Origin of the sequence: Salinibacter altiplanensis (assembly GCF_002894645.1) — a bacterium.
Classification (GTDB): domain Bacteria; phylum Bacteroidota; class Rhodothermia; order Rhodothermales; family Salinibacteraceae; genus Salinibacter; species Salinibacter altiplanensis.
Genome location: NZ_NCQY01000023.1, coordinates 58,841 through 116,511 on the forward strand (window position 1 = coordinate 58,841; position 57,671 = coordinate 116,511).

At 66.1% G+C, this 57,671-nt stretch carries 45 protein-coding genes and 1 pseudogene; 28 read left to right on the forward strand and 18 right to left on the reverse strand.

Features of this window, described 5'->3' with window-relative positions; all coding sequences use genetic code 11:
* Positions 1-900 (reverse strand): protein-disulfide reductase DsbD domain-containing protein (locus tag B7R93_RS15905; protein WP_262507560.1); only part of this gene is annotated, 900 nt, incomplete at its 3' end.
* A gap of 1,051 nt (positions 901-1,951) precedes the next feature.
* On the opposite strand from B7R93_RS15905, the gene B7R93_RS10480 reads away from it, so the two are divergent.
* Both B7R93_RS10480 and B7R93_RS10485 read left to right on the forward strand, forming a co-directional pair.
* Complete coding sequence (locus tag B7R93_RS10480; RefSeq protein ID WP_103020728.1) at positions 1,952-2,263, forward strand: hypothetical protein; 312 nt, start codon at positions 1,952-1,954, stop codon at positions 2,261-2,263.
* A gap of 670 nt (positions 2,264-2,933) precedes the next feature.
* Positions 2,934-6,191, forward strand: coding sequence for a cadherin-like domain-containing protein (locus B7R93_RS10485; RefSeq protein WP_232798324.1), 3,258 nt, complete (start codon positions 2,934-2,936; stop codon positions 6,189-6,191).
* A 375-nt stretch (positions 6,192-6,566) separates the two neighbouring features.
* Here B7R93_RS10485 and B7R93_RS10490 read toward each other — a convergent pair whose 3' ends face one another.
* From B7R93_RS10490 to B7R93_RS10500, 3 genes are all read right to left on the reverse strand, one after another.
* The gene (locus B7R93_RS10490; protein WP_103020729.1) at positions 6,567-7,337 is read right to left on the reverse strand and encodes a M14 family metallopeptidase; all 771 of its coding nucleotides are present in this window, start codon (positions 7,335-7,337) and stop codon (positions 6,567-6,569) included.
* Positions 7,338-7,490: 153 nt separating this feature from the next.
* Complete coding sequence (locus B7R93_RS10495; RefSeq protein ID WP_103020730.1) at positions 7,491-7,808, reverse strand: antibiotic biosynthesis monooxygenase; 318 nt, start codon at positions 7,806-7,808, stop codon at positions 7,491-7,493.
* 109 nt (positions 7,809-7,917) lie between these two features.
* Complete coding sequence (locus B7R93_RS10500) at positions 7,918-9,360, reverse strand: MATE family efflux transporter (RefSeq protein ID WP_232798325.1); 1,443 nt, start codon at positions 9,358-9,360, stop codon at positions 7,918-7,920.
* A 470-nt stretch (positions 9,361-9,830) separates the two neighbouring features.
* Here B7R93_RS10500 and B7R93_RS10505 point away from each other — a divergent pair, with 470 nt between their 5' ends.
* Positions 9,831-10,667: a hypothetical protein gene (locus B7R93_RS10505; RefSeq protein WP_103020731.1), complete on the forward strand. Its 837-nt coding sequence runs from the start codon at positions 9,831-9,833 to the stop codon at positions 10,665-10,667.
* Positions 10,668-10,708: 41 nt separating this feature from the next.
* Here B7R93_RS10505 and B7R93_RS10510 read toward each other — a convergent pair whose 3' ends face one another.
* Together B7R93_RS10510 and B7R93_RS10515 are read right to left on the reverse strand one after the other, a co-directional pair.
* On the reverse strand, positions 10,709-11,182 hold the full coding sequence (locus B7R93_RS10510) for a hypothetical protein (RefSeq protein WP_103020732.1): 474 nt from the start codon (positions 11,180-11,182) through the stop codon (positions 10,709-10,711).
* A gap of 55 nt (positions 11,183-11,237) precedes the next feature.
* Positions 11,238-11,693 carry a DUF4019 domain-containing protein gene (locus tag B7R93_RS10515; protein ID WP_103020733.1) on the reverse strand — a complete coding sequence of 152 codons (456 nt, stop codon included), beginning with the start codon at positions 11,691-11,693 and terminating at the stop codon, positions 11,238-11,240.
* Positions 11,694-11,882: 189 nt separating this feature from the next.
* Here B7R93_RS10515 and B7R93_RS10520 point away from each other — a divergent pair, with 189 nt between their 5' ends.
* Positions 11,883-12,989 carry a sensor histidine kinase gene (locus B7R93_RS10520; protein WP_103020734.1) on the forward strand — a complete coding sequence of 369 codons (1,107 nt, stop codon included), beginning with the start codon at positions 11,883-11,885 and terminating at the stop codon, positions 12,987-12,989.
* The gene (locus B7R93_RS10525; RefSeq protein WP_103020735.1) at positions 12,982-13,722 is read left to right on the forward strand and encodes a LytR/AlgR family response regulator transcription factor; all 741 of its coding nucleotides are present in this window, start codon (positions 12,982-12,984) and stop codon (positions 13,720-13,722) included. The genes B7R93_RS10520 and B7R93_RS10525 overlap by 8 nt, the downstream gene beginning before the upstream one ends.
* A 198-nt stretch (positions 13,723-13,920) precedes the next feature.
* Here the strand turns inward: B7R93_RS10525 and B7R93_RS10530 are convergent, their stop codons facing one another.
* Positions 13,921-14,805: an SCO family protein gene (locus B7R93_RS10530; protein WP_103020736.1), complete on the reverse strand. Its 885-nt coding sequence runs from the start codon at positions 14,803-14,805 to the stop codon at positions 13,921-13,923.
* 637 nt (positions 14,806-15,442) lie between these two features.
* On the opposite strand from B7R93_RS10530, the gene B7R93_RS10535 reads away from it, so the two are divergent.
* Together B7R93_RS10535 and B7R93_RS16345 are read left to right on the forward strand one after the other, a co-directional pair.
* On the forward strand, positions 15,443-15,892 hold the full coding sequence (locus B7R93_RS10535) for a DUF2911 domain-containing protein (protein WP_157942269.1): 450 nt from the start codon (positions 15,443-15,445) through the stop codon (positions 15,890-15,892).
* Positions 15,893-15,968: 76 nt separating this feature from the next.
* Positions 15,969-16,064 (forward strand): annotated as a pseudogene (locus B7R93_RS16345) (GTP-binding protein); the annotation flags it as partial.
* A 144-nt stretch (positions 16,065-16,208) separates the two neighbouring features.
* Here the strand turns inward: B7R93_RS16345 and B7R93_RS10545 are convergent.
* The 3 genes from B7R93_RS10545 to B7R93_RS10555 all read right to left on the reverse strand — a co-directional run bounded on the left by B7R93_RS10545 (position 16,209) and on the right by B7R93_RS10555 (position 17,724).
* Positions 16,209-16,691: a DUF4920 domain-containing protein gene (locus B7R93_RS10545; RefSeq protein ID WP_103020898.1), complete on the reverse strand. Its 483-nt coding sequence runs from the start codon at positions 16,689-16,691 to the stop codon at positions 16,209-16,211.
* Between the two features lie 272 nt (positions 16,692-16,963).
* The gene (locus B7R93_RS10550) at positions 16,964-17,170 is read right to left on the reverse strand and encodes a hypothetical protein (RefSeq protein ID WP_103020738.1); all 207 of its coding nucleotides are present in this window, start codon (positions 17,168-17,170) and stop codon (positions 16,964-16,966) included.
* Positions 17,171-17,373: 203 nt separating this feature from the next.
* Positions 17,374-17,724, reverse strand: a complete 351-nt coding sequence (locus B7R93_RS10555; protein ID WP_103020739.1) for a hypothetical protein — start codon at positions 17,722-17,724, stop codon at positions 17,374-17,376.
* Positions 17,725-17,858: 134 nt separating this feature from the next.
* Between B7R93_RS10555 and B7R93_RS10560 the strand changes: the two genes are divergently transcribed.
* The 14 genes from B7R93_RS10560 (at position 17,859) to B7R93_RS10625 (ending at position 36,930) form a co-directional block, all read left to right on the forward strand.
* Positions 17,859-20,213, forward strand: a complete 2,355-nt coding sequence (locus B7R93_RS10560) for a TonB-dependent siderophore receptor (RefSeq protein WP_198598653.1) — start codon at positions 17,859-17,861, stop codon at positions 20,211-20,213.
* Between the two features lie 222 nt (positions 20,214-20,435).
* A complete protein-coding gene (locus B7R93_RS10565; RefSeq protein ID WP_103020741.1) occupies positions 20,436-20,717 on the forward strand; it encodes a hypothetical protein in 282 nt (93 codons plus the stop codon).
* Positions 20,718-20,726: 9 nt separating this feature from the next.
* Entirely contained in the window at positions 20,727-22,349 is a 1,623-nt protein-coding gene (locus B7R93_RS10570; RefSeq protein WP_103020742.1) for a PepSY-associated TM helix domain-containing protein, read from the forward strand.
* Positions 22,350-22,794: 445 nt separating this feature from the next.
* Positions 22,795-24,969, forward strand: coding sequence for a TonB-dependent receptor plug domain-containing protein (locus B7R93_RS15910; RefSeq protein WP_232798326.1), 2,175 nt, complete (start codon positions 22,795-22,797; stop codon positions 24,967-24,969).
* 79 nt (positions 24,970-25,048) lie between these two features.
* Positions 25,049-25,930 (forward strand): heme/hemin ABC transporter substrate-binding protein, encoded by an 882-nt coding sequence (locus B7R93_RS10580; protein WP_232798327.1) that lies wholly within the window; start codon positions 25,049-25,051, stop codon positions 25,928-25,930.
* Positions 25,931-26,030: 100 nt separating this feature from the next.
* Entirely contained in the window at positions 26,031-27,104 is a 1,074-nt protein-coding gene (locus tag B7R93_RS10585) for a FecCD family ABC transporter permease (protein WP_423815922.1), read from the forward strand.
* A 64-nt stretch (positions 27,105-27,168) separates the two neighbouring features.
* Positions 27,169-28,422, forward strand: a complete 1,254-nt coding sequence (locus B7R93_RS10590) for a M20/M25/M40 family metallo-hydrolase (protein ID WP_103020745.1) — start codon at positions 27,169-27,171, stop codon at positions 28,420-28,422.
* Between the two features lie 92 nt (positions 28,423-28,514).
* Positions 28,515-29,333 carry a heme ABC transporter ATP-binding protein gene (locus B7R93_RS10595; protein WP_103020746.1) on the forward strand — a complete coding sequence of 273 codons (819 nt, stop codon included), beginning with the start codon at positions 28,515-28,517 and terminating at the stop codon, positions 29,331-29,333.
* Between the two features lie 39 nt (positions 29,334-29,372).
* Positions 29,373-30,440 carry a hemin-degrading factor gene (locus B7R93_RS10600; protein WP_103020747.1) on the forward strand — a complete coding sequence of 356 codons (1,068 nt, stop codon included), beginning with the start codon at positions 29,373-29,375 and terminating at the stop codon, positions 30,438-30,440.
* Between the two features lie 286 nt (positions 30,441-30,726).
* Complete coding sequence (locus B7R93_RS10605) at positions 30,727-32,397, forward strand: sirohydrochlorin chelatase (RefSeq protein ID WP_103020748.1); 1,671 nt, start codon at positions 30,727-30,729, stop codon at positions 32,395-32,397.
* A gap of 69 nt (positions 32,398-32,466) precedes the next feature.
* Entirely contained in the window at positions 32,467-32,889 is a 423-nt protein-coding gene (locus tag B7R93_RS10610; protein WP_103020749.1) for a hypothetical protein, read from the forward strand.
* Between the two features lie 17 nt (positions 32,890-32,906).
* Positions 32,907-33,605: a class I SAM-dependent methyltransferase gene (locus tag B7R93_RS10615; protein ID WP_103020750.1), complete on the forward strand. Its 699-nt coding sequence runs from the start codon at positions 32,907-32,909 to the stop codon at positions 33,603-33,605.
* A 135-nt stretch (positions 33,606-33,740) separates the two neighbouring features.
* Positions 33,741-36,299, forward strand: coding sequence for a S8 family serine peptidase (locus tag B7R93_RS10620; protein ID WP_103020751.1), 2,559 nt, complete (start codon positions 33,741-33,743; stop codon positions 36,297-36,299).
* A gap of 22 nt (positions 36,300-36,321) precedes the next feature.
* Positions 36,322-36,930, forward strand: coding sequence for a hypothetical protein (locus tag B7R93_RS10625; RefSeq protein WP_103020752.1), 609 nt, complete (start codon positions 36,322-36,324; stop codon positions 36,928-36,930).
* Between the two features lie 40 nt (positions 36,931-36,970).
* Here B7R93_RS10625 and B7R93_RS10630 read toward each other — a convergent pair whose 3' ends face one another.
* Positions 36,971-38,887 carry a TonB-dependent receptor plug domain-containing protein gene (locus B7R93_RS10630; RefSeq protein ID WP_103020753.1) on the reverse strand — a complete coding sequence of 639 codons (1,917 nt, stop codon included), beginning with the start codon at positions 38,885-38,887 and terminating at the stop codon, positions 36,971-36,973.
* Between the two features lie 207 nt (positions 38,888-39,094).
* On the opposite strand from B7R93_RS10630, the gene B7R93_RS10635 reads away from it, so the two are divergent.
* From B7R93_RS10635 to B7R93_RS10645, 3 genes are all read left to right on the forward strand, one after another.
* Positions 39,095-39,436 (forward strand): rhodanese-like domain-containing protein, encoded by a 342-nt coding sequence (locus B7R93_RS10635; protein WP_103020754.1) that lies wholly within the window; start codon positions 39,095-39,097, stop codon positions 39,434-39,436.
* A 450-nt stretch (positions 39,437-39,886) separates the two neighbouring features.
* Positions 39,887-42,193, forward strand: coding sequence for a TonB-dependent receptor (locus B7R93_RS10640; RefSeq protein ID WP_232798328.1), 2,307 nt, complete (start codon positions 39,887-39,889; stop codon positions 42,191-42,193).
* Between the two features lie 55 nt (positions 42,194-42,248).
* Positions 42,249-43,214, forward strand: a complete 966-nt coding sequence (locus B7R93_RS10645) for a DUF4249 family protein (protein WP_103020755.1) — start codon at positions 42,249-42,251, stop codon at positions 43,212-43,214.
* A gap of 137 nt (positions 43,215-43,351) precedes the next feature.
* On the opposite strand, the gene B7R93_RS10650 is transcribed toward B7R93_RS10645, so the two are convergent.
* Positions 43,352-44,173 (reverse strand): hypothetical protein, encoded by an 822-nt coding sequence (locus tag B7R93_RS10650; RefSeq protein WP_103020756.1) that lies wholly within the window; start codon positions 44,171-44,173, stop codon positions 43,352-43,354.
* A 461-nt stretch (positions 44,174-44,634) separates the two neighbouring features.
* On the opposite strand from B7R93_RS10650, the gene fabF reads away from it, so the two are divergent.
* The 4 genes from fabF (at position 44,635) to B7R93_RS10670 (ending at position 48,070) form a co-directional block, all read left to right on the forward strand.
* Positions 44,635-45,900, forward strand: coding sequence for a beta-ketoacyl-ACP synthase II (fabF, locus tag B7R93_RS10655; protein WP_103020757.1), 1,266 nt, complete (start codon positions 44,635-44,637; stop codon positions 45,898-45,900).
* 77 nt (positions 45,901-45,977) lie between these two features.
* Positions 45,978-46,388, forward strand: coding sequence for a hotdog fold thioesterase (locus tag B7R93_RS10660; protein WP_103020758.1), 411 nt, complete (start codon positions 45,978-45,980; stop codon positions 46,386-46,388).
* Positions 46,389-46,424: 36 nt separating this feature from the next.
* Positions 46,425-47,375 carry a ring-cleaving dioxygenase gene (locus B7R93_RS10665; RefSeq protein WP_103020759.1) on the forward strand — a complete coding sequence of 317 codons (951 nt, stop codon included), beginning with the start codon at positions 46,425-46,427 and terminating at the stop codon, positions 47,373-47,375.
* 38 nt (positions 47,376-47,413) lie between these two features.
* Positions 47,414-48,070 (forward strand): alpha/beta hydrolase, encoded by a 657-nt coding sequence (locus tag B7R93_RS10670; RefSeq protein ID WP_103020760.1) that lies wholly within the window; start codon positions 47,414-47,416, stop codon positions 48,068-48,070.
* A gap of 127 nt (positions 48,071-48,197) precedes the next feature.
* Here B7R93_RS10670 and B7R93_RS10675 read toward each other — a convergent pair whose 3' ends face one another.
* The 6 genes from B7R93_RS10675 to B7R93_RS10700 all read right to left on the reverse strand — a co-directional run bounded on the left by B7R93_RS10675 (position 48,198) and on the right by B7R93_RS10700 (position 57,358).
* Complete coding sequence (locus B7R93_RS10675) at positions 48,198-49,811, reverse strand: cadherin-like domain-containing protein (RefSeq protein ID WP_157942271.1); 1,614 nt, start codon at positions 49,809-49,811, stop codon at positions 48,198-48,200.
* 296 nt (positions 49,812-50,107) lie between these two features.
* Positions 50,108-50,371 (reverse strand): Uma2 family endonuclease, encoded by a 264-nt coding sequence (locus tag B7R93_RS10680; RefSeq protein ID WP_103020762.1) that lies wholly within the window; start codon positions 50,369-50,371, stop codon positions 50,108-50,110.
* 223 nt (positions 50,372-50,594) lie between these two features.
* Positions 50,595-53,072 (reverse strand): replication restart helicase PriA, encoded by a 2,478-nt coding sequence (gene priA, locus B7R93_RS10685; protein ID WP_103020763.1) that lies wholly within the window; start codon positions 53,070-53,072, stop codon positions 50,595-50,597.
* 95 nt (positions 53,073-53,167) lie between these two features.
* Positions 53,168-53,701: a UpxY family transcription antiterminator gene (locus B7R93_RS10690; protein WP_103020764.1), complete on the reverse strand. Its 534-nt coding sequence runs from the start codon at positions 53,699-53,701 to the stop codon at positions 53,168-53,170.
* 287 nt (positions 53,702-53,988) lie between these two features.
* The gene (hrpB, locus tag B7R93_RS10695) at positions 53,989-56,526 is read right to left on the reverse strand and encodes an ATP-dependent helicase HrpB (RefSeq protein WP_103020765.1); all 2,538 of its coding nucleotides are present in this window, start codon (positions 56,524-56,526) and stop codon (positions 53,989-53,991) included.
* Positions 56,527-56,683: 157 nt separating this feature from the next.
* Positions 56,684-57,358, reverse strand: coding sequence for an HAD family hydrolase (locus B7R93_RS10700; protein ID WP_103020766.1), 675 nt, complete (start codon positions 57,356-57,358; stop codon positions 56,684-56,686).
* Positions 57,359-57,671: the final 313 nt, after the last annotated feature.

The window sequence follows — 57,671 nt, forward strand, 5'->3', positions numbered from 1 at the left end:
CGTTGTGTCCACCGGCACGTCCACCTGCATGGCACGCACGCGTCCGTCCGGCGTCCAGCTTTCGCCCTCAGGCGCCACCAGCACGCCCCGCAGCCGCTCGGCCGGAGCCTCCGCGTACTCCGACTGCCGCAGTGCAATCGTGTAGGTGTCCCCGTTCTGCGTCACCGGCTGGGGGGCACCGGGATCGACCACCGATGTCTCCGCGGCGTAGAAGTACACCCCCTCAAGGTCTGGACGGGGGGCGTCCGGCGCCCCCAAGATCAGGGTGTACCGGTCGCCGCTGCGCCCCGCCCCCACCGACCAGTTGCTCACGCGCTTCGGATGCTCTGCCCGGGCCGCCTCGAAGGCCGGGGCCCGTTCGGTGTCCGAGGGCGCCTCGTCGGTGACGGGGAGCGTCACTTCCACGTCCGCATGGGCGGGCAGACAGATTTCCTCACAAATGAGCCACTCGGCGCGGCCGCCGAGGGAGACCATCGTGCCGGGGGCAAGGGTGTCGGGCGGCGTAATCGTAGTAAGGAGAAAGACCTCGTCGGAATACCCGTAACTGGTGAGCGACCCAAACTCGATTTGGTGAGGATAAGGCCACTGAAACCCGCTGGTCTCGTAGCCCGCCGGGAGCGCCCAGTCGAGGGACGTCGGCTCGCCGGACGCCCCCGGGTTCTTCCAGTAGCTGTGCCATCCCGCCTCCATCTCTAGCCGCAGGGCCACCGTCAGTGGCTCCCCCGGCACGATCGCGTCCTGCTCGCTGAGGAGGGTCGCCTCGCTGTGCGGACTCGGGTCGTCAGAAGCCTGTGGCTGAGCCTGAGGGGACGCGGTGCCCATCATTCCCCACAGAACCACGAGGGGCCACGCGGCAATGACCAAGCGCCGACGTCTGAGGAACCGCCAAAAGAGCGTCATAAAAGGCCAAGGGCGTCGTGCAGACAGTCGCCGAGTCGGAGTGAATGTACCCAAGCTTCCCCAAATGGTTCATCCCTCTGCGCCCGTCCGTTGGGCGGACGTGCCCCCCGAAGATCAGTCCTCATTGCTCACCAGGACGGTCTCCCTGGAGAAATGCCGTTGCCGAAAGACGCAACGGCCTCTTTTTATCATACAGTTTCTCATCATACAGTGTCCCCACTTGGGCTTCGATTCGGAAACGAGCAGCAGTCTCCACACATCGCCCCTCAAGCAGCCTCGGCGGAGAAATACCTCCTCCGACGTGCAGTTTGCCGCATCCGCGTGTTAAGGACGCACACCCCCCTGAAGCCGTTACAGTGCTTTTCTAGCGATCCAATCAGCATGAGTGGCCTCGTTTTCGGGACCACAGGGTTCCCTTCGGGACACCGAGGGGCCTCAAGACACAGATTGCCCCGGCGTATTGGAGACGGAACCGGGGACCGTCGCCGCACCTGGCTGCCGCGGGGCCGGAAGCGAGGCCCAGGACTGCAGTCCTCCGTTCGTTTAAGGTCTTCTCCTGTCCGCCGATACCTACGAACGGAGGAACATCCGACAGATGCATTCCGGACCGCTCGCTCCACCAGCGGGCGTTCCGCCCCCCTCGATACTCCCCCTTTCCCAGTGGACCGACCAGAATGTTTCTCAACAACTCTTTTCTTCCGTTCGGGTCCGTCTCAGACTCTGACCCCGAAGAGTCGTTGACCGAGGGTCTCTCCCCCAATCTACGCCGCGCCGGACAATACGCGTACCGCCGTGGATGGGACGAATACCGCGAGGCCGATTGTCCGTTCGGCCCGACGGACCAGGCAATGCTGGTCTGGTTCTCATTCAGCAACGAAACAGAAACGCCCCCCACCGTGGGCCGAAACTAAAGTTCCCCCTCCAGACGCCGGTCCCAAGGCCCGGCAGATTCACCGTTCGCGAGGGCTGTCCGCACGAGAAGGACGTGAGGCGCCTTTCGTTCGTGCCACAGCCCGTAGGTTCTGCTTTGCAAATCCCCCCTGGATGCACCATGAACGAACCGGCCTCCACCGTAAACATCACGTTTCAAAGTCCGACCCGGACTTCGCGCCCGAGTGCCCCTTCGTTCCACCACCGCAATCTCGAAGGCGTACCGGAGTCCACGGCCCGACAGATGTCCCGGGACTTTACGACCTACCAGCACGAGCCGTCCAGGATTAGCGAGAAGAAGCTGTACAAGTACCAGTCGGCGGACAACAGCGGGGCGCTCGACGACGAATGTCTCGTCGCGCTCGACTTCGGGGAAATTGTTACCCTTGAGGTCACGTCGTCCTCAAACGTGGCTGTTCACGGACGCCCCTAAATCTGGGCACGCGCCTTGTCTGGACGTCCGTTTTGATTTTGGACCGGATCGCGAGAGTGAGAATTGGCGAGGTGAAACGCCGTTCGAGAGATTGATACTCAGCCGAGACGCGGTGGGGGACGCCCCTGTAGTGGAGCCACCGGGCGAACGCAGAAGCCATTTTGCGAGAGACCCCGAAGTCCCACCACTGAGAGCAGAGCGACCGAGTGCTTTTAGAGTGCGATCGAGCACCCGCCAGGGGAACCCCAGAACGTTCGCCAAGCAGCTTCTGAAAATCACTTTCTGAACGGGACTTGCTAGGGGAGCACCCTGAGCACCAGCGAAGGAGCTCCAGTGTGCACAGTGTAGTTCACACCCTGCTCCGAGGATGCCTGCGACCGACCCGTCACGAGATTTTTGTGGATGGACACTGAGGACTGCGCCTGCATGACAGGGAGTGCCCGTAGCCACCCGCCTTTAACGACGAGACCGGTGGGCGTCGAGGCAGGGCTTTCCACCGCGGACGGGGCTACGTCCGGTGTGCCCCCGGCACGGCCCCCGTCCCTGGCAGGGTTCTTGTCCCTCTGTTGAGACAGGCCGGCCGGATTTTGTTGGGGCCTCCTAACCGGCCCCTCCCTTCCAACCAGCCGGGCGTGCCGTGTTCAGCGCCTCTACGAAGCGGTGGGCGTTGATGACTTGGAAGAATGCCTCCCTCTTCCCTCAGTTGGGCTCTCGCCTCCCCCTCATGATGGACGCTCATCTTTTCATCTCCGACCGACGAGCGATCCGTGCAGTCCTCCTCGTCGTGCTAATGGGGGGACTTGGCGTGCCCCTGCACACCTCCCACGCGCAGGAGGCACACACCGAAATTCCCCTTACCGTCCGCAACGCGGAGGGCAATGCCTTCACCCTCACTCTCGGCCTCGACTCGGAGGCCACCAGTGGCCTCGACCCGAAACTCGGGGAACGAGAGCAGCCCCCGGTCCCTCCCTCCGAGGTCTTTGACGTCCGGCTCGTCGACGACAATGTGCCCGCGTCTGGCTTTGGGGAGGGGCTTTTGAAAGACATTCGACCGGGCGCCCCGCAGTTTGAGGGGACCCGGCAGCACGAGATTCGCTTCCAGGCAGAAAGCGGCGAAGAACTGACCATCGTATGGGACCTGCCCGCGGGGGTCACCGGCACGATCCAGGACGTCTCCGAGGAAGGCGCGTACGGGCCCAAGGGCATGCGAGGCAACGAGTCCCTCACGGTAGAGGCGGGCGCCCCCAACGCGATCGTCACCCTGGAGTACACCTCGAATCAGGCCCCAACCCTCGACACAAACACAGGAATAACTCTTCTTGAGGGCGGATTGACGACAGTCACGACCAGTGCACTCAGTGCCTCCGACCCGGACGATGCTCCCTCGTCGCTCACGTACACGGTCACCGCAGCCCCGACCCGAGGCAATCTCCTCGTCGACGGGCGCCCGGCCTCGACCTTCACCCAGGCGGACCTGAGCGAGGGATCCGTTCAGTACGACCACACGGCCGCCGACGCCGAGAATGATAACGTTTCACTCTTCGTTGAGGACGCAAGTGGGAAACGCACCCCGGAGACAACGGTGTCGATTACAGTGGATGCCGAGAACAATGCCCCGGCCGTTTCGCTCACTCCCCCCGCCGCCTCGATCGCAGAAAACAACAGCCCCCCCACCACGGTCTCCGCCGTCTCGGTTACCGACGACAACCTCGGTGCGAATGAATTGTCCCTCGGCGGCCCCGATGCGGGCTCGTTTGCCCTAACCGATGCCGACACCCTTGTGCTCACCGAATCGGCCGACGCCGAGACCAGGAGCAGCTACGCCGTCACCGTGACGGTGAACGATCCGGACGTTCCCCCCAGCCCCAACGACAGCGAAGAGTTTTCTCTGCGGGTCGAAGACGTAAACGAGCCCCCGATCCTCAAGCGGAACGCCGGTCTCGCCCTGTCGCCCGGCAGCTCTACGACGCTCACGACCGGGGAGCTCAGTGCCTCGGACCCGGACGATGCCCCCTCGTCGTTCACGTACACGGTCACCAAAGCTCCGACCCGAGGCGATCTCCTCGTCGACGGGCGTCCCGCCTCGGCCTTCACCCAGGCGGACCTAAGCGAGGGAGCCGTCCAGTACCGCCACACGGCCACCAACGGTAAAAATGACCGCTTCACCTTCGTCCTAGAGGATGAAGCCGGAGCACAGGGGACGGAGGCAACGACCCGCATCGCCGTCAATCCGTCCACGCACCGGACCACAATCACGGGCACGGACGGAACGAGGAACGACACGGGCTGGCGCCTGCTTGCTCCGCCCTCAAACGTGACCCGCCGCGCCCTCGAGGACGACCTCGCGTTTGGCATCAACGCGGGGGCTCTGCTGTACACTTGGGACGACACACGGTGGACACCGGCCACGGACTCCTCGGCGTCCCTGCCACGCGGCAAGGGCTTTATCCTGTACTTCTTCGACGACGAGGTCGACCCGGTCACCGCCGACGGACTGACGCTCGACATTCCCGACCTGAAGGAAGACCAGACCGCGGACGTGACGGTTGACGGGCTCGACGCACGTACGTCCCTGCACCTGCTCGGCAACCCGTACGACACCGCCTTTCACCTCGGCGACTTGGCCGGGGGCGACCTCTCCAAGCACGGCTTCCAGAATACGGTGCAGGTGTGGGATCCTTCGGGAGGAGGCCAGTGGACGCTGATCACACAGGGCGGTCCCGACGACATTATTCCGGCGTGGCAGGGATTTTTTGTTGAGCGTGCCCGGACCGGCCGCGGCAAGACGCGCCTCACCTTCGGGGCGGACGGACGCCAGTCCGACTCGGGCGACCTCATCGGAAGCCAGTCCGCACTGCTCTCGGCTGCGCAGGACGAACAGGTCCGACTGGATCTCTCCCTCACCGTGGAAGGCACGTCCGACACGCTCGCCCGAAGCGGTGCCACCGTTCTTTTTCGCGACGGTGCCGATGCGGGCTGGGACGCGTACGAGGCCACCCAACTTCCCCCACCGACCGCGAACACCTACGCCACGCTGAGCAGCCCCCTCCAACGAGACGGCACCCTGATCCGACGCACCCTCGCCAGCGAGCCCCCGCCGGCACGGAACGAGACGCTCTCCTACCCGCTCTCAGTGCGCTCGGTCGGCACGGCAGGGACCGCCACCGTGCGATGGCCCGAGTCGACACGTTCTCTCGTTCCTCGTACGTGGACCGTGGAGCTGCTCGACCGCAGCACCGGGGCCGTCGTGGACCTGCGCGAGGCCCCCTACACCTTCAACCTCGCCAAGGGAGCCGGAGTCCTCAGTGCCCCCGATGAGGCCCGGTTTGCACTCCGCCTTACCCCCAAAGCGGGGGTCGCGAGGGTGGCCAACTTCTCGGCCAATCCCATCGAATCGGGCGTCCGCCTGACGTGGGAAACAACCACCGAGATCAACAACACAGGCTTTCACGTCCAGCGCAGAAACAAAGGGGGAGAATGGAAACAGATCACGTTCGTCGAAAGCAGCACCGCGAAGAGTCCCACGACCGGCCCTCAATCTTACCGGTTTACGGACCGGGACCCTCCCTACGCAATCGATTCGCTGAGCTACCGCCTCCAGCACGTGGACACCACTGGCACCGCCCACACCGCCAACGAAACGGGCCTCCAGTTCAGCGCCCCTGAGCGGATCGTCCTTCGCCCCCCCTTCCCAAACCCGGCGCGGCAGCACGCCACGCTTCACTTCGGCCTCTCCAGCACCACAGAAGTGCAGATTACGATCTACGACCTTCTAGGACGGTCGGTCAGGACGCCTGTCCGGGGCCGCTTCGAGGCGGGACGCCACCAAAAACGGCTGACGACATCGGGCCTCGCCCCGGGCATGTACTTCGTGCGGATGCGGGCGGGCAACACCACTCGCACCCGAAAACTCACGGTCCTCCGGTAGTCTACGCGCTGCATCCGGACAACAGGGGCAGACAGGGAAACAGCCCTCCTACTCCGTGGGATGAGACCACAAGATGAAGTTGATCCATATATTTATACTTGTCACTCCGAACCTGGGACGGAATCGCCGGCGAGCGTGTCCACATTGGTCCTTGCGCGCTTGAAGCGTACAATCGGCCTTGACCACCGGGCCCTACGCCGCAATGGGACTGATCAGCACGCTCTTTTTGGCTGCTTCACTGGCAACCTTCTCAGTCTACCTCCGGCGCCTCTCGGGCGGGGCCCCGGCGAAGGCCTCCTGAAGGGCCCCGGCAGCATCCCGAAGGGAGCATATAGGACGCGAGGGAAATGCAGGCAGTCCGGACGCGGCGGTGCATCATTCCGTCACGGTGTCGACCCGCCGGGCCATAAAGCCGATGCGGTCTTCGTACCCGTAGGTCGACATGAGCACCGGGTAAAAGGGCTCTTCGGCCCGCCGCACAGTTCCATTTCTTTGCGCAAATACCTCTCCCGCCTCCACCCGCCGAAAATTCTCAGCGACGAACTCGAAGCCCCGTCCCGAGGCGTCCCCAAATACCTCGTACACCTGCGGGGTAGAGCGAACATAGGGACGATCGATGAGGCCCTCCGCGGCCAGGAAGTGGAGCAGGATGCGGTGTGCACTGGACGCTGCGCCCTCGTCGTCGTGGTATCCACACTCGATGGCCACGCCCGTGACGTGCGCCGTCACCCCTCCCCCGACGTGGCTCATCTCGACGAGGCGATCCAGCCCCGTCGATCGGGCAAGCCGCCGGGAGGCCGTATCCCCGCCCGTCGCAATCACGTACGGGCAGCCCCGCGACTCGGTGGAGTGAAAATCGATCACGGTGGTGCCGTCCAGCTCGCGTCGGAGGCGCGCCCCGAGGCGCACCTCGTGCTGTTCGCTCGACGCGTCGCCGGGCATCGACCGGTTCAGGTCTGCATCGCAGAACCGGTAGCCGAGCTTAAACGCTCGTTCGTTGGCGAGCACAAACTTGACCGGGGCCTGCAGCGTCACATCGCTCGCCTTGAGGCGGTTGAATGCGTGCCAGCCGCAGGTCTCGTCGCCGTGCACACAGGCCAGGATGGTGTATTCGGGGCGGCCGTCGCCGAGGGTTTCGACGTGCATCGTTAAAGTAGTGAGTGGGTGTACTGCGGATTGTGGAGTGACCAAGTGCAGCTGTACGGCACTCAAGAGAGCCTGTTACGGGCCGGGCCTCGCGACGACGCCTTCTCGGCGAGGACAACGACCAAGGGCACAGCGATCTGTGAGGACGGCCGACTACTCACGGGTGTCGACGATCACCTCGTAGTGGACCACCTCGTCCTCAAACCGACGGAGCAGCGAGCGGGCAGTGGGCGGCACGTGCGCGTCCTCGGGCGTTTCTCCGACAAACTCTCGAACGGCATCCATCGAGACAAAGCGGAGGAGCGTCATGAACGCCACCTCCTTTCCGACCGGCCGCCGATGCACCTCCGCCCCACGAAACCCTTCGCCACTCTGGGCAGCGATGTCGGGCAGGATCTCGGTTCGAAGCAGCCGCTCGTACCGGTCCGCATCGTCCAGGGCCGTCCAGCCCCGCCATACGCGAGCAATCATCGGAGCGTAACGTCGTGTGGAAGGCAAAAAGAACAAAGAGCTCCTGTACGCTGCCCGTCGCAAACGAGGAGGCGCCCCGCCGAGTCGCAGTCGCCCGTGTCGTCGATCCTCATCCCGAGGACTTCTCTTCCGCCACCGGCACCTCCATAGACGCCGCCGCGGGCGCTGAGCCGTTCGACGCGGTCGGCACAGCCTCTTCTTCGACGGCCCGCTCCACCTGGTGGTGGAAGCGCGCGAGCAGAAGGACAGACGCCGCGGCGAGCCCCGTCACCAATCCCCACCAGAGCGCCTCCGGCCCACCGCCCCCGCGCACGCCCCACAGGTACCCCGTCACGAGGCCAATGCCCCAGTACGTTCCCACCGCGATGCCCATGGGCACTCGGGTATCTTTGAGGCCCTGCAGCGCGCCGTGGGCCGCCACCTGCAGGCCGTCGAACAACTGAAAGACCGCCGCCACCCCCAGCAGCTGAACGGCCAGCGCAACGACCTCGGTGTTGCCGGGATTCGCGAGGTCCAGGTAGAGCCCCACGATGGGCCGCGGCAATGTCCAGAAGAGGATGGCCGTCCCTGCCATGAAGAGGGTGGCAAGCCCCATGGCCACCCCACCGGCCCGGCGCGCCCCCGCCTCGTCCTGCGCCCCAGCCGCCTGCCCCACCCGCACCGTCCCAGCCATTCCAATGCCGAGCGGCACCATGAAGGCAAACGCCGCGCACTGCAGGGCCACCTGGTGGGCCGCGAGCGCCGTCGTCCCCAGCGTGCCCATCATCACCGTCGTTACCATGAACAGGCTTGACTCCACGCCTCGCGACGCGCCCATGGGCGCCCCCACCCGCACCAGTTCCTGCAGGGTGGGGAGGTCCGGCTCACGGAGCCGGGCAAATACCCCATGGGTCGAGAACGGCTCTGTGTGGTAGACAAACAGGGCCAACAGGCCGAAGAGAGCCGAGAAGACGATCGTGCTCGCCCAGCCGGTGCCGGCCAGCCCGAGCGCCGGCACTCCCCAGTAGCCAAACATCAGCAGCTCGTTGGCCCCAATGTTCACCCCCACGCCAATGAACGCGATGATGGTCACCGGGAGCGGGCGCGAGAGCCCCTCCACGAAGCTGCGGAGGGCGGCGAACCCCAAAAACGGCAGGATGCCCCACCGGATGGCGTCGAGATACGTCGTCGCATCCTCGATGGCCGCCGGCCCCTGCCCCGTCCACCGCAGGACCGGCTCAACGTTGCTCAGAATCAGGAGGATGACCACGCCCAGTCCGCCCGCCAGCCACAGGCCCTGCCGCGCGCTGCGTCCCACCGCCGCCGGGGCCTCCGCCCCCACGGCCTGCGACACTAGGGGCCCCACGGCCCGGACCATGCCCATCCCCATGATCGCGAAGAAGAAAAAGACCGTGTGCCCGAGGGCCACCCCCGCCAACGCCTCCGGCCCCAGACGCCCCACCATCACCGTGTCCACAAAGCTCATGGAGATGTGCGCCAGCTGGGCCGCCACAACGGGCCCCGCCAGGCGGAGCGTGGCGCGAAGCTCATGGTACAGAGCGGAGGAGAACACAGGAGTAATGGAGCGAAGGAGTGTTTGAACAGATGCTTTTGAACGTGGCATGGGAACTGCCGTTCGTCGCGATGACGGGGAGGCGTGCCCGTTTTGGGAGAACTTCCCGTTCGGGCCCGGCCCTTTTTGACGTCTCGAACTGGCCGCCTCGCTGACGACGAGGTGTTTCAACGAGGCGTACCGCGACACACCCATGAGACGAACGCGATACAGCCACCCAGGATTTCGGTCGTCGTCTTCTCTGCCCCCGTTCTCCTACCCCCTCCTTCGTGGCCGACAGACCCGGAAAGCGTATCCATCCTGTGAATCGATGCGGATCGCGACGCTTCGGAACGCGCCTTGTCTTCTGTAGAGGGTGGACGCGTTTGATTGGGTTGGCGCCCGCGGGGGCCTCCAGGCCACGGAATGCGTCTTCGCAGAGCGATTTCGATCGCGCATTGCAGTTTTCTCACCAGTCAGCACCACAGACCATGATACGATCTACACTCCTACGGTCCCGCCTTGCCCCCCTGGCCCTCGTCGCTGCGATGGCCCTCGCCTTCGCCGGCTGTGATTCCACCGGTCCCTCCTCCAATGGGAACGGCGAGGTACAGGTGGGCTTTTCGACGTCCTCTTCCGGGGCCACACAATCGACGAACGCGCTCGTCAAGGTCAACTCCGACACCTTGACGCTCTCGGGCTCGAACGGCACCCTCGAATTTTACGACCTTCGCCTGATCGTCGACAAGGTGAAGCTGGAGCAGGACTCGGAGGATCAAGGCTCCGACAATGAAGGCGACGACAGTACGGAGGTGGAAATCGAACGCGAAGTTGAGGTGGAGCGGCCCCGCTTCCTGGACCTTCCGCTGCAAGGATCTGAGGTCTCGCCCGTGGCCGCCGGAGACGTGCCGGAAGGCACCTACAACGAGTTTGAGTTCGAGGTCGACGACCTCGACGACGACAATGGAAATGCTCGCGAACTGCTGTCGGACATCCAAAACGAGGAAGGATTCCCGAACTGGCCCGAAGACGCCAGTATGGTGGTCGTCGGCACCTTCACCCCCACCGACGGCGCGCCGACCTCCTTCACCACGTACTTCGAGGCCGAAATTGAAGTTGAGCGGGCATTGCAACCGCCCCTCGAGGTCACCGGCGAGGGCTTCTCGCGCGATCTCATCGTGCGGCTCGACCCGGCGCAGTGGTTTGAGCGCCCGAACGGCACCCTCGTGGATCTCTCCCAATCCGACTACAACACCGGTGAGGAGCCGGTGGAGTTCGAGGCCGAATACGAGTTCGAAGACGGCGTCTCGGAGATCGAGTTTGAGTAGGGGTCCCGGCCAAAAGCAGCCTGACCGGTGGTGCCAACCGGTCAGGCTTTGCTTTTGCCGTCCCGTGTATCTTCAGATGCCATCCCCCGGGATTGTTCTATTGCCTGCTTCAGGGCCTCCGGCTCGTCGGTACCAATGCGAATCTGCCCCTCTCCGCGAATTGTGAGCTCCACGGCCCGCAGCCCGGATACGTTGTAGAGCCAGCCGTGGGGCGTGTAGCGGATGCCCCAGCCATAGAGCGCCAAATTCCGGACGATCTCCGTGCTGATAATGTCGTCGAGGACGAAGCGCCGCGTCCAGAAGCCCGGTCCGAAGTAGAACGCCAGCTCCTCGTCGCTCACCTGAACCGTTAGGCTGGAAAAGAGAACCGCAAGAATGCTGAAGGCCCCAAACATCGTGTAGCCGAGCATTCCCAATTCCCCGTCTTCGGCCATGTGGGCGTAGTAGATGAGGGGCAGGAGGGCGAGCGAAAGACCTCCCGTCACGTACCCGACTTGCGTGTGCTCGTATCGCATCGTTCGAAGCACTTCGTCTAGAAGAGCGAACCCGTCGCCGGCCCATCCGCACTCCCTACTGCTGTTTGGCCGGTTTGATGAAGTACCCCGCCACGCGCCATTCCTCTCCGTCCTTTTTCAGGGACACGGTCTCGACCGTCTTCTGCTCGCCGTACGTCGCGCGGTACTGAGCGATCACGTACTCGCCTTCGGGAGCATTCGGGACCGAGTTTGTGTACCGCGCCGCCACCAGAGAGCGCGACTGAAGGGAGTCTAGAGAACTGTGCGCCTGCCGGACCTGGGCAGTCCACTGCTCGGCAGACACCTCCGACTTGAAAAAGGTCGCGGCCTCGTCCCACGTCGCCTCATGCGCGTCAGCGTCGAGCAGCGTGAGCCATTCCTGCGCCGCGGCCTTGGCGGCCGTCACGGCCTGCTCGTTCGACTGGGCCGACGCGGTCATCGGGGTCCCCACAACGAGGACACCTGCGGCGAGAAGAAAGAGGACGGGCCCTGTAGGAAAAGATCGAACCATGAAGCTGTGACTCTGTGATGAGGAAGGCATAGCGGAAGGCATAATGGGAAGCACTCGTACGTGCCCATCGCCTCGTCGGTGTCCCCGTTCACCAGCGGCTCGGCCCGTTCGTCAACCGAACCGTTTCATTCGGGCGTGTGAGGCGGCATCCTGTCCCTTCCGGCCTCACAGCATTGGTTCTTCTGCGCCATGACACGCGTTTTTCGTTCCGGTCCCCCCGTTTCCCTGGAGGCCCTCTCCCTGACGGGCCTGCAGCTGCTTGGGTGGGGACTCTACGGCGTCGTGTACTACCTGACGCTCCGTCCGTACCAGCCGTTCGGCGACATCCTGTGGAAGCAGACGCTCATTGCCACCAGTACAGGGCTGCTCGTGAGCACGTTGCTTGGAGCCCTCTACTGGGGCCTCACCCTGCGCCGACGCCCCCCCGTGGTGCAGGCACTGCTCGTGCTCGGGGCCAGCCTTGCGGCCGGGCTGGTCTGGTTTCAGGTCAAAGCATGGGGGGCCGACTGGGTGAATCCGTTTATCGCTCCCGTGACGGGCCTCGGGGCTTTTCGGCCCGGCGAGGGCTCGATCCTGTCCGGCGCCGCGGCCTTTCCCATCGTCCTGTTTGCCTGGAGCGGGCTCTACCTCGGCCTCGCGCAGTGGTACACGCGACAGGAGCAGGAGCGGCGCGTGCTCCGGGCCGATGCCGAGGCGCAGCGCGCCCGCCTCCGCATGCTGCGCTACCAGCTCAATCCGCACTTCTTCTTCAACGCCCTCACCACCATCGGCGCGCTGGCCGACGAGAGCCCACGGCGCGTGAAAGAGGCCGTGCGCGAGCTGTCCGGCTTCCTCCGCTACACGCTGCTCGACGACGAGGCACTGGAGGCCCCCCTCCACGACGAGATCCAGGCCGCCGAGCACTACCTCACCGTCGAGAAAATCCGGTTCGAGGAGGACCTACAGGTGGACATCGACGTGAGCGACAGAGTGGGCCGACAACTCGTGCCCTCGTTTCTGGTGCTCCCCTTCGTGGAGAACGCCGTCACCCACGGACAGCACACGAGCTCGTCCCCGCTCCACGTACGCATCACGGGCGAATGGACAGCCGAGGCCTTTACTGTTGAGGTCGCCAACACCGGCCACTGGCGCGACGACGCCTCCGACGTGGACGGCACCGGCACCGGGCTCGCCAACGTCCGCCGCCGCCTGGAGGCCCACTACCCGAGCCAGCATCAGCTCTCGGTCGGCATAGACGACGGGTGGGTACGCGTCCGCATCGAGATTGCTACCGACGCCCTCGATTCCCATGCGTGAGTCCCTCCGGGTCCTCATCATCGACGACGAACGGCTGGCGCGCCGGTCCGTCCGCAGTGCCCTGGATGACGTGACGGACGCCACGGTGGTCGGCGAGGCCGGAAGCGCGGACGCGGCCGCCGAGCAGATTCACACGAGCGAGCTCGACGTGGTGCTGCTCGACGTGCAGATGCGGGGGGAGACGGGCTTCGACCTGCTCGACCGCCTCGACACACCCGTGCAGGTGATCTTCGTGACCGCCTACGACGAGTACGCGGTCCGGGCCTTCGAGGTCAACGCCCTCGATTACCTCTTGAAGCCGGTCGACCCGGACCGTCTCGCCGAGGCCCTCCACCGTGCCCGCCGCACGGACACGGCCCTGCCGGAGGCCGAGGACGCCTCTGACTCGGACGCCTTCCGGTACGACGACCTCTTCTTTTACGAGGAGGGACGGCGGCCTCGCTTCCTCCACATCCGCGACATTGTTTTCATCGCGGCGGCGGGCAACTACACCGAGCTGCACCTCATAGGCGGCGACACGGCCCTCACCTCTACGACGCTGTCCGACTGGGCCAACCGGCTGCCCGACGCCCACTTTGCCCGCATCCACCGCTCCACGATCGTCAACGTAGAGCACGTGACCGACATAGCCCAGACAGAGGGACGGTCCTACGACGTGCACGTGCCGAACCGCGAGGCCCCGCTGGTGATGAGCCGGCGGCGGGCACGGGCCCTCCAAGATCTATTCACATAACGTTGGCCGAACGGCTCGTCAGTCGGACGTCTCCGCCTGCGCAGGAGCGAGAAGGGAAAAGCAGGACTCGGCCGGCGGTGAGAAGGCCACACATTCCCACGCAGCACACGCTCCCAAACGCGAGACCGCCCCCCATTTAGTCATAAAATATCGTCCTCCATCCCGTGGAAAATAAGGGACATTCGTCCCCACCGTCGGTCAGAGCGTCGTCTCCACTGTCTTCACCACGTCCTCCGGCGTCCAGTCATTCCCCCGAAAGATCCGTCGCACCGTTCCGTCCGGCGCCACGACCGCCGTTACCAGGTTGTGTGTAATCTCGCCCACTTCCGGCTTGGTGTACACCTGGAAGAGGCTCGTAGCCCGGTTGACCTGGCTCCGGTCCCCGGTGGCGAACGTCCATGTGTCTAGACGGCCGGTGTACCGCTCAGCATAGTCACGGAGCACCGATGGGGTGTCTGTGGCCGGGTCAAAGCTGATGGAGAGCAGGTGCGCCTGGTCCCCAAACTTTTCGCGGAGCGTCGGCTGGAGGGTGGCAAAATGCTTCGACATGAGCGGGCAATAGTCCGGGAGCGGGCAGCTCGTGTAGATGAACGTCAGGACCAGCGCTCGGCCCCGGAAGTCCTCCATCTGAATGGGGATGCCGGTCTGGTCCACGAGCGTGAGGTCTGCGGGCACCGGGTCGCCTTCCCGCAGGGGCTGGGGCCCGTCGCTCGTAGACGTGGAAGCCGGCACCGGCTGGGTGGCCCGGGCGGGATGACGGGCCACGGCCGTATCCGGAAGAGACTCGACGGAGCCAATCCACGTACTATCGCTGGACACGACGAGCTCAAACTCAATGGCGTCGCCTGACTGCAGGGATGAGGTCGTGCTTGGGTCGGCTGGAAGTGGCATCGTCATCGCGGTCATGTATCCAGGGATTTCTTCGTGCTCTACGATGAGCGTACGTCCCCCGTCGTCGATGCCGGCGACCCGTCCTTTCGCGTCGTAGGTGCTGGGGATAAGCAGAACATAGGTGGCGAAGAGGAAGCCAATTCCGGAGAGGATCAGGCCTCCAAGGAGCACACGCTGCAGGGTATTTTTCATGACACAGCAAAGAATCGTCACAAGGAGTCTGCGGGATCCCACACGCAGCTGCGGGGGGCTTCTTGTGGATGAGCCGGCCTCGGCGGCTGGAAGGCGTTTTCTCAGGACCCATTCTCAGGACCCCTTTGCGTGTATTTGTCGTTGGTCAATACCTACTTATACGCACTCCATCGTAGAACCAACACGGAACCGACGCAATCGTCACAGGGAGCGGGTCTGATGAGCTTATGGCTTCCAGTGGGGGCGCCCCACCGGCTGCACCGTGCGAACTAAATGCCTGGCACCGCACGCATTGCTTATCAACTCACGACTCGGTACGGCGTGCCTGTGGCTCACGATCCAGCGTCATCCATCTCTCAAGATAATCCATCTCTCAAGATAATCCATCTCTCAAGATAATCAGCCCTAGAGGTACGCAGGCATGCACACGCACCGCGCGGATCCCCGGCACCGTCTTCTCGGACTCGTTGCCCTGGCCATGTTCTGGGTCCTCCTCAGCCCTGTGGCGACGGGTCAGCATACTCATTCACACCGTGCAACCAGTAGCGCAGACACGACCACGTCTGATCGCGGCGGGGAAACCGCGCTGGTTGAAGGGTTCCGGTTAGACCTTGACGATCCGCCGCCGGGAAGCGGCGTGGCTCGCGCGATGGCCTTTATCGGCGATGCCTATATCCACATCACGTACGGCCGCCCACTGAAGCGGGGCCGTACCATTTTTGGCGGGCTGGTCGGTTTTGACCAACTATGGGCCGTGGGGGCGCACTACGCCTCTGAGCTCTTCCTGACCTCTCCCCTCAACATGGGCGGCACCGATGTGCCGTCCGGGGCGTACTCCGTCTTTGCCACTCCCGGTGCATCCTCGTGGACCCTCCACCTCAATAGCGTGCTTGGCATGCACCAAACAGATTTGTACGATCCCGCACGCGATGTGCTGGTGGTTGAAGTGCCCGTCGAGACGCTCGACGAGGTAACAGAGGCACTCACGATCGACTTTGAGCATGTGGACGATGGGGGTGACCTGCGCATCACGTGGGACCAAACCCGTGTGCGCCTCCCCGTTCGGGCTCCACAACGCAGCCGCTAGCCATCCTCCGCTCGGAGAAGATCCAGGACGGGGGCAGGCAGGCCGCCACGCACCCACGCGGCCTTTCCTTGCGTTCCCCGTCCCCGTCACGGTGCTCGCCGGATTTTTGGGAAGCGGCAAGACGACCCTGCTCAACCACCTGCTACGCGGGCTACGACCACGCGGGCCACGACCATGAACACAGTGACCACGAGCACAGCAACCGTGAGCACAGCGACCATGAGCACCCAGGGCCCTGTTCTCGTATCGAACGTGAAAAGCGGGTCGACCAGCGAGCAACGGTCGCCCCCCCGGCCCTCCCAAGCCTGACAGACTCCTAGGCGTCGGGCGCCACGCGGATGCCCGTCGCGACGATCTGCACCTCTTGGGCCTCGGCCGGCGCGTCCCCGTCCTCAGCAAGGTGCTCTTGCGTGGCCGCGTCGAGCGTGACAGTCTGCAACGTGCCCATGGCCGTAGCCTGTCCGGTCAGCGTCGTCGGCACGGTGAACTCATATCCCTCGTCGGTGCGCGGCACGAGTACGCGAATCGGCGTTGCCGTGCCCGTATCCAGCGCGAGCCAGCAGCCCTTCTTCTGGCACACCGTCGAGATGCGTCCGGTGACCGTCACGGTTTCTCCGTCAAGCGCCGACGCCGACGCCGCTACCTCCGAAGCCGCACGGGCCGACGCCTTCTCGACAGACGCCCCGTATGTCCGAACGGTCGCGTCCGGGTCCGACGACGGCTCTGGCTGACAGGCACCGGCAATTATGATGACGCAGAAGAGCGCAGGAAGGCCGCGAAGGCGGGCCAATGTGGACATGGTGTGTGCAAACATGGCGTGCAAAAGACGGTGTTGAGGAAAGGGGACAGAATGAAACCTCCGCTCGCTCGCCGGCTTTCGGATGCGTCTCGAACCTCTCCCGGCCTGCCACATCGTCAGACTCAGTGACCGTCCCGTCCGAGCCCCAGATCTGGTGGTAGTCGAGCGCCTTGTCGAATGCCTGCCTCGAAATCGATGCGCGGATCAGAAGCGCACTGATCAGACTGCTCGCGTCGAATACACAGGACGGCCTGTTCTTCATTCAGCAGGAATTATGGGAGTTCGGGCGTGAAGGTTCGCTTTTCGGCCCGTCTGCTGATCTCGTCCGTGTACGTCTTGATCGACACCTGCGAGCGGGTGGCACTCCGGAGCTTTAAATTCAGCAGCGAATCGTTTTCCCGTCGCTCTTCTTTGGACGCGGCACGATGCGCCTTCGCAGCTTCCTTGTCGACCCGAGTTGTACCCTGATCGGTCTTCATGTCGATGCATCTCGTTTTGACCAAGACGCCGTGCCAACGAACGGCTCCGAGGGGAGTTCTTTTCAAGCGCTATGACGGGTCCAGCTCCGCCGCGACGGGCTTCAGGGCTTATGAAGAGGGCATTTGAGATGCCACCTTCCACAAGCGGCACCAGCCCGTCGTCGTCTGCAATGAGGAGTTATGCACATCATTCGTCTTCAACATCATTCGACCGATGTAGCTTGCTTCCAGCTTTCCTCGATTTGCTCGATCAGTGCCTGCCTGTTTTCACTATCCTCCACCTCACTGATCATAAATACTTTACCACCTGCGCCTTTAATCGAATCACCAATATGGTGGCATGTCGACTCATTCGTAATTATACACCGACCATTGAATTTCGTCGTCTTTCGTACATGGAGTGACAAGTCTGAGTACTGATCTCTGAACTTACGCGCCTCCAGCTTGAGATCTCCCTTTGGATTACTCGAAAGGAATTGCACCGAGGAAATAGACTCGGCAACACCTGAAATCACTTCGAGAAGCGATTCGTCAACGTAGGGGGCTACGATCATTAATGAACCGGAGGCCCTCCCCCCTGCGTGAACTCGACGCGAAAGACGGAGAAGCCTGCTTGACTTTTTCTGGCCGGCCCTTGCTAATTGTATCGAGTCTAAATAAAGAACCCGCATCAAAGAGTTTAGCAGTTATGTCGCGTCGCACCTGGTTCGCTGGATTGTGCATCGCCCTCCTCCTGGGCCTCGCGGGGCCACCGGATGCACGTGCCCAGACGGGACGTGTGGAGGGGAGGGTCGTCGAAGCAGAAACCGGGAATCCCCTCCGGAGCGTGAACGTGGGCCTGCGAGGCACCTCCATCGGAACGGCGGTACAAGCGGACGGGTCGTTCGTCTTCGACGACGTGCCGGTGGGCACGTACACGGTCGAAGCCAGCCTGGTAGGATATGAAACGGCCGAGCGAGAAATCGAGGTACGGACCAGCGAGACGACCACTCTCACCATCCGGCTTTCTCAGAAATCCGTAGAGCTTAGCGGCATTACAGTGACGGACCGCCGCGGCGGATACGTGGCCGAGGAAGTCGCAAGCGGAAACAAAATTGGTGCTCCCTTGGCGGAGACGCCCCAGTCTGTCTCGGTGATAACCCGCGACCAACTGGCCGCGAAAGGCGTTGATCGGCTGTCTGAAGCGCTTCGCTACACGCCCGGGGTTCAAGGTGAGACGTTTGGCTTCGAGCCCCGCACGACGTTTCTGCGGTTCCGGGGCTTCGACGCAACCACCGGTGGGCTCTATCGAAACGGGGTTCAGCTCCGGAATCCATCCTTCAACGAAGGGTACAACCCCGAACCCTACGGTGCCGAGCGGATCGAGGTACCCCGTGGGCCCTCCTCCGTGCTGTACGGGGCGGGCAGTCCAGGCGGGCTGGTCAACGTCGTCTCCAAGCGGCCGACCCAGGAACCGTTCAACGAGGTGGTGTTCGAGCCCGGATCGAACAACCGCCTACAGGGCAAGGTCGACCTGAGCGGCCCCATCGACGACGACGGCACCTTCTCGTATCGACTCACCGGCCTCGTTCGGGAAGCCGACACGCAGGTCGATCGCGTTCCTAACGACCGCTACTTCGTGGCCCCAGCCTTTAGCTGGCGGCCCTCCGACGCTACGACCCTCACGCTACTGGGCCGCTACCAGGAAGACGACACTCGGGCTTCCCAGCGGCTGCCCGTCTCTGGTACACTGGAGTCAAATCCAAACGGGGAGCTTCCCGTCGACCGGTTCCTGGGAGAGCCGGAAGCCGACCGGTTTGATCGTGAACAGTGGTCAATCGGCTACCTGTTTACACAGAAGGTCGGGAACGCGTGGACCATCGAGCAAAAGCTACGCTACTACTCGATCGATGTCGACGACGTGAGCGTCTTCGGAACCGGCCTCCAGGACGACATGCGAACCTTAGGCCGGTCCCTCTTTGAGAGCTTCGCAGAGCTTGATGGCATCGCCCTCGACAACCAGGCACAGGTCAACTTTGCGACCGGTCAGGCGCGCCACACGTTCTTGCTCGGGGTCGGTGTTCAGAGCATCGACGTCGGATCAGAGCAGAACTTTGGCAGCGCCCCGCCCATCGACGTCTTCGCCCCCACCTTCGACAAGGAGATTCCGGCCCCGCCTCCCTTCCAGGACACCGACATCGATCAGCGGCAGATCGGGGTGTATGCCCAAGACCACGTGGATCTGTACGACAAGTGGACCCTATCGCTGAACGGTCGAGTGGACTGGGCCCGGACCGAGACGGACAGGGCCCTTGCCGAGACCCAGACCGAGCAAAACGACACAGAGTTTAGCGGGCGCGTCGGTCTCGTGTACGAGTCCGACATCGGCCTGGCTCCGTACGCCAGCTACTCGGAGTCGTTCTTGCCGTCTCTGGGGACGGATCCGGACGGGGAGGCCTTTGAGCCGGAGCGCGGCGAGCAGTGGGAGGTGGGCGCCCGGTACCAGCCGCCGGGAAGCAACAGCTACCTGACGGTGGCCCTCTTCGATCTAACCCGCGAGAATTTTCTGCAGACCGATCCGGAGACGTTCCAGCAGATACAAACCGGGGAAGCCAACTCGCAGGGCATCGAGGTTGAAGGAGTGGCGAGCTTCGACTTCGGACTGGACGTAACAGCCAGCTACACGCGCCAGGACGTGGAGATCACCGAGAGCGTCAACGAAGCGGTGGAAGGAGACCGCCCCATACAGGTCCGTGAACAGATGGGGACCGGCTGGGCCGACTACACGCTTCAAGACAGTCCCCTCGCGGGACTGGGCCTTGGGGGTGGCGTGCGGTACCTCGGACCGAGCTTCGGGGACACGCCGAACACCCTGAAGGCCCCCGGCGTCACGCTCTTCGACGCCGCCGTTCACTACGACTGGGAGGGAATCCGTATTCAAATGAACGTTGACAATGTGTTTGACAACGAGCACGTCGCATCCACCTTCGTGAGCGGTCCCCAGGACTTTGCGACGTTCGGGGCCGAACGCACGGTCACGGCCAGCATCCGATACCGGTGGTGATCGGGAGCCCCACCTAATCGCCTCCGAGTTTCATTTTTGTGCCGTTTTCGATGCTCACAGCTACGCTCAGTCTCACGTACGCAGGAGCGGCTCTCTGCTACGCCGCTTCGTCCCGGTGAGTGGGGCACTGGCCTTCGAGATTGCCGTTCTTTCGATCGCTGTGTAGCTCCGCTCCCTTCATTCACGTCTGTACGGTTCTGCCCGACGGTGCCTCCGTGTCCCATGAAGTACAGCTGGACTCCCATTGAGGTGTGGAGCAGGACGGGAGCTGTCCTGCTTGCCAGTACAGCGCTGTATCTTGCCTTCTGCGTCTTTTGCGTGACGGGGATGCCGGTTGGACAAGACGTAGCCGTCGCCACGGGGGTCCTGATCGGATTTCCCGTGTGGGTCGGGGCGATGTGCTACGCAGTACTGGCTCGCACCGCGCTGCGGGCGTGGGGGATTCTGCTCGGGATTGCTTTCGTTCTCGGCGGCTGTGCCGCTCTCGCTCACGCCTTCTTGTAAATCACGCCGATGCCGACGTTTTCCTCTCGCACGTACAAGTTGATGTGGGATGCACATTCGATGACGGGCATCGTCATCGGATTGGCGCTCTTTGTGCTCTTCGTGACGGGGGCACTGCTGCTCTTTTGCGGAGAAATTCGGCAGTGGGAAGAGCCCTCTCTGCGAGCTTCGCCGGGCGAGCAGGCCTCCCTGAAGGCCATGACGGGACCCGTTCTCGACTCGCTTGGGCGAGGAGACACGCCGCCCTCCTACGTGTACTTGGGGCTTCCGGACGCCGGGCACGACAACCTGTACGTGTACGCAACCGGCGGGACCGTGGGCGCGTCGCACGACGCGTGGGTGAATCCAAAGAGCGGGGCGTGGGTCGCCAATCCCAATGAGGGCGCGATCACGCAGACGTTGTACTACCTCCACTTCTTTTATCAGTTTGGACTCTGGGGCCTCTACCTGTCGGGTGTCATTGGCCTGTTTGCCCTGTTGGCCGTCGTGACCGGGACCACCGTTCATTTCGACCGCCTTGTCAAGGATTTCTTCCAGTTTCGCCCCAGTGAGAAACTGCGCGTCGCGTGGGCCGATGCCCACAAGGTCCTCGGCACCATCGGCCTGCCGTTCCAGACGATGTATGCCTTCACCGGGGCGTACCTCGGCCTGGTGGGCTTGATTGCTCTTCCGTACGCGTCGCTCCTTTTCGACGGAAGCATGGCCGACTTTTACCGAGAGGCCGGGTACTACGCCCCTACCGTTCAGGTCGACTCGGTGGAGACGGCGTCGCCGACGGGAACGAGCCTGGACCAGTTGGCCGCCCGGGCCCGGAACGCCTGGCCGAACTTCGATCCGAAGACGATGATCGTCTCTAACATGGGAGAGCCCGACAGCCGTGTGGAAGTGATCGGGCGGACGCGGGGCTCGGCCTTCGGGGGCACCGGCTCCCTCGTCTTTCATGGCGCAACGGGAGAAGAGCTGCTACGCGATCCTCCCAGCGAGGCGGGGGCGCTGAACCAGGCCGTCCAAAGCATGGAGGTGCTCCACTTTGCAGAGTTTGGCGGCCTGGCGCTCAAAATCCTGTTCTTCCTCCTGGCGCTGGCGTCGAGCGCCGTTATTCTGACGGGCAACTTTACCTGGCTCGAAGTGCGCCGGACGCAAGACCGCACGATCAACACGATCCTGGCTCGTCTCACGGCGGGGGCGGCCACGGGAATGGCACCGGCCACGGCGCTCCTGTTCTTATCTGCCCACTGGAGACCTAGCGGAGCGATCTCCCCCGACGGCTGGACCGATCTCGTCTTCTTCGGAAGCTGGGGGCTCTGCGTGCTCTACGCACTGGTTCGACCGAACATTGCCTGCGTGCACCGCGCCCTGCTCGCCACCGGCGGCGTGCTCGCCCTGCTGATTCCGCTCGCCAACGGGCTCGCCACGGGGGACTGGCCGTGGGTCGCGTGGGCAGCCGGGCGCGGAGCCGTGGTGGGTGTGGATGTGGGGGCCGTTCTGTGTGGACTTGCGCTGCTGGGCCTTGCGGCGGGCCTGGACGTGGAAGCCGCCCCGCCGCCGCCCACCGATCAGGACCGACGTGAGGAAGAGCGTACGTCCGCTTCGGGGAGAACACCGGAGGAGGTCTTGCTGGATACGGCGTGACGCCGGACGGTAAGGGGGAAAGGAGAGCTCAGACAGGATGGGGACGCTGAACAAGTTGCGAGGGCGGGCTCGTTGGCCGGTGTAATGCTCGTCATCGTCGCTGCGGGACCGGTCCTGCCCCACCGGGCGGTCCGGCGGTGACCTCGGGCGCCCGGTGGAGAGCAGCACCAACGCGCCCCGCACAGTGCACGGACGCGTCGAAACGCCCCGTCCCGGTACACCGACGGACCTGAAGGTTTGCGGGCAGTCCCCCCAGGCCCGACTGTTCATTTTGTTTTCACCGCAACGGGCCGGGGATAGCCTTGCAAGTATCGGGACTACCCGGTAGGGTTTGACTGGCTACGTTGTTTATAACTAGTCTAAATAGTAAAGAAAGCCCTCCGCTTCCTCTCTGACGTTCTCTTTCCTCACTTTTATGATTCGACGAGATCCCCGTCTTGCCTGCGTGACCACTGCCCTGGCGGTTCTTCTGAGTCTGGGGCTCCCCGCACTTGCGTGGGGCCAGGCGCCGGCCGTTGCCCCCAGTGACTCCGCGGCACAGGCCGACTCCCTCTGGTCGATCGACATGAATCCCGTCGTCGTGACGGCCACCAAGACCCGGACATCGCTGAACGACGTGACGGTCCCGGCCTCGGTCATCACGAATGAGGACATTGAGGCGCGCGGGTCGCTGCGCCTGTCCGAGCTACTGCGCGAGGAGACGACCTTCCAGTTCGATTACTCGCACGGCACGGGCGTCCAGGTTCAGGGGCTTGACCCCGAGTACACGCTGCTCCTCGTGGATGGCGAGCCGATGGTTGGCCGCACGGCGGGCACGCTCGACCTCGATCGCATAAGTGTCAGCAACGTTGAGCGCGTGGAGGTTGTCCGCGGGCCTTCGTCGTCGCTCTATGGGAGCGAGGCGCTGGCCGGCGTCATCAACGTCATCACCGGAGAGCCCCAGCAGTCGCGGTCGCTCTCGGTGAGCGGGCGCCTTGGGCGCTACACGACGGCGGACCTCAACGCAACGGGCGAGTTCGTGGAAGGGCCGCTGTCCGGGTCCGTCTCGGCGAATTTCTACCGGACGGACGGCTACGACTTGAGCGAGGACGCCATCGGCCAGACAACCCCGGAGCAGGACGACTACACCGTGACGTCCGACCTGGCGTACGACCTGGGCGCGGCCACGACCCTGGACGTGAACGGCCGCCTCAACGTGAAACAGACGGACTACCGGACCGCCAATCGCCAGCAGCAGACCCTGAACGGCGAACGTGACCAGACGGACTGGAACGTAGAGACGACGCTCCGCCACGAGTTTCGGCCCGGCCTTCGCGGACAGACCACCCTCTACGGCTCGTGGTTCAACTTCGACCGCACGGAAACCCTCCAGCAGAGCGGGGAGGTGGACGATGAGCTAAGCACCGATCAGTTCTACGGCAAGGCGGAGACAGAGTGGAACGTGACACTGCCCCACGACAACCTCGTGACGGCCGGCGGCGGCCTTATCACCGAGTCGATCTCGGGGGTCAACCTGCTCCGGAACGGCACTGAGCGGCGCAAGAGCGGATTCGTGTTCGTCCAGGACGAGTTCTCGCCGACGGACTGGCTACAGCTGACCGCCAGCGCCCGCTTCGACGCCAACGAGGACTACGAGTCGGAGCTGAGCCCGAAGGGCGGCGTTCTCGTTGAGCCCGTCGATGGGCTGCGGCTGCGGGCGTCGGTCGGCACTGGCTTCAAGGCGCCTACCTTTCGGGAGCTCTACTACGACTTTACGAACAACTCGGCGGGCTACACGGTGATCGGGGCGGACCAACTGAACAGCGGCGTCGACCGCCTCCGCGAGAACGGACGCATCGCCCGGGAGCTCGATCGCTTTGCGGACATCGAGGATCTGGAGCCGGAGAATTCGCTGTCGTTCAACGGCGGGGTCGAAACGGACCTCCTCCCGCAACTCAGCACGTCGGTCAACCTCTTCCACAACGACGTGGAGAACCTGATCGACTCGCAGCTCATCCTGCAGAAGACCGGCGGCGGGCCCTTCCCCTTCGTGTTCACCTACTTCAACGTGGGAGAGGCCTTCACCCAGGGGCTGGAGTCGGAGGTGACGCTGCGCCCGCTCCGCGGCACGGACCTGGAGACGTCGCTGGGGCGTGTGGAATTGACGGCCGGCTATCAGTACCTGGAGGCCAAGAGCCGGGATGACATCGACGACATCGAGGCGGGCGAGCTCTTCCGCGTGCCGAACGACCCGCAGAGCCCGAACTTCGACCCCAACGCGCCCACGCTACAAGAGGGCGACTACATCGGGCTCTTCAATCGCTCGAAGCACTCCGGCTCCCTGAAGCTCCGCTACCAGCACGATCCGCTGGGCCTTACCGTCACGCTGCGCGGCACGTACCGGGGCGACTACGGCTTTGCCGACACGAACCAAAACGGCGTCTTCGACGAATTCGACGACGAGGCAGACGGCTACACGTTCTGGAACACGACGGTCCGCAAGACCCTGCTCGACCGCGCGACGCTCACGCTCGGCGTGGAAAATCTGACGGACGCATCGCCGGAGTACACGCCCGGGTCGCCGGTTCCCGTCTTTGGCGGACGCGAGTTCTACGCCGGCCTCTCGATGCAGCTCTATTAGATCCCCCTCCACCGCTGTTCAGATTCCTGATTCGATCTCACTCGGTTCTTTGGCCCGCCTGCTATTTAGACCGCCTACTATGATGCGATCCGCTGCGCTGCTTCTTGCTAGCTGCCTCCTTGCGTTCGCCGCGCACGCGCAGCCCACCGCCGACACGAGCCGCATCGTCACGCTCGGCGGCTCGGTGACGGAGATCGTGTACGCACTCGGCGCGGGGAGCCACGTGGTGGGCGTGGACGCGTCGAGCCTCTACCCGGAAGCGGCGACGGAGAAGCCGAGCGTGGGCTACTTCCGACGGCTGCCCGCCGAAGGGGTGCTGTCGCTCGACCCGTCGCTGGTCCTAGCGCTGGAGGGCACCGGCCCGCCGACCGTGCTCGATCAGTTGCGGAGCGCGGGGGTCCGCACTGAACTGATCGAGAATGAGCCGACCGTGGAGGGCACGACCCGGAAGATTCGCCGGATCGCCGGGCTGCTCGGGCGCGAGGCGCAGGCCGATTCGCTGATCCAGGAGATGGAAGCGGCCCTTGCGGAGGCGCGGTCGCTGCGCCAGAGGGCCACATCCTCCCCACGCGTGCTCTTCATCTACGCCCGCGGCAGTGGCACGATGAACGTGGCGGGCACCGGCACGTCGGCCGAGGCGATGATCGAGCTCGCCGGCGCGAAGAATGCCGTCTCTGGATTTGAGGGCTTCAAGCCGATGTCCGCCGAGGCCGTTGCTAGTGCGGAGCCGGAGGTCATCCTCATGCTCACGCGGGGGTTGGAAAGCATCGGCGGCGTCGACGGACTGCTCGAACAGCCGGGCATTACACTCACACCCGCCGGGGAGAACCAGCGCATCGTGGCGATGGACGACCTGCTCCTGCTCGGCTTCGGCCCGCGCCTGGGCACGGCGGTGAAGCAGCTCACTGAGAAGCTGCACCCGGAGCTGGACCCCGCGTCCTCATCGGCCAGCCGGCAGTAACTGACAGCGTCTGGGCATGGAATCGTCAATAGATACGCATCCCGGTGAGGACGCAGAACGTGCTGCGCCCGCGTCCCGCAACGGGGTCGGTTCTCCGGCCATGTCGATGCGGGTGCAGCACCAGCGGCGGGCCCGGCTCGTCCTGGGCGGGCTCGTCGCGCTCCTGCTCGGGGCGGTGGGGGCGAGCCTGGCGCTGGGGGCGGTGACGATCACGCCGGGGCAGGTGCTCGCGATCTTGGGCGAGCAGGTCGGGCTCGCGCTCCCGTGGGCCTACGAGACGCGCCAAGAACTCGTGCTAACGGTCATCCGCCTGCCGCGCGTGCTCTTGGCGATCAGCGTGGGCGGTGGACTCGCGGTGAGCGGCGCGGTGATGCAGGGCCTCTTCCGCAACCCGCTGGCCGACCCCGGCCTCATCGGCGTGTCGAGCGGGGCGTCGCTGGCGGCGGTCGTAACGATCGTGCTGGGGTCGACGGTGCTCGGCGCGTGGAGTGACACGCTCGGCGCCTTCCTGCTGCCGGCCGCAGCGTTCGCCGGTGGCGTGGTCGCGACGCTCGTTGTCTACCGCCTCGCGACACGCAATGGGCAGACGTCCGTCACGACGATGCTGCTGGCGGGCATTGCCATCAACGCGCTGGCGGGCGCCGGCACCGGACTCATGATCTTCATTGCCGACGACGACCAGCTGCGCGACCTCACGTTCTGGACCCTCGGCAGCCTCGGCGGAGCGACGTGGACGCAGCTCGCCGTCGTGGGGCCGTGCCTGCTGGGCGGGATGCTCGCGGCCCCGCTCCTGGCGCGCCCACTCAACGCGCTGCTGCTGGGCGAAAGCGAAGCGCGGCATCTGGGCATCCGCACCGAGCGGGTGAAGAGGCTCGTCGTCCTGCTGGCGGCGGGCGTGGTGGGCGCGGCAGTGGCGGTGAGCGGCATCATCGGCTTCGTGGGCCTCGTCGTGCCGCACCTGCTGCGCCTAGCCGTGGGGCCGGATCACCGCGTACTCATCCCCGGCTCGGCAATCTTGGGCAGCACGCTCCTCCTGGGGGCCGACCTTCTGGCGCGCACGATCGTCGCCCCCGCCGAGCTCCCCATCGGCATCGTGACGGCGCTGGTGGGCGCGCCCTTTTTCTTATGGCTCCTGCTGCGCGACCGCCAGCGCGGCGTCGGCTACTCGTTCTGACGCACAGGTGCTGCCTCGATCGTGCCTCGCCTCTCGCAATCCCCCTTCGCACTCTACTTCGGCTATGATTCGTCCTGCCCGTATCGTCATCTGGTGCACGGTCGCGCTGCTGACACCCCTTATCCAGGCCCCCACGCACGCTCAACCCGCACGGGTTGCGGACGAGACAACGCTGCATGACCTGCGCGTGGACGTCGGGTACCTCTCGTCCGACCTGCTGAAAGGCCGCGAGACGGGGACCGACGGGGAGCGCCTCGCCGCGCAGTACATCGCCGAGCGCTTCCGGGAGCTCCGCCTCGACAGTACATGGACGCAGCCGTTTGACTTTACGTACAGCCCGAACCCACACGCGTCGCCCGAGGAAGGTGAGCCGCGCACCGGGCGAAACGTCGTCGGGCACCTCGACCGCGGGGCGGCCCACACCGTCGTCATCGGCGCGCACTACGACCACCTCGGCTACGGCGGCGTCGGGTCGCGCGCACCGGGCGACTCGCTCATCCACAACGGCGCCGACGACAACGCAAGCGGCGTCGCGGCGCTCCTGGAGATCGCCCACCAGCTTCAGTCCGCCGATGCGGAGGGCAGCAATGTTCTCTTCGTGGGCTTCTCCGGGGAAGAACTGGGGCTTTACGGCTCGAAGCACTTCGTCGACGCGCTTTCTGTGCTCGCCGACCGGGTGAGCTACATGATCAACCTTGACATGGTGGGCCGCCTCGGCGACGAGCGCAGACTGGCCGTAAACGGCACCGGCACTTCGCCCGCCTGGGACGCCGCCCTCGACGCGGCGGCCGGCGCCACGGACATCACGCTTGCCGAAGACCCGTCCGGCCTCGGTGCGTCCGATCACACGTCGTTTTATCTCGACGACATCCCGGCGGTGCACCTCTTCACCGGTGCGCACGATGACTACCACACCCCCGCCGACGACAGCCACCGCATCGACTACGACGGGCTGCACGACGTGGCCACGTTCGCCGTCCGCCTCGTCGAAGCCCTGGACGATGATGGCGCGCTCGCGTTTACTGAGACCGACGATGAGCAACAGGGCCGCCGGATGTCGTTCGACGTCACCTTCGGCATTATGCCCGACTACGTCTTTGAAGGTGAGGGCATGCGCATCGACGCAGTGACGGAGGAGGACGGCCCGGCGGCGCGCGCAGGGCTGCAGGAAGACGACGTCATCGTGCGCGTCGGAAGCGTGGCGGTGGACGACATCTACGCCTACATGGACGCGCTGGGCCAGTTGGAGACCGGGGACACGGTCCCCGTCGTCGTGGAGCGCGACGAGCAGACATTGGAAAAGACGGTCCAGTTCTGACCGCGCCTACAGATTGTACGCGCCCGGTTTCACTTGCTGCCGGAGAGCACCCCGGAACGATGCCTCTTCGTGATTGCACGCCGCCACGTCCCATGCTTGCGCTCCGCGACATCACAGTACAGATTGGGGACGCGACGCTCATCGAGAGCGTGACCGCCAAGGTGCACTCCGGGCAGCTGACGGCGGTGGTGGGGCCGAACGGAGCGGGCAAGACGACGCTCCTGCGCGTCGCCACGGGCGAGCTGGCGCCGTCGGCCGGAACGGTGGAGATGGGCGACCGGCCGCTCGAGGCACTCCCCGAGCGCGAACAGGCGCGGCGCCGGGCCGTGCTGCCGCAGCAGTCGCAGCTCCACTTTGCGTTCTCCGTGCTGCAGGTCGTGCTGATGGGACGGACGCCGCACCTTCGGGGGGCGGAGTCGGCCCGGGACTGGGAGGTTGCACACGCCGCGCTCCAGGCCGTGGCGATGGACGACTTCGCCGAGCGCGACTTCCCGACACTCTCGGGCGGAGAGCAACAGCGCGTTCACCTGGCCCGCGCGCTGGCGCAAATCTGGACGCCGCCGGACGCCGGGCACCGCTACCTGCTCCTGGACGAGCCGACCGCCAGCCTCGACCTCGCGCACCAGCACCAGGTGCTGCAGACCGCCGCTGGCCTGGCCGCCGACGGCGTGGGCGTGCTGGCCATCCTCCACGACCTGAACCTCGCCGCGCAGTACGCCGACCACGTCGTGATGCTGCGGCGCGGCATGGCCCACGCGAAAGGGCCGCCGCGCGACGTGTTCACACCGGCGGGGGTCGAGGACGTGTTCGGCTGTCCCGTCCGCGTCATCGCCCACCCCACACAGCCATGCCCACTTATCGTGCCGGACGCGACGGCCCCTGCGTCCCCCCCCGCTGTTCCTACAGCATAAGCGCCCCCACTCGCTTGATCATCCACTCCTCTTGATCCGATGCCCACACAACCTCTCGACGCCCCCGACCTGAAAGCGCACTGGGAGACGTTCCAGGACGAGCACCCCGATGTCCGCATCCGTACCGCCGCCGACCGAATGGGCGTCAGCGAAGCGGAGCTCGTGGCCACCGGGTGCGGCGAGCACGTCACGCGCCTCGACGGCGACTGGAACGCGCTCCTCCGTGCGCTCGAATCGCTTGGCGAGGTGATGGCCCTCACGCGCAACGACGCCGCCGTCCACGAAAAGACGGGCGTCTATCGGAACGTCGAGTTCACCGACCCTCACAACATGGGCCTCGTGCTGGACGACGACATCGACCTGCGCCTGTTCATGAACCACTGGCACCTCGGCTTCGCCGTCGAAACGCCCTGGGACGGGGGGCGCGGCGGCGTGCGCCGGAGCCTCCAGTTCTTCGACCGCGACGGGACGGCCGTCCACAAGGTGTTTCTCACGCGCACGAGCGATCTGGGCGCCTACGACGCACTCGTCGACACGTACCGGCACGACGACCAGTCCATCGCGCAGGCCGTCACGCCGACCGAGGACGCCCCGGCAGAGACGCCCGACGAGGAGATCGATGTGGAGGGCTTTCTGCAAGAGTGGAGCGAGCTGGAGGACACGCACGACTTCTTCCCGCTCCTTCGTACGTACGAGGTCTCGCGGGCCCAGGCACTGCGGTTTGGCGAGGGACCGTTTACGCGCCGTGTGCCGGACGACAGCCTGCGCGAAATGCTCAAGACCGCTGCCGAGCGGGAGACGCCGATCATGGTGTTCGTCGGCAGTCCCGGCTGCATTCAGATCCACACCGGCCCGGTGAATGCGCTCAAATCCACACCGCCGTGGTACAACGTGCTCGACCCCGGCTTTCAGCTGCACCTGCATGAAGAAGAGATCGATCAGGCCTGGGTGGTGAAGAAGCCGACGATTGACGGAACCGTGACCTCGCTGGAGTTGATGGACGCGGAGGGCGGCATCATCGCCCGCTTCTTTGGCAAGCGCAAACCGGGCCGGCCAGAGCGAGAGGACTGGCGCTCCATTCTGGCGGCCCTGCCGTCGGAGCCGTAGTCTTTTTCCTGCACGCGGCCTCCCCCACGCGATCTTCACGAGGACGGTCCCTGCCCCCCTTGCAAGTGCACTACAGAATCGGTAGCGTTGAACTGCACCGCTTATTTATAACTAATCTAGATAACGAATGCATTCCGGTGTCCGTGGTCGGACGGCTCTCGGCCGAATGAAGACGGAAATGGGGTGCGTGAGGAGTGATGGCGCGCCCTGAGGGCAACGTTCTCACGCGTCATGCTTTCCGGTTCGCTTTCGCTCATCCGCAATACGAAATACGCAACAGTCGCTCATGTCCCGCCTCCTTCAGTTCCTCTTCGCCGCTCTTCTCGTCGCTGCGCCCCCTGCCTGGGGCCAATCGGCCGACGCCCCCGACGGCGACCCCGGTGTCCTCGTCCTGGCGCCGGACCGTGGCTTTCTCGGCAACGAGAAGACGCGCGACGCCATGGCCCATTTCCGGGAGCACACGTCGAACGTTGGGCTTGCCGTCGCCACGTACGAAGAAACCCGGTCGAACCTGAACGAGGCGCTCTCCTCAATCGACACCGAGCACGGCGTGGTGGTTCTTCCGCTCTTTCTGTCGGCCCACCACGCACTCTACCAGACGGCCCGCGACGCCCTGCCGGAGGTAGAGAACGGCGTGCGGTGGGCCGCCCCACTGGGGACGAGCTACCTGAGCGAGGAGCTTCTCTTCGACCGCGTGGACGCCCTCTCGGAGCGCCCGGACGAGGAGGCATTGGTCGTGGTCGGCTACGGGGCCACGAACGCTGAAGGAGCCGACGCCATCCGGGCCGATCTTCAGGCCTCCGCCCGGCGAGCCGCCGAGATGCACGGGCTGACCGGGGGGAGCGAGGTGGTCGTACAATACGCACGGACAGCACCGGAGAAGGCATCCCGCGCGGCCATCGGACGCGCCACCAAGACCGTGAAGGCCGCGGCCAGCAAGCATGAGCGCGTGCTGGTGGTGCCCTTCAACCTTGGGATGCAGTACACCACCATGATGTCGAGCTGGTCGTGGATGCAGCGGCCGCTCCAGTCCATCGACGGCGTGGTCGCCAGCGGCGCGGACGTACTCTCTCACCCGAACGTCGAGCGGTGGCTCCGGCGCACCACCACCGCGCACCGCCCCCTCGCTCGCGACGAGGTGGGTGTCATCGCCGTGCCCCACGGCTCGGAGTACAACTGGAACGAGACAATGCGCGAAGGCCTCGCGCCGGTTGCGGACGACTACACCATGGCCGAGGCGTTCAGCATGGTCGACCCGACGGTCGTGGAACGGGCCGTGCGCACGTTGGAAAGGGACGGCCTAAAGGCCGCCGTCATGGTCCGTATCTTTTCGATGGAGAGCAGTTTTCGGGAAAAGTCGCACTACATACTGGGCCTACAGAACACCTACAGCGGCGGGATGGGCGGGCGCTTCCCGGAACGCATCCGGACCCACCTGCAGATGACGACACTCGGCGGACTGGAGGCGAGTCCCCACTTCGCGAAGGGCCTCCTCGACCGCGCCCGGGCCATCAGTCAGGCCCCGTCGGATGAGACCGTCATCCTCCTGGCGCACGGGACGGGCTCGGACACAGAGAACGCACACTGGATGAGCAACCTTCGCACCATTGCCGACACGATGCGGGCCCACGGCGGCGATGCGTTCCGCACCATCAAGGTGCACACCTGGCGCGAAGACTGGCCCGAGAAGCGCACGGAGACAATTCCTGAGATCCAAGACATGGTCCGCGAGGCGTCCGAGGACGGCACGGCACTCGTCATTCCCGCCCGCACCACGTCCGAGGGGCGCGCCTCCGAGTACCTCGACGACCTCGACTACCGGTACGGCAAGGGGCTGGCCCCACACCCGCAGTTCGAGGCCTGGATGCGCGAGCAGATCGAGACCGGCATCGACCGCCTCCGGGCGGCGCCTCAATCCCCCGACCCGGCCACGACGACCGCCGGACCCCCGCAGTGACAAGGCAGGCAAAGGCGCCATGCACTAGGCCGCCACCACACGTTTCCCGCATTCTCCTCCCTCCGCACCATGCACAACCTCCACGGCCCCGACCGCCTCTTCGAGACCCGCTACGGCCACGTCCTGCAGTGTGCCTGCTGCAGCCGCATCCAGATCACCCTCCGCGAACACACGCTGCTGGTAGACGCAGACGAGTTGGAGGCCCTGACCGACACGATCAAGCACGCCTGGGCCAAGGTGCGCAACGAAGACGGGCAGGATCAGTGGACCCTCCAGGCAGGGACCGATGCCGGTCCCGTGTCCATCACGCTCTCCGAACCGTCGCTCTACACGCTGCACATCCTTCTCCAGGGGGCCTGGTCGATGTACACGCTCCGAGAACGGGTGTGGGCCGTGGTGGGCGGCGCGGACAACCACCGCGCCCGCGACGTGCTGCACAACCATGTGCCTCCCGCTCAGTCACGGTGGGGCCGCCTCGACCAGTCCTCATAAGTTTGCGTTTTCACCACATGGACGACACTGCCCCGGCGCAGCCGTTTGATGCTCAGCGGGCCGCCGCGTACGACGACCGCATCCGGCGCCTCTGCCCGGACTACGGTCATCTCCAGAAGACAGTTGCCTCCGTGCTGGCGGCCCAACTGCCAGACCGCGCCCACCTGCTCGTGGCGGGGGCCGGCACCGGCACTGAAATTGTACAGATGGGGCGTGCCCATCCGCAGTGGCGGTTCACCGCCGTCGACCCGTCGGCCGCGATGCTGGACCGATGTCGAGCGAAGGTCGCACACGCTGGGCTCAAGGACCGGATCGACTACATCGACGCGCCCGTCGAGGACATGCCCGCCTCGCGATTGTTCGACGCCGCCACGTCGCTTCTCGTCACGCACTTCATCGACGAAACAGCGGCCACGCGGCGCTACTTCCAAAGTCTCGTCGGGCGACTGGTCCCCGGCGCCCCACTGGTATGGGCGGACCTCTACCGTCCCGCATCCGACGGGGCGTTTCGCTGCCTCTGGGCCGCTTGGCGCAGGCACGTAGGGGCACACATGACGACGAAGGAAACGGACCGGGCGTTTGTCCGCATCGAAGAGGACATCTCGTTCGTGCGACCGGACGGGCTGGAACAGATTGTCACTGGGGCGGGCCTGGCCCCACCCACACAGTTCTACCAGCACCTTCTGTGGGGCGCGTGGACCACCACAGCGAGATGACCGCCCCGGCATAGGAGAGACGTCGCGCGGGACTCTCGTTGTCGGGAGTTCCTCTACACAGTCTCTTCTTGACGCCTTCGGAATTGGGAGCGATGTTGGAAACCCACACGTTGTTTCTCCTCGCCCTGCGTCACTGTGTACCGACGCTGGATCGCCCGTGCCAGTCTCGTCTTCACCCTCCTTGGCAGCTGGGGGATCCTGGGGGGATCTGCCTCCACGTTCGGCCAGCCGTCGAGCACAGGGTCGGCGCTGGTCACGCCTCAGGGGCAGGACGCGGCCCCTGAAGTTCAGCGGCGCGTGCAGCGATCCCTCCACGGCCCTGCGCCCCGCTCCAAGGATGGGCCTCTCTCTCCCATCGGCGCGGACCTCGCCACGCTCTATCACCAGCACGCGGCTGACGGCCCCGCGGGAGTGCGCCGCCTGTTCGGAAGCGCCACGCGCATCCGTCAGGGCCGGGACGCTCGCTACCGCCGCCCGGTCTCGCGGGACGGCCGGCACGTCACAGTCACCGCCGTCGCCACGGGCGCGGGCGGCCTCCTGTCGGACCTCCGGGCCCTTGGCCTAAAGCGGGGCGCTCGGGCGGGCCGCTCCGTCTCGGGACGCCTGCCAATCGCGGCCCTCAAGACGGCCGCTCAACTCTCGTCGCTCCGGGGCATGGTGCCCGCCTATGCCCAGACGCACGTCGGACGTGTGGACTCGGAGGCCGACACGGCCCACCGTGCCTTTGAGGGGCGGACCGCCCTCGACGTGAACGGCAGTGGCCAGAAGGTCTGCGCCTTGTCGGACAGCTACGACCGGAGCGCTACCGCCGCCACCACCGCCCAAGACGACGTCGCGTCGGGCGACCTGCCGGGGCCGGGGAACCCAGCGGGGCGAGCCGCCCCGGTGGACGTGCTCGACGACAGCGAGCCGGGCAGCGACGAGGGGCGCGCGATGCTCCAGCTCATCCACGACCTTGCCCCCGGCGCCGAACTCGGCTTCCACACGGCCGTCGGAGGACTCCCTGCCTTTGTACAGGGCATCCATGACCTCGCCGACCCCCAGAAGGGAGATTGCGACATCCTGGTCGACGACGTCCGGTACAACACCCAGCCCTTCTTCCAGGACGGCCCCGTTGCGAACGCGGTGGACCGTGTCGTTGCCGAGGGCGTCGCGTACTTCTCTTCCGCCGGGAACGACGGCCAGAACGCCTACCAGGATGGCTTTCGCGACTCCGGAAGGCAGGGTGTCCTCAGTAGCAGCGCCGTGGCCCACGACTTCGCTCCCTCCGGCGGGACAGTCGACACGCTCCAGCGCATCACCATCCGGCGGGGCGGTACCTTCCGCATCTTCACGATGCAGTGGACGGATCCCTCGTCGTTGGTCGAGGGGTCGAGGGGTGCAAACACGGACCTCGACGTGGCCCTCGTGAACGACACGCTCGGGGTCGTCGCCCAGTCCGCCCGCGACAGCGACGACACGGGCCTGCCCGTAGAAGGGGTCCTGTCACATACCAACACCGGCACCATCGACACCAACGAGGACGGCGTGGCGGACTCGACGTACCATCTCGTCATTGAAAAGGCCGCGGGTCCCAACCCCGACGGCGTGAAGTACATCCACTCCGGACTCAGCTACGCGATCGAGGAGTACGACCCGACCGGTCCCACCCTCTACGGTCACCCCATGGCCGAGGGCGCAATGGCGATCGCCGCGGCGCCGTTCTTCAACACCGGCGCGTACAACTCGAACGTCAATCCCGCCGTTCTGGAGCCCTTCTCCTCGGCAGGAGGCATCAAGGTTCGGTTCGACGAGAGCGGATTTCCGATTCTGGCCCCGGAGGCCCGCGAGAAGCCCGACCTCACCGCGACCGACGGCATCGACAATACGTTTTTCGGCGCCGATTCGGCCTACGACTCGGACACACACCCAAACTTCTTCGGCACGTCGGCGGCGGCCCCGAACGGCGCCGCCATCGCGGCCCTCGTCCGCGAGGCCACCCCCGGCCTCTCCCCCCCGGAGGTCTACGACCGGCTCGAGTCGAATGCGCAGGACGTGACGAAGCGCCAGGATCGGGGCGGAGCCTTTGTCTCCATCCCGTCGGGCGTCGACCGCTGGAGCGGGCACGGGTTCATGCAGGCGACCGCCACAGCTCTGCCCGTGGCACTGACTGACTTCGGGGCAGTCGTCGAAGAGAAGCACGCCGTGCTCACCTGGACGACGGCCCGTGAGACCAACAACGCTGGCTTCGGCGTCGAGCACAAGCGCGGCGACGGGGCCTTTGAGACGATCGGCTACGAGGCCGGGGGCGGCACGACCTCCGAATCGCGGACGTACCGGCACCGCACAGCACCGCTCGCCCCCGGCCTCCACACCTTTCGACTCCGGCAGGAGGACCTCGACGGATCGTCCTCCTACAGCCGAGAGATCCCCCTTGAGCGCTCTCTCTCCAACACGCACCGCGTATCGGACGTCGCCCCGAACCCAGTGACCGACGAGGCGTCAGTATCGGTTGCCGTGGGGGCGCCGCAGGAGGTACGGGTGGACGTGTACAACGTGCTCGGCCAGCGGGTCGCGCGTCTGCACAACGGCCGCTTACGGGCCGACGATCCGTGGACGCTGACGGTGGGACCTGGATTGCAGAGTGGTGCGTATTTCCTCCGCGTCGACGGTGCCTCTTTCACCGCGACCCGACCGTTCGTCCGTGTCCGATAGCGCCAAGGTCCCTCTCAGTACCATGTCGTGTCCGTCGTGGGTGCCCACCGGCCTGTTCGTCCTGCTCACCGCGGCACTCGTCCCGGGACCCAGCCCGGCCCAGTCCCCGCCCGACAGCCTTCGGGCCGAGGCCCGTCAGGACTTTCACGGCCCCGACCAAACGGGCAAGGACGGCCCGCTCGCCAAGGCCGGCCTGGATCTGCTGCTGCTCTACCACGAGTATCGGGCACTTCGGCGGGACGGCGAGGCCCCCTTCTCACCAAGTGTGGACGGGGCCCGAGTGGCCGATGGGCACGTGACCATCGACGCCGTCGCAAAAGAATCGGCCCAGGAGCTACGGGCGGACCTGACCGCACTCGGCCTCAAGGAGGCGGCGGTCGCCGGGCGAGTGGTGTCGGGCCGACTGCCCATCGAGCACGTGCCGGCCCTCGCCCGGGTCGAGTCGCTACGGGGCGTCGTCCTTCCGCGGGCAGAAACGCAGGACGGTGGGTCCTCTCGCCTGCGGCCGGAGGCCCGGAACGCCGCCCCAGAAGCCTCTTCCGCCCCCTCGCTGCCCTCCGACGAAACCGACCCCGGCGCCGCCCTCTTCCTCGGCGTCGCACTCGGGACGTTTCTCCTCACCGAGGCGTAGGGGCAGTTTCTCCGTCGCGTGTGACCGCCGCGGCCGTCCGCTACAACGCCACTTCCGCCCCGACCAGCAGCGTGCGGCCCGGCATTGGCGCGTCGAAGACCTCGCTGTACTGCCGGTCGAAGGCGTTGCGGAGCTCGACGGACAGCGTGGTGCGGGCGCCGGAGAGGCGCGTGTCATAGGCCAGCCGACCGTGCACCACCCCGTAGCGGTCGGTCGCTAGGGGCGCGTCGCGGAGCCGATCCTTCCACAGTCCCTGCAGGCCCAGCGTCACGGCCCCGGCCCGGAGCGACGCGCTGCTCTGTATCTGGTGGCGAGCCCCATCGAGGCCGTACTTGTAGGCGGAGGGGGCCTTCTGTCCGTCGAGGCTGGCGTCGAGGAGCGTGTAGGCCGCGTCGAGATGAATCCCCACGGCGCCGAGGGTCCGGTCGAACGACAGCTCGGTTTCGAGGCCCGTAGTGGTGGTCCGGTCCAGATTTTGGGCCTCAAACACTTGCTCCGTCTCGTTCCGGAGGTAATCGATGGCGCTGTCGGTCGTGCGGTGGAAGCCCGTCGCGGACAGCGACAGGTTTGCTGGCAGGCGCACGTCCACCCCTGCCTCTCCCGACCAGGCGGTCTCGGCAGCGAGGTCGGCATTGCCCTGGTTACTGGGGGAGTCGATAAAGCGCTCCAGGAAGTTGGGCGCCCGCACCACGCGCCCTCCCCCCGCACGGAGCGTCGCCGGCCCAAGGTTATAGGCCACGTAGAGCTGCGGGGTCGGCTCCGTCCCGTACGTCGGGTCGTAGTCGACACGCGTGCTCTGGTTGATCGTGAGGCGGGAGGTGGCACGCCAGCGCAGGCTCACGAAGGCCCCGACGGATGGGTCGCCGTGCACCCCATCCCGATTGCTGTCGACCCCGCGGAGCCCGGCGGAGGCACCGCCGGTTGCCCGAACGCGGTTCCACGTGTGGGAGCCCTGCCCCTGTACGCGGAGGCGACGACTGACGTGGGTGTTGGCCCCCACGTTGGGGTTGTACGTATACCGGTCGCGGTGCTGCTTGCCGAAGAGCTGCACCTGCCAGGGCGTCTGTGCATCGCCGGGGCTGGTCAGGCGGCTCTGCAGCCAAAACGTCGACGTCGCCTCCCGGGCCCGATCCGTAGCAAAATCCGTGTAGAAGTGGTAGGCCCCAAACTCACGGTCGTCCACCCCGGCTCGGGTGTAGAGCGTCGCGGCCCCAACGTCTCGGGAGACCGCGGCCGTAGCCGCTCGTCGCTCGAAATCGGTCTGGACAGCACTGGACAGGTCCGTTGTGCCCTCCGGATCCACCGACACATCCCGCCCATCACTGCCCTGCACCGCCGCCGCTGCACTCACGGTCGTCCGTTCGCTCACGGTCCGCACCGCCCCCCCGACATCGTAGAAATCGTTCTTTCCGTACCGGCCATCCACCTGGGCCGTGGTTCCCTCCCCCGCCCTCTCTCTTCCACGCAGGGCCGTCTTCGTGATGAGGTGGACCACCCCGCCGAGCGCGTCGGGGCCGTAGAGGGCCGTCGCCGATCCGTGAAGCACCTCGACACGCGCAATTTCCGAGAGCGGCACCGGCAGGTCCATCAGAAAGTGCCCGGTGTACGGGTCATTGATGCGGGCGCCGTCCAGCAACAGCAATACCCCGTTGAACGTGGAGCCCCGCATTGTGAGGTCGCTCTGCACGCCAAAGCCGCCTCGGCTCTTCACGTCGAGCCCCGCCGCGACGTTGAGCAGCTGGTCCACGCTGTTGACGGACAAGGCCTGGATGTCCTGCTGGGTGTACACGCTCACGCGACGGCCCGTCTCCTGCGCCGCCGAGGCCACGCGGGAGGCCGTCACCACGACACTGTCGGACACCTGCACACGAAACGCCACGTCGGACGTGTCCTGGCCCTGAACAGGCGTTGCGAGCAAAAGGAGAAGGGACGGAACAAGCAGGCGGAAACGAGACATGCAGGAGACAGGGGAGAGTGTAACGATCGACCAGCAGCGCCCAACAACTATGTCAGTAGGGGGATCCTCGTCCGCCTCCGAAATTCTTTGAAGACGTGTAACGCTTCGCATCTCTGCGGGTACGGCGGATCCTGCTTCGGAGACCGCCGATTCCGAAGTGTCCCTACGCAGACTCTCATTATTCCTGTGCATTTCTCCCCCATGGATATGCCCGACGCCCCAACAACCATTTCTGCCAACGACCTCAAAGATGCCCTCGAAGGCGAACACCCACCGGTCCTCATCAATGCCCTGCCGCGGGAGGCCCACGTGGCGAAGCACATTCCGGGCTCCGTGAACGTCCCGGTCGACGAGATCGAGCGGGTTGAAACGATCGTGCCCAACAAGGATGCCCTCGTCGTGGTCTATTGCGCCAATGCCGACTGCACCGCCTCCCTCAAGGCCGCACAGGCCCTGGAGGAGACGGGCTACACGAACGTGGTCGACTTCGAGAACGGCTACGCCGGCTGGCGGCGGGCGGGACATCCGCTGGTCGGCAAGGAGAACTGAGCAGATAGGCAAAAGAACCGGGCAGTGCCCCCTTCCGAGCACGCCGGAGGTGCGAAGCGGAGTCAGGGCACTGAACGCCCGGTGCCCCTGTACCCCCGGGGTGCGTTTCTTCAAAGGCCCCCCGTAGCGACCTTCACGGCATAGGTCCCCATCGGTGTCCTCGCTGAATCCTAGGGAGATTCTCAGGGGATGCCCCTGCGGGCTTCGCTTCGTCTCCCGTCTGGTCGTCAGCCCCTCGGGATTGACCGTCGAGTGAACGCGTTTCCGCGTGTCTACGTGGCCTGTACGTCCGGCGCCCCCCTAAAGAACTACAGAACACCGTCCCTCTTGCGGACGAGACGGCCGTCGTCCCGTCATCGCTTTACACAAGCGATTCGTCCGCCCCTCCGCACCACACGTTGGACTAATCTGTTGTGAAGACCTGCTTCCTTGTCCAGGTCCTTCTCCCGCATGTGCCACATTCGTGTTCGCGTTCTCGTCGGCCTCTGCGCCGTCGTTCTGAGCCTCGTGGGGCCGCCTGTTGTGGCCCAGGAGCGGGCCGCCCTCAACGGGTACGTACGCGACGCCGAGACGGGCGAGACCCTGCTCCAGGCCAACGTCGTGGTAAAGGGTCTCCGTCGGGGCACCGCCACCAACAACGACGGCTACTACACGCTCCGAGACCTCCCGCCCGGCGAGCAGACCGTCGTGTTCTCCTACCTCGGCTACCAATCTCACACGGAGACGGTTGCCCTGACGGCCGGAGAGACGACCCGCCTCGACGTAGAGCTCGCGCCCACTGACCTGCAGACGGAGGAGGTCGTCGTGACGGGCGAGCAGGACAACGCCAGCGAACAGCGCATGGGGGTCGACAAGCTCCCCGTCGCAACGATCACCGAACTCCCGTCCGTCCTGACGCCGGATGTCTTCCGGTCGCTCGCCCTGCTGCCGGGCGTCACGACGGCCTCGGACTACTCCAGCAACCTCTACATCCGGGGCGGCGGGCCGGCCCAGACCCTGATCCAGCTCGACCGCACGACCGTCTACAACCCAACCCACTTCTTTGGGTTTTTCTCGACGTTCAACCCCGACGCCATCAAGGACGTGCAGCTTTACAAGGGTACCTACCCGGCCGAGTATGGGGGGCGGCTGGGGAGCGTGGTCGACATCTACAACAAGGACGGCAACCAGCGTGAAACCACCGGGGGCCTCAGTCTCAGTAGCCTGGCAACCCGGGGCTACATCGAAGGGCCCTACGGCGGCAGCGACGACGCCCCGGCCGGCTCCTACATGGTATCCGTGCGCCGCTCGACCCTCGAGCCCCTGCTCGCCGCCCTGGACGACGTGGACGGGCTCCCCGAGACCTTCTACTTTTACGACGTGAACGCGAAGGCCACCTACGACGCGGGGCCCGACGACGACCTCTCGCTGGCCGTGTACGGGGGGCAGGATCAGCTCTTTCTCCGGCCCGGGGACGGGCAGGAGTTCGACGTGGACTACGGCAACCGAACGCTCAGTGCCGACTGGACGCACCTCTTCTCCGACCGGCTGTTCGCGACGCTTACGGCCGCGGGCTCCCGCTACGAGAGCACGCCGGTGTTCGAGCTCGGCGGAACGCGCTTCACCCAGACGAACGAGGTGAGCGACGCATCGCTGAAGGCGGGCGTGGAGTACGTGCCGGGCGACCGGCACACCGTGGAGGCCGGGCTGCACGCCAGCCGCCTCACGTTCCGGTTGCGCAATACGCTCGACGGAGACGAAACCTTCAACCAGCGCCTCCAGGGCCAGCAGGCGGCCCTGTACTTGAAGGACACCTACACGCCGACCTCGAACTGGACCGTCCGGGGGGGACTGCGGGCGACCTACTTCTCAGAGGGAAACTACCTTCGGCTCGCCCCGCGACTCTCGGTGAGGCACGACCTGACGTCATCGGTACAGCTGCAGGCCGCCTACGGCCGCTACCACCAGTTTCTTACGCTGGAGACGAGCCAGCTCTTCACCGCCTTCGATTCTTGGCTCATGACCGACGAGGGCCTGTCCCCCGCCTACGGGGACCAGTTTGCCCTGGGCGTCGACGTCCAGCTGGGCAACGCGTGGCGCCTTGAGGTGGAAGGCTACGCGCGCACCATGCGGGACCTGTTCGAGCTGGATCCCTTCTTGCCCGACGCGGCGGGCGTGCCGTACGCCGATCGCTTTCGGGTGGGCGACGGGCGCGCGTACGGGACGGAGGTGCTTGTTCGTCGGCCGGAGGGCCGCCTGAACGGCTTCCTGAGCTACACCCTCAGCCGCACCGAGCGGCGCTTCCCGAACGTCAACCGATCCGAGGGCGGCTCCCCTCAGTATTACCCGCCCAATTTTGATCGCACCCACGACCTCACACTTGCCCTCAACTACCACCTCACCGACCAGTGGCGGGTGTCGAGCACCTTCAACTACGCCACCGGCCAGGCCTACACGCAGCCCGAACAGCGCTACGAGCTGGTGGACAGTCCCTTCTCGTTCAGCCCCGGGGTGGGGGAGTCACAGAACGTGTTCGTGAGCCCCTTCAACAACGCCCGTCTGCCCCCCTACCACCGGCTCGATGTGGGTTTGGCCCGGACGGGCCAGTTCTTTGGAATCGCCGAGTACGAGCTGCAACTACAGGCCATCAACGCCTATGGGCGGCGCAACATCTGGTTTTACCAGTTCGAAAACGAACCGGGCGGTACGCTCGACCGCAACGTGACCCCTCAGATCCCCATTCCGGTGCCGAATATATCATTCTCCCTCACGTTCTAGCCCAACACATCTCGTCTCGTGCACGCCGCCTGCCCCTGACTGCCCTGCCCCCTTCATGCACCGCCTGCTCCTTCTTTTCCTGTCAGCGCTCCTAGCCGTTGGGCCCCTCGGCTGCGACACGACCGCACCCGCCCCCGAGACGCAGGTCGTCGTGGAGGCCTACCTGCAGGGCGGCGCCGCCATGCCGCCAATTCGCCTCACCCGCAGCGTCGGGACGGAGGAGGCCTACGTGGCCTCCGAGACGGCCGTGCGCGAGGCAACCGTGGAGGTGCGCCGCCGCTCCGGCAACGGCTCCCCCGCAGACACGCTCGGCTTCGTCGAGCAGGAGCCGGGCGTGTACCGGCCCAGGGACACGTCGCGAGTGCGGCCCGGCACCACCTACGAGCTGTCCGTCGTCACGCCAGACGGAACGGACCTGACCGCCACCACCACCGTGCCGGATGCCATCTCGATTGTGGAGGCCGCAAACACGACGGCGGTGTACAGGGACACGACCCGGCAGCCGTCCTTCACGATTACCCCCCCAGACAGCAGCCGCGAGCAGCAGGCCGTGCTCGTCATCACATCGACCTCCCTGGCCGACTTCGGACGGCCCGAATCCCAGTTGGTCCGGGGCCTGACGCCGTTCTACGCGGACATCTACGACGCGGACGAAGATAGCCTCCGCACCTACCGCACCACCTCCTCCGGCGTGCGGAACGAGGCGAACTTCACCCGCGACGCGAGCGGACGGATCACCACGGACCTGCCGTGGATTTCTGTGGCGTTTTACGGCCCGAACGAGATCGGCATCCACGTTATCGACGACAATCTGCTCAACCTCATTCGCTCCCAGCAGGCCCAGTCGCCGGGCGGCCCGGGCGGCGGGCTCGGCCCCGGGGAGATTCCGAATGTCATCGAGGCCGTAGACGGCGGCACCGGCGTCTTTGCCAGCTACACGAAGGCCACCCGGAACGTCTCAATCCGGTGTTCACCGTCGCTCGCGGACGCGGAGTGCCCGGCGTTCGCGGCGTTTCCGTAGCGGCACGGGCAGGGCTTGCTACGCGGCGCAATTTCTACCGGGGCACGCCCCAATCCGGGCGCGGTGCTGATACGCAGGACAACCCGTCATGAAAAGGTTGTCGCGTGGCGGGGGCGCGTGGGACACAGCCGCCTCGGCTACGCCTCAGACGGACGCCCCGACTCCACCTGCACCTGTCGCCGCTCCCCAATGTACCCGCCCACGAGGGAGGCGATGAGGCCAATGCCAAGAACAAGAGCCATGCGCCCGTAGGAGAGGATGTCAGCGCCGCCAAGCGCGACGACGAAGACATCGATCAGAAGAATGAGCGTGATGAGGCCCGCAACGGCCGCCTCGTACGACGTGTCGCCCGGTGAGCGGAAGGCGCAGACGTACCCGGTGGCCTCGAGCCCAAGAAAGACCACGAGCAGCATGACCCAGGCGTACGGGGCATCAATCGCGGCCGCCGGGCTTCCGAAGAGGCCAAAGAGCCAGACCACGAAGTTCACCAGGAACAGGCTGACGGCAAACCCGAGAATGGCCCCGGCCATGATCCACTCCCACGACAGCGCGGGGGGCTCCGCGTCGGCGTAGGTTCGCTGCAGCATCTCTCCGGCCCACGCCCCTCCGAATGTCAGGACAAGCCCGTTGAGGAAGGCGACGACCATCGTGTACGTGAACGCCCCGTCTCTCACGAGGGACTCGAACGCCTTCAGGCCGAGCGCAGCAATGATAAAGTAGGCCGCGAGGGCCACCAGCACGGCGGCCAGGGCCGGCTCCAGCACCGTCTCGCCCTCACTCAGGGCCCCGTAGGTCGCGCCCGCCAGGATGAAGCCGGAGATCATAGCGAGCAGCGGAAAAGTAGGCGCCCCAAACGCATTTCCGGTCATCCAGGTAAAGAGCACGACAAACACCACGCCGGTGAGGAAGGACCCGACAATGGCCCGAGGATCAAAGCGGAAGGCGGAACGGGTAGACATTGCGTATCGGAACTCAGTTCGTGAGGGATCGGATGAACGAACATGCGGAGCCGGAAGCAGGCGCTTGGCCCGCCCGGTGCTTCGTCACCCTTTAATATAAGAAGGCAAGGGTCAGAAGAAAGCCGAGTGAACGCCGGTCGCCTCCTCGCCGTGGCGGCCGTCAACGCTCCCAATCCACTTGGTTAAATCCGCATGACCCCATCGGAACCCCTTGTTTCGGAGCAGGTGGGACGGTACACTGCACAGTTCAGAAGGGACAAGCGGCGCTTGGGAAGCATCAGTGCTGTCCTGGGCGCCTCCACGTGCTTTCCCTCGGTGACGGGGAGAGTCTCCCGTCATGGTCTTTTCTCCGCACACGGCCTCGTCTCCCCCGAGCGCTGGATTTGCCTGCACGGCATCGCCGCAGGGCATGGCCGCGCTCGCACCTCCCCGCACTGACTGCCGACCAGCCTGCCTGCTTCATGGATTCTACCGCCCCTTCTCACCGCGTCGTCGTTACCGGCCTCGGGGCCCTCACGCCCCTCGGCCACTCCGTCGATGAGTTCTGGGACGGCCTCCTGGCCGGCAGGAGCGGGGCGGGCCCCATCACCAACTTCGACGCGTCGGACGTCCGCACCAAGATCGCGTGTGAGATTTCGGGCTTCGATCCGACCGACTACATGGACGCAAAGTTGGCCGAGCGGCAGGACCCGTTCAGCCAATATGCCCTGGCCGTCGCCCAGCAGGCCTTCGACGACGCGAACCTCGACACCGACACCCTCGACCCGGAGACGCGGGACGACATCGGGGTCATCTTCGGCACGGGCGTAGGGGGCAGTGACCTCTTCGTCGACTCGGTGCTCGACCTCGACGAAAACGGGGCACGGCACATCTCCCCCTTCTTCGTGCCCATGATGATCAGCAACATGGCCGCCGGCCTGATTGCCATGGAGCATACGCTTCGTGGCCCCAACCACTGCGTCGTGAGCGCCTGCGCCACCGGCAACGACGCCATCACCGACGGGCTGCTGCTGCTGCGCCAAGGCCACGCTCGCGCCATGCTCGTAGGGGGGACAGAGGCCTCGATCAATGAGCTGTGCGTCGGGGGCTTTGCCTCGATGCGGGCCCTGTCGACCCGGAACGACGAGCCCACGAAGGCCAGCCGCCCGTTCGACGCGGATCGGGACGGGTTCGTGCCCGCCGAGGGCGCCGGGGCCCTCATGCTGGAGACGCTGGAGCACGCCCGCGAGCGCGAGGCCCCCATCTACGCCGAAGTTGCGGGCGTCGGCAAATCGAACGACGCCCACCACTATGCCGCTCCGGATCCGGACGGCCGGGGAGCGGCCCTGGCCATGAACAAGGCCCTCGACGACGCCGGCCTGGCCCCGACCGACGTGCAGCACATCAACATGCACGCCACTTCAACCCCCGTCGGCGACGTGATCGAGTCGGACGCCGTGAAGCAGGTGTTTGGCGATTACGCGCACAACCTCAACCTGTCCGCCACCAAGAGCATGACCGGCCACATGCTCGGCGCCGCCGGCACGGCCGAGGCCATCGCGTCGATCCTCGCGATCCGCAACGGGCGCGTGCCGCCGACGATCAACCACGAGACGCCGGACGAGGACTGCGACCTCAACTATACTCCCAATGAGGCGGTGGACCGCGACGTCTCGGCGGCCCTTACCAACGCCTTCGGCTTCGGCGGCCACAACACCACGATTGCGCTCACGGCGTTTGAGGACTAGTCGTCGGCCGTTCCGCGTCGCCCTCTTCTGCGATCCGTGATGCCCCCCCTTCTTCGCCCAATGGGCCCACCCCGGCAATGTCCTCCCTGCCCAACAACCTTGGCGGCGCGGCCGACCTGCTCGGCATTGCGATCGAGGCGGCCACCCCTGAGCGCGTCGTTGCAACCATGCCGGTAACGCCCGACCATCATCAGCCGTTCGGGCTGTTGCATGGGGGGGTAAGCGTGGTGCTGGCCGAGACGGCGGCCAGCGTCGGGGGCACGCTGGCGGCCCCCGACGAACAGGGGGCCGCGGGCCTTGAGGTCAACGCCAATCACGTGCGCTCCGTACGGGACGGCACGCTGACAGCCACGGCCACCCCCCTCCACACCGGGCGCACCACACAGGTGTGGACGGTCAAAATTCGGGACGCCGACGACCAGCTCGTGTGCGCCAGCCGCTGCACGCTCGCCGTCGTCGACCTCGCGGATGCCCCCGCGGCGTCGTAACAGATCCCAGCCGACTCTTCCCGCCCTCTCTGTCCCATGCCTGATGCTTCGCTCCCCGGCGTTCACCACGTTACGGCCCTGTGCGGCGATGCCCAGGAGAACCTCGACTTCTACGTGGGCGTGCTCGGCCTGCGCCGCGTCAAGACGACCGTCAATTTCGACGACCCGACCACACATCACCTCTACTACGGCGACGCTGCCGGCCGCCCCGGCTCCACGCTAACCTTTTTCCCTTGGCCGCAAGCCACAAGCGGACGAGGCGGGGCTGGCATGGTGCACACCGTCGCGTTCGCCGTGCCTCGGGGCTCCCTGGCCGGTTGGCACGACCGCCTGACCGCGCACGGTGTCGAGCCGGAGGAGAAGACCTACTTCGACGAGCCGTGCCTCCACTTTTCCGGCCCGAGCGGCCTGCCGCTGGCTCTGGTGGCCACCGCCCCTGCTGAGGATGCTCGGCCCTGGACCGATGGCCCGGTGCCCGCCAACCGCGCAATCCAGGGGATCCACGCTCCGGTCCTGCCTGTCTTCTCCGACGACCGAACCCTGGAGCTGTTTACGGACGTCTTTGGCTGGGCCCGGGCCGGGACCGACGGCGACCGTGTACGTCTCCGGGGCCCCGGCACGGGCGTCGGCACCACAGTGGACCTGCTCGTCCGCGACCGCCACCCGTCCGGTCGCATGGGCCGGGGCACCGTGCATCACATCGCCTTCCGGGCGCCGGACGACCAGGCCCAGCGGGCGTGGCAGTCCATCCTGCGGGAGCACGGCCTGCAGGTGACCGACGTCAAAGACCGCCACTACTTCCGCTCCGTCTACTTCCGCGACCCGGACCGCACCTCGGGCCTGCTCTTCGAGATCGCTACGAACGGGCCCGGCGTTCACGTCGACGAGGACGATGCGGAGCTTGGCCGGTCCCTCGTGCTGCCGGAGCACCTTGAGTCGCGCCGCGCCGAGCTGGAGAGGGTTCTTCCCAGACTCACCACCCCTTGACGTCGCGCCCTACGCACTTCCTTTTTTCTTCGGTCGTTATGAGCACGGACGCCCCCCATCAAGACCAGCCCGTACACACCGGCGGAGCCCCGCTGAGCGACGCCCAAGCAGCCCTCGTGCTGCTGCACGGACGCGGCGCCTCCGCCCAGGGCATGCTGCGCCTCGTCGACGCCCTCGACGTGCCGGATGTCGCCTGCCTCGCCCCCCAGGCCCGCATGCGGTCGTGGTATCCCCAGTCGTTCATGGCCCCTCGCACCGAAAACGAGCCCGAGCTCTCCTCCGCCCTCGACACCGTCGGCACTGTACTCGACCGGGCGGAGGACGCCGGGCTCGGCCCCGAGCGCACCGTCTTGCTCGGGTTCTCGCAGGGCGCCTGCCTGGCCACCACATACGCCGCCCAGAATCCACGACGCTACGGCGGCGTCGTTGGACTCAGTGGCGGCCTCATCGGCCCCGAGGACGCGTCGTTCGACGACGACGGCTCCCTCGACGGCACGCCCGCCTTTCTCGGGTGCAGCGACGAGGACCCATACATCCCCGAGTCGCGCGTGCGGGAGACGGACGACGTGCTTCGGGCCCTGAACGCCAACGTCACCACACGCATCTACGAGGGGATGGGACACACCACCAACGACGACGAGCTTCAACGCATCCAGGCGCTTCTCCACCGCTGCGTCGACACACGTGCAGCGTAGCGCCTCCGTTCGCCCACCTCGCGACGCGACGATCGTTGTCGCCGTGAATGCCCGGGCCGGGGGACATCACACTTGATGCCGGGCCTGAGATGTCAGTGTCGAAGGATGCCTTCCGGCGACGAATCACTCATCCGCCCGGCGGGGGAGGCGGGGCCAGGGCCTCAACCGTAATTGTCACCGTGGCCTCGTTGGCGACCCATCCGTCCTCGTCAGTCACCGTGTAGGTGTATTCATCCGTGCCGATAAACCCTGGCTCGGGCGCGTAGGTCACCGTGCCGGCCGACGCGTCGACGCGCACCGTCCCGTGGGCCGGCCCGCCCTGGACCCGTACCGTGGACGCGTTGAGGGCGCCGTCCGGGTCCCGATCGTTGTCCAGAACGGCCGTCGTCGTCGCCTCTCGCTCCGTCGTTTTGTCGCTGTCATCGGCGGCTGTGGGCAACTGGTGGCCGCCCGTTCCACAGCCCTGCGCCGTGCCCATCTTCAGTGCCACGACCGTTCCGTCGCGGCCGGCGGCGTAGACGTGACAGCCCACCCCGACGACACGGTGGATCGGAGGCGCAGCGCCCATGAGGGCCCCAAGGTTGATGGCGCCCACGTCGCGAAGCCCGGTCGCCGGATCGCCCGGATCGAGACCCTCTCGGCCCACCTGGTACACGTCGAGGCGGCCGTCGGGCCGGGCGGCGTACACGAGCCCAGACGGCTCGTTGGGCACCGCCGGGTCCTCTTCATGGAGAGAGACGCTGGTGTACGTCGGGCCCTCTCGGCGGAACAGCACGTCGCCGTTCGTGGCGTCGAGGACGGCCACCCCGCCGGTTCCGAGTGCCAGAAACAGGCGGTCTCCCTCCAGAACCGCGTCTCTCCAGACCTGCAACTGCTCCACACGCTCATCCTCGAGGCCGGACACCTCCGTAAGGGCCCCGTCGTCTTCAATCGGCCCCGCGTACACGCCTCCGCCGCGGTCGGCCACAAACAATGCGCTCGGCGTGGTCTCCACGGATTCGAGCGCCGCCCCGGAAATGTCCCGACGGGTTCTGTCGTCGAGGGCCACGCCAAACTGGGACAGCGCCTCTCCCCCCGACACGGCGTAGGCCTCGTGCTTGCCGTCACGCTCCGGGGCAACGGCGACACCCTTTCCGACGGACCCCGTCAATCCCGTGACGGTGGCCTGCGGGGCCTTCATCCCGTCGACTTTCAGCAGGGAGGCCGGGGTGCCCCGAAGATCGCCGTTGTACGCGGATGGGCGCAGCCCCCCAGTCAGGTACAGTGCCTCATCGTCTTCATCGTACGCCACGTCCTCCACGTCGAGGACATCGCTGCCGAGCCCACTCGGGGCAAGGAGCGTCGTCGGATCGCTCGCGTCGAGGCGATCAATGCCCCCTCCAAAAGGTCCTCCGGGCGTTTTGTACCCGATGTATATTGTGCCGCCCGCGTGGACGAGGGCCCCCACCCGCATGGTGTCACGGGGCGGGGCCACCCGTGTCACACTCGCCAGCGCAATGCGCATCGATCCGTCTGTCGACGGAAGATCGGGGGAGGCGGCACGGGTCAGCGAGGCGGTCTTGCGGAGACCCGTCATCCGTGCCCCCAAGTCATCGGTTTTCTGGAAGAGCGACGAGGCGCTTTCCGAAGCGGTCCCCGGTTCCGTTCCCATGGGCATGGTCCCGTCGCAGCCGCTGAGCACGAGGCCCAGGGCGAGAACGGAAAGGAATGGGCGAACCGCATTGGGGATACGAACACGCATGGCGCGGAGCGGAGCGTTTGGGCGAAGAGCCACGAACCGAGGTCATCGCGCCTCTTTGGCTCTTGGCCGACGCCGTAGGAGCCCTCCGAGAGCGCCCCCATATGATGGCAAATCCACAACAGATGTGCGGGTAGATATTGCGCAAACCCATGTATAGATCTGGTGCCCTCGTGTGGACCCTTTGCACAGATCGCATACAGATTTGACGGTTTCGTGCATTTCCGGAATCTCGGGGCTGCAGACGCCTCTCCTACCCAGCAGTGCCACCGCCCCCGGCCCCAAAAATGCACATCCGTTTACGCCTCGATGGACTCCGGGACGTCCGGCGTGAGGGCAGACTGCGTTCGCTCCCCCTCCGCGTCGGTGTTGCCCGCCGACCGGACCTCGACACACAGCTCCGGCACGACGGGACTCGCCTCCGCGTCGTCGGGAATTTGGCTCCACCGATCCTCGGAGAGCCACACCACGTCCGGCACCTTCACCCCTTTAGTCGTCTGTACGGCGAACTCGACGGCACGACGGCCAGGATGATCAAGGTGTTCGAGCAGGAGTTCCCCGATTCACATTTGGAAATGTCCGTGGAACAGTGTGTGCGGGCTCAAGAGAAGCTGTCCGTGTCTGTTCGTCTCAATTTTGAAGGGGAGATCCCGCAACTGTGGATCACGTAGGGCACGCTTCCAGGTGGATTGAGCCGTAGCATCCATGTGATCGGGCTCTCCGATTCAGAAAATAGCGTGCAAATCGTACCGGAGACTTCTACGGCCGACCCCGACCGCCCTCTCCCTACAGCACGTCCTGCGTGTCTACGTCGATCGCCACGTGGTAGCCGTTCGGCGGCGCGCCGTGGGCGTCGCGCGTCCGGCGCAGGGCCGTCTGGAGCGGCGCCGGGCTGCCACCGCGCACCTTCAGGAGGGTGCGGTAGCGGTGCTGCTTCTTCACGCGCTGGATGAAGGCGGGCTCCGGCCCCATCACCCCGGCCGGCCCCGCGTGCTGCCGCAGCTGCTCCGTCCAGTTCTCTGCGAGGCGCTCCACGCGGGCCTCGTCCGGCCCCCGAAACTCGACGGTGGCCACGTGGCCGAACGGCGGGTAGCCCAGCTCGCGGCGCTCGGACAGCGCCTCCGCCGCGAAGCCCTCGTAGTCGTGCTCCTGCGCGTAGCGGAGGGCCATGTGGTCCGGGTTGCGAGTTTGGAGAATCACCTCCCCGGCCAGTTCTCGGGTCCGGCCCGCCCGGCCGGCCACCTGTGTGAGGAGCTGAAACGTGCGCTCCTCCGCCCGGAAGTCGGGAAAGAGGAGCCCCACATCGGCGTCCACCACGCCCACCAGCGTCACGCGGCTGAAGTCGAGCCCCTTGGCGATCATCTGCGTGCCGAGCAGGATGTCGGCCCCGTTTTCGAAGCGGCGGAGGAGGTCGCGATGGCCGTGCTTCTGGCGGGTGGTGTCGCGGTCCATGCGGAGGACCGTCGCGTCGGGGACGGCGTCGTCGAGCTCCGCCTCCACGCGCTGGGTGCCTGTGCCGATCTGGGAGATGTTGTGCCCCCCGCACTCCGGGCACTGGCGCGGGACGCGGTCGGCATGGCCGCAGTAGTGACACCGCAGCTGCTCTCCTTCACCATGTCGGTGGAGCGTGAGGCTGACGGAGCAGCTCTGGCACTCAGGCACCCAGCCGCAGTCTTCACACTCCAGCACCGGCGCGTAGCCACGTCGATTTTGCAGGAGGATGGTCTGCTCCCCCCGCTCCACCCGCGTGCGGATGGCCTCCCGGAGCGGATCGGCCAGGGCCCCGTCCAGCTGATGCTTTTTGCGCTGCATCGTGAGGTCGAGGACGCGCACGTCGGGGAGCGCGGCGGTCTTGCCGGAGTCATCGGGCACACGCTCCGGCAGCTCGAGCCGCTCGTACTTGCCCCAGCGCGCGTTCATGGTGCTCTCCAGGCTGGGCGTGGCCGACCCGAGGATGCAGACGGCGTCGCTGCGGTGGGCGCGCATCACCGCCACGTCGCGGGCGTGGTAGCGCGGGGCCGGGTCAAACTGCTTGTAGGAGGTCTCGTGCTCCTCGTCGACCACAATCAGCCCGAGGTCCTCCAACGGCGCGAGGACGGCCGAGCGTGGGCCAATGGCAATGGCGGCGTCGCCCGCCCGCAGTCGGCGCCACGCGTCGTAGCGTTCGCCCCGGTTCATCTGCGAGTGAAGGACGGCAATCTCATCGCCAAAGTGGGCCCGGAAGCGCTGGACGGTCTGGGGCGTGAGCGCAATCTCGGGGACGAGGATGATGCCGGTGCGCCCTCTCGCCCGCACCGCCTTGAGGGCCCGGATGTAGACCTCGGTCTTGCCACTCCCGGTGATGCCGTGGAGCAGGAAGGTGCCGTAGCGATGGGCGCCCACCGCGTCGGTGACAGCGTCGAGGGCCTCCTGCTGGGCCGGGAGCAGGTCGTGGTCCGGCGGCGCGTCGGGCGGGGGCAGGTCGTCGAGGGGCGAGCGCATCACCTCCTTCTCCACCAGCTCCACCATGCCCTTCTCCACCAGGCTGCGGACGGTGGAGTACGAGGCATCGGCCCGCTCCATCACGTCGACGCGGCGCGGCGCGGGCGTGCCTTCGGCCCGGAATCCCGCCAGCGCCCGAATCGTGGCCCGCTGCTTTCCGCCACGGAGTTGCTCGATGAGATCGTCCGGCGCATCGTTGTGCTGGAAGGCGGGCGCGAAGCGGAGGTGCGTCTCCGTCTTGGGCGCCACCTGCTCGTCGGAGAGGGTTGTCTCCATCGCAACAGCCCCATCAGCGGCCATGCGGCGGATCAGGGCGAGCGGGACGGCGGGCCCCAGGCGCTGTCGGACGGCTGCGAGGGTGGTCTCGTCGTGCGCCGCCAGGTCGTCGAGAACGGCCCGCCCCACATCGTGATCGGCCCACTCGCCGGGATTGGCATCGGTGCGCGTGAGGCGGTGCTCCGTCTCGACGGTGGTCCCGGCGGGCAGCACGGCCTTCAGCGCCTCCCCCCAGGGACAGACGTAGTAGTCGGCAATCCACTCCGTAAGCCCCAACAGCTCTTCGGTGCACACCGGCACGTCGTCGAGCACGTCCAGGACGGCCTTGACCTCAAAGTCGAGCGTCTCGGCCGGGGGGCCCTCGTCCACGATGACGCCGGTAAGGCGCCGGTTTCGAAACGGCACGAGCACCCGTGCGCCCGTCTGCGCCATGCCCACCAGCGCCTCCGGCAGGCGATAGGTAAAGGCCTGATCGAGCGGGCGGGGCAAAAGGACGTCGACGGTCACCAGGCGGGAAAGACACTTGTTCGAAACGACACGGTCCCCCGTACGGGCCGCCGGGGCGTGGGTGCCGGGCCGCCGTCCCGCACATCCCTCTGGACCTACCGCTGCGTATCCGACGTCGTCTGGACCCAGTCGGCCGCCACCTGAATCTTGACCGCCTGCCGCACGGCCTGCACCCGCACCAGGAGATAGGTCTGTCCCCGGTGCTGAAGCACCTCGCCCGCGAGGCCCTGCAGGCGTTCGGGGCCGCCCGTGATCGTGACGGTCTCGCCCACCGCCGGCCGCAGGTTCGCCGTCGAGAGCCGCTCGGGCACCGCCTGGGCCTTCTGGAGGCGCTCAACCGTCTCTTCGCGGAGGCGGGCCGGCTCGCCGTCGAAGTGCACGCAGCGTGCAATGCCGTTCGTGCGGAGCACGCGCAGGCGGTCCTTTTCGTCGACCCGGGCGAAGAGGTAGTTGCGGAAGAGCGGCTCGGTCACTTCCTTCTTGCGGTCGGACCACTGCCGCACCTCCGTTCTCTTCGGCACCATCACGTCGATGCGCCGCTCGTCGAGACGGGTTTCGCACTTCTTCTCGGCCCGGGCCCGGGTGTAGAAGACGCGCCAGACGCGATTGTCGTCGGAAGACGTGCTCATGACGCGGACAGCTGTTGGGGCTGAAATTCGGGGAGCGACAGGGATGCGCGAACGGCGCGATTGCCCTCGCGCCGAGGCGAGTACGGAATTGCCCTTCGTATCGTCTTCTTCCCCATTGCGGCACGGGGAGAATCGTTCCCGCCTCGACCACCGGCGACAGAACCATACGTACTTCTCCGTGAGCGTAAACGCAACCGGCAGCCACGGCTACACCGCAACGGGCCCCGCACGGACACAGGAGAGAGGCAGGCCCAGGAGAGAAACGGAAATGCCGGGGCACTGTCTCCTTACACGTCCGCGTCCATCCGCGCCTTCGTGGTGTGAGTGGCGGGGGCGTGGATCGGATCTTCGGGCCAGTAGTGCTTCGGGTAGCGGCCGCGCATGTCCTTGCGGACCTCGTGGTAGGTGTCCTGCCAGAACCCTTTGAGGTCCTGTGTGATCTGAACGGGACGCTGGGCCGGTGAGAGGAGGTGGAGCGTGAGTGCCACACGCCCGTCGGCGATGCGCGGCGTCTCAGTGCGACCGAACAGCTCCTGCAGGCGCACCGCGAGGACCGGATCCTCGGCATCGGAGTAGTCGATGGGACGGTCGTAGCCACTGGGGACGGGGACGTGCGTGGGCGCCCAGTCCGCCAGTCGGTCGCGCTGGTCGTAGGTGAGCTGCTCGCGGAGAATCTCCGGCAGGTTGAGCTGCTGAAGGTCATCGGCCCGATTCAGTCCGTACAGGTGGGGCAGTAGCCAGTCCTCCAGGGCATTGAGCAACGCCTCGTCGCGCACGTCGGGCCAGTCGCCCGCGAGGTGGTGGTGCAGAAACTGAATTCTATTTTGCAGTTGGCGCGCATGGTCGGTCCACGGCAGCAGGCCGAGGCCCTCTTCCCGAAGGCCATCCACCAGCGCCTCGGCGACGGCCGTGGGGTCGGGACCCTCGACGGGGCCCTCCGTGAGCGTAAGGGCGCCAATCTGCTCGCGGCGACGAGCCCGCACGCGTCGATGCTCCGCGTTCCACGCCACCGTCGTTTCGGTCGCGATCCGGTCGCCGAAGTGGTCGACGATCTCCTCCTCGGAGAGGGGCACAGCCAGGAAAATGCGGTTCTCCTGCCGTCGGGCGTCCACGTGGGCCGCCACGAGGTAGTCGGCGTCCGACAGCAGCTGGGGCCGCGGCAGTGTGGCGGCGCGGCCGGTGCGGAGTCGAAAGCGACCCGCCTGTCCTTCGCGCCGCTGCGCCAGGCGGTCCGGGTAGGCGAAGGCGGTCAGCAGGCCGGCGACCTCTACCTCGCCCTCCGCCTGGGTGGAGACCCCGAGCTTGGATCGCCAGTGGTCGGCCATCTTGCGGACGTGGCCCACGGCGCCGTAGGGGACCACGTAGCTGCGGGCGTGGTTCGGGGTGGGCCGCTCGCCGCGGCGCAGGCGGTGGAGCGCCTCCAGCCGCAGCCGCAGATCCACGTCCGGGGCCTCGCCCTGTCCCTTGAAGATGTCGCGCTCGCTGAGCAGGGCCGCCAGGTCGCACGCCAGGGCCCCGTGCCCGAGGGCCTGAGCGTTGAGAAGCATGTGGGCGAGGCGGGGATGGAGCCCCAACTTCGCCATCTCGCGACCATGATCGGTGATCGTGCCGTCCGCGTCGACGGCCCCGAGGCGACGCAAGAGATCTTGGGCCTGCTGATACGTGTCCTCGGGCGGCGGATCGAGCCAGCGGAGCGCAGACGGGTCGGGCGTGCCCCACATCGCCAGCTCAAGGGCGAGGGGCGCCAGGTCGGCGTTCTCGATCTCCGGGGCGGTGTGGGGGTCGAGGTGGTGCTGCGTGCGCTCCGTCCAGAGCCGGTAGCACGTGCCGGGGGCCACGCGCCCGGCGCGGCCCGTCCGCTGGTCGGCGGAGGCCTGCGAGACGCGGACGGTATCGAGGCGCGTCATGCCGGTGGTGGCGTCGAACCGGGGGGCGCGGCGGAGCCCACTGTCCACCACCACGCGAACGCCCTCGATGGTGAGGCTCGTCTCGGCGATGTCGGTGGCCAGGACGACCTTGCGCTCCCCATCCGGACTCGGCGCGATGGCTGCGTCCTGCTCCTCCGGTGGCAGGTTGCCGAACAGGGGGTGGAGCGTGACGTCGTCCGGCACCTCGCCCTCCAGCCGCGACTCGGTGCGTCGGATCTCGCCCGCCCCGGGCAAAAAGACGAGCACGTCCCCGTCCGTCTCTTGGAGCACGTCTTGGACCCTCGCCGCCACGGGCGGTGCGATGCGGTCGCCCGGGCTGAGGGGCCGGTCGGCGTAGTGCACCGCCACCGGGTAGCTGCGGCCCTCGCTCTGCAGGAGGGGTGCGTCGTCGACGAGGCCCGCGATGGGCCCGGTGTCGAGCGTGGCGCTCATAACGAGCACTCGCAAGTCGGGCCGGAGGACCTCACGGGCCTGCAGCGTGAGGGCGAGGCCGAGGTCGGCCTGCAGGTTGCGCTCGTGGAACTCATCGAACAGCACCGCACCGATGCCCTCCAGCGCCGGGTCGTCCTGGAGCATGCGCGTGAGCACGCCCTCCGTCACCACCTCGATGCAGGTGCGGCGGCTCACCTGCGTGTCCATCCGGACGCGGTAGCCGACCGTCTCTCCCGCCTCCTCCCCGAGCTGACCTGCCATGTATTGCGCGGCGGAGCGGGCGGCCAGCCGCCGCGGCTCTAGCATAATGATACGGTTCTCCCCGAGCCAGTCTTCCCCCAGCAGTGCCAGCGGCACGCGGGTCGTCTTGCCGGCCCCGGTGGGGGCCTGCAGCACCGCTTCGGGGCGCTCCTGAAGCACGGTCGTCAGGGCCGGCAGCACGTCGTCGATGGGGAGGTCTGACATTCACTCAGGAGGACCCGTTCAAAAACCATCGAGAGGGTTGGAGCCGTGGGATAAGCGGCGGAATTCCCTTCTCTTCTTGTGTTTGGGATGTTCGGAGGCCCTTTCGCTTTTGCCCGCCCGGGCGCCCTCCTCGCATTCCTCCCCCCGGTTTGCGAGACTACGACTCGCCTTCCCGTGTTTCTACGTGGCACCGCCAGTCGACCCGAAGTTCCTCTCCTTCAGAATGAACCGCCACCGCGTTGAGCTGAGGAACGACCGCCGTAGCCGCCTCAAGGGCGGCCGGAGGCATCGCGGTTGCCACGCCGAGGACAGACGCCCCGGCCCGCCGGGCCGCTTCGACGCCCGCGGGGGCGTCTTCGAGGACAACGCATCGCCCGGGATCAAGGCCTAGCTGCTCGGCGGCCCGCCGGTAGGGCTCGGGGTCCGGCTTGCCCCGGTCCACGTCATCGGCCGTCACCAGCACCTTCGGCTCTGGCAGTCCAACCTGTGCCAGGCGTGAGGTGGCCGTACTATGGCGCCCACTGGTGGCAATGGCCCATTGGTCCTCGGGAAGACGCCGGAGGAGCGCCTGCGCCCCGTCGAAGGCGCTCAGCTCCTCCGTGTCGGTGGCCATCTCGGTCCCCAGCCGCTCGACCTCCGTCTCAGGATCGAGGTGCGGCGCCACTTCCTCGATGACCTCAATCGCCGGGCGCCCCGTGTGGACGGCCTCAACCTCCTCGAACGGGATGTCTCGATCCTCCGCCCAGCGCCTCCACCGCCCCTGAACGACCGCTTCGGAGTCGACGAGCACACCGTCGAGGTCGAAGAGAATTGCATCGCACGAGAGGGCCATGGGAGCAGGAGGCAGGTGGGAGCAGTACGGATGAGAGGTACGACCGCAAACAACAGCGGATTGGCATTTAAACCCCATCTGCAGGACCGGGTTCAGTCTTGCCTGTTCCAAACGGGCTTTTGAGGAGCGCGCTTCACGAGTACTTTTTCTTGTCCTCTCTCGGCCTCCGTCGTTCCCAGTTCGCCCCCGTCCACATTCATTTCACCTGTGTGCGATCCACGACACTCCGCCGTCTCGGATTTGCTTTCGTCGGCCAGGAGCCACTTCATGCAACCGTCACTGTTTTCTTTTTAACGGGGCCGGTGCCTTTGGC

Coding starts and splice junctions, on each gene's coding strand:
- hrpB (WP_103020765.1), bottom strand. CDS start 56,526: ATGTCAGACCTCCCCATCGACGACGTGCTGCCGGCCCTGACGACCGTG.
- B7R93_RS10515 (WP_103020733.1), bottom strand. CDS start 11,693: ATGGTTCGATCTTTTCCTACAGGGCCCGTCCTCTTTCTTCTCGCCGCA.
- B7R93_RS10555 (WP_103020739.1), bottom strand. CDS start 17,724: ATGATCGTAGCCCCCTACGTTGACGAATCGCTTCTCGAAGTGATTTCA.
- B7R93_RS10490 (WP_103020729.1), bottom strand. CDS start 7,337: ATGCACGTCGAAACCCTCGGCGACGGCCGCCCCGAATACACCATCCTG.
- B7R93_RS10525 (WP_103020735.1), top strand. CDS start 12,982: ATGCGTGAGTCCCTCCGGGTCCTCATCATCGACGACGAACGGCTGGCG.
- B7R93_RS10690 (WP_103020764.1), bottom strand. CDS start 53,701: ATGAGCACGTCTTCCGACGACAATCGCGTCTGGCGCGTCTTCTACACC.
- B7R93_RS10625 (WP_103020752.1), top strand. CDS start 36,322: ATGTCGTGTCCGTCGTGGGTGCCCACCGGCCTGTTCGTCCTGCTCACC.
- B7R93_RS10640 (WP_232798328.1), top strand. CDS start 39,887: ATGTGCCACATTCGTGTTCGCGTTCTCGTCGGCCTCTGCGCCGTCGTT.
- B7R93_RS10510 (WP_103020732.1), bottom strand. CDS start 11,182: ATGCGATACGAGCACACGCAAGTCGGGTACGTGACGGGAGGTCTTTCG.
- B7R93_RS10660 (WP_103020758.1), top strand. CDS start 45,978: ATGTCCTCCCTGCCCAACAACCTTGGCGGCGCGGCCGACCTGCTCGGC.
- B7R93_RS10550 (WP_103020738.1), bottom strand. CDS start 17,170: ATGAAGACCGATCAGGGTACAACTCGGGTCGACAAGGAAGCTGCGAAG.
- B7R93_RS10485 (WP_232798324.1), top strand. CDS start 2,934: ATGACTTGGAAGAATGCCTCCCTCTTCCCTCAGTTGGGCTCTCGCCTC.
- B7R93_RS10700 (WP_103020766.1), bottom strand. CDS start 57,358: ATGGCCCTCTCGTGCGATGCAATTCTCTTCGACCTCGACGGTGTGCTC.
- B7R93_RS10570 (WP_103020742.1), top strand. CDS start 20,727: ATGCCGACGTTTTCCTCTCGCACGTACAAGTTGATGTGGGATGCACAT.
- B7R93_RS10595 (WP_103020746.1), top strand. CDS start 28,515: ATGCTTGCGCTCCGCGACATCACAGTACAGATTGGGGACGCGACGCTC.
- B7R93_RS10585 (WP_423815922.1), top strand. CDS start 26,031: ATGTCGATGCGGGTGCAGCACCAGCGGCGGGCCCGGCTCGTCCTGGGC.
- B7R93_RS10530 (WP_103020736.1), bottom strand. CDS start 14,805: ATGAAAAATACCCTGCAGCGTGTGCTCCTTGGAGGCCTGATCCTCTCC.
- B7R93_RS10580 (WP_232798327.1), top strand. CDS start 25,049: ATGATGCGATCCGCTGCGCTGCTTCTTGCTAGCTGCCTCCTTGCGTTC.
- B7R93_RS10615 (WP_103020750.1), top strand. CDS start 32,907: ATGGACGACACTGCCCCGGCGCAGCCGTTTGATGCTCAGCGGGCCGCC.
- B7R93_RS10605 (WP_103020748.1), top strand. CDS start 30,727: ATGTCCCGCCTCCTTCAGTTCCTCTTCGCCGCTCTTCTCGTCGCTGCG.
- B7R93_RS10600 (WP_103020747.1), top strand. CDS start 29,373: ATGCCCACACAACCTCTCGACGCCCCCGACCTGAAAGCGCACTGGGAG.
- B7R93_RS10495 (WP_103020730.1), bottom strand. CDS start 7,808: ATGATTGCTCGCGTATGGCGGGGCTGGACGGCCCTGGACGATGCGGAC.
- B7R93_RS10645 (WP_103020755.1), top strand. CDS start 42,249: ATGCACCGCCTGCTCCTTCTTTTCCTGTCAGCGCTCCTAGCCGTTGGG.
- B7R93_RS10590 (WP_103020745.1), top strand. CDS start 27,169: ATGATTCGTCCTGCCCGTATCGTCATCTGGTGCACGGTCGCGCTGCTG.
- B7R93_RS10480 (WP_103020728.1), top strand. CDS start 1,952: ATGAACGAACCGGCCTCCACCGTAAACATCACGTTTCAAAGTCCGACC.
- B7R93_RS10665 (WP_103020759.1), top strand. CDS start 46,425: ATGCCTGATGCTTCGCTCCCCGGCGTTCACCACGTTACGGCCCTGTGC.
- B7R93_RS10520 (WP_103020734.1), top strand. CDS start 11,883: ATGACACGCGTTTTTCGTTCCGGTCCCCCCGTTTCCCTGGAGGCCCTC.
- B7R93_RS10670 (WP_103020760.1), top strand. CDS start 47,414: ATGAGCACGGACGCCCCCCATCAAGACCAGCCCGTACACACCGGCGGA.
- B7R93_RS10635 (WP_103020754.1), top strand. CDS start 39,095: ATGCCCGACGCCCCAACAACCATTTCTGCCAACGACCTCAAAGATGCC.
- B7R93_RS10630 (WP_103020753.1), bottom strand. CDS start 38,887: ATGTCTCGTTTCCGCCTGCTTGTTCCGTCCCTTCTCCTTTTGCTCGCA.
- B7R93_RS10545 (WP_103020898.1), bottom strand. CDS start 16,691: ATGTCCACATTGGCCCGCCTTCGCGGCCTTCCTGCGCTCTTCTGCGTC.
- B7R93_RS10505 (WP_103020731.1), top strand. CDS start 9,831: ATGATACGATCTACACTCCTACGGTCCCGCCTTGCCCCCCTGGCCCTC.
- B7R93_RS10675 (WP_157942271.1), bottom strand. CDS start 49,811: ATGCGTGTTCGTATCCCCAATGCGGTTCGCCCATTCCTTTCCGTTCTC.
- fabF (WP_103020757.1), top strand. CDS start 44,635: ATGGATTCTACCGCCCCTTCTCACCGCGTCGTCGTTACCGGCCTCGGG.
- B7R93_RS10610 (WP_103020749.1), top strand. CDS start 32,467: ATGCACAACCTCCACGGCCCCGACCGCCTCTTCGAGACCCGCTACGGC.
- B7R93_RS10560 (WP_198598653.1), top strand. CDS start 17,859: ATGTCGCGTCGCACCTGGTTCGCTGGATTGTGCATCGCCCTCCTCCTG.
- B7R93_RS10650 (WP_103020756.1), bottom strand. CDS start 44,173: ATGTCTACCCGTTCCGCCTTCCGCTTTGATCCTCGGGCCATTGTCGGG.
- B7R93_RS10565 (WP_103020741.1), top strand. CDS start 20,436: ATGAAGTACAGCTGGACTCCCATTGAGGTGTGGAGCAGGACGGGAGCT.